This is a genomic window from Kribbella yunnanensis, assembly GCF_039529655.1.
GTDB classification, from domain to species: domain Bacteria; phylum Actinomycetota; class Actinomycetes; order Propionibacteriales; family Kribbellaceae; genus Kribbella; species Kribbella yunnanensis.
The window spans coordinates 1-57,671 of the sequence record NZ_BAAANF010000026.1 but is presented as its reverse complement, the minus strand read 5'-3'; the positions used below and the strand labels follow the sequence as shown (position 1 = coordinate 57,671).

The window sequence follows — 57,671 nt, the reverse complement described above, 5'->3', positions numbered from 1 at the left end:
GACCGACGAGATCGGGTGGTCGGTGGTGCCCAGCAAGATCGCGGCCGTCTCGGCACGGTGGTGGGCCAGGTACGCGAGCGGCGGCAAGCCGGTGTTCGTCTTGAACAGCCGGATCAAGTAGTTCGGAGCCAGATGACAAGCATCGGCCAAGTCCTGCAACGTCCACCCGCGCGTCACATCCGCCTCCAGCATCCGAATCGCCTGCAGTACGGCGGGATGCGTGAACCGCAGCGGCGATTCGGTCCCGTACTTCGCCTCACCGGCCGCGCGAGCCAGTAGTCCGAGCCCGAGCGACAACCGTCCGATCACATCGGCGCGGTACCGCTCGGTCCGCGGTGGCCGCAGATCGGACAGCGGTTCGAGATGAGCGACGTACTCGGCCAGCACGTCCGCTTCGAGATGCAACGCCAGCGTGCCCTGATGTCCAGGCGTATAAGGCCCTTCGAACAACAGGTAGGACAGCAAGGGATCCTCACGCATCCACGCGAGCTCCCGCCGCAACATCTCCGGCGCGAACCCGCAGTTGAAGACCTCCAACTCGTGGCAGTCCTCCAACGCATGCCACGCCCCTGGGCGCAGCAGTACGACGTCTCCGACCGTCAGCAACTGGGTTCCGAGCGGTGACAGGTGAGTGCCGCTACCACCAATGACCGTGAAGATCTCAATGAAACTGTGGGTGTGCACCGGGTGGCTGTCCAGGTGCAGGTGCCGCCCGGCTCCGGCCGTGATCTCGTCGGTGAAGAAGATCAGGCCGCTCTCGAGCGCGACCGGCAGTTCGGCCATGGCATCCACCTCCATCCGAGCCTGGGGTTAGTTTCGTCCAAGTAGCGGTTCATCCGGGCCTATCTGGGCGTGTCCACGGCGGCGCACCATCGCTGGGTGACCTACTGGATCGGCAACCACGACTGGGAACAGCCCGGCAGCACGCCGGCCGCCCTCCCGATCTTCCGCACGACGTTCGCCGTCGACGCCCTGCCCACCCAAGCCATCCTTCGCGTCACCGCCCGCGGCGTGTACGACGCGATGGTCAACAATCACGCGGTCGGCGCGGCTGTCCTCGAACCGCCGTACACCGACTTCTCCCGCCGCGTCGTCTACCGCGACTACGACGTCACGACCGCACTCTGGCCTGGCGAGAACACGATCACGGTCGAGGTCGGTCCCGGCATGGCCCATGTCCCACCGACCCCCGACCGGTACCAGAAACTCACCCGCTCCGACGGACCACCCCGCCTGTACGCCGAACTCCGCCTCGACGGCGTTGTCCACGACCTCAGTTGGCAGACCTCTCTCGGCCGCACCACGTTCTCCAGCTGGTACGGCGGTGAAGACTACGACGCCACCCGCACTCCCACCGGCTGGCGAGACGCCACCATCAGCGACGGCCCCGCGATCTCGATGACCTCCGCCCCGGCCATCGAGATCGTCGAAACGCTCACCACACAAGCGATCACCCAGCCCGAGCCCGGCACCTACGTCTTCGATCTCGGCATCAACTTCGCCGGCTGGCAACGCCTCACCGTCGAAGGCCCACCAGGAACCACGATCACCATGCGCCCCGGTGAGGTCCTCGACGAGTACGGCTACGTGCGCCAGACCTCCGATGGCACTGGCGGCCCGATCTGGGACACGTACACCCTGGCCGGCTTCGGCCCGCAGACCTGGCACCCAAAGTTCCGCTACCACGGCCTCCGCTACGTTCAGGTCGACGGCCTCCCCCACCCACCGCGCCCCGACACGATCGAAGGCCTAGTCCTCCGCACCGCGAACCGCCAGGTCGGCCGCTTCGCCTGCTCGGACCCGCTGATCACCAAGCTGCACACGCTCATCGACCGAGCCATCCAGTCCAATATGTACTCGGTCCTCACCGACTGCCCGCACCGCGAGAAGCTCGGCTGGCTCGAGGAGATCCACCTGGTCTTCGGCCCGATCGCCTTCGGGTACGACGTCGCCGACTACTACCGTGAATTGCTCAAAGTCGTCGCCGAGGCGCAGACCGCCGACGGCCTGGTCCCGGACATCGCCCCGGAGTACACGGTCTTCGAGGGCGGTTTCCGCGACGACCCGAACTGGGGCAGCGCCCTCGTCCTCGCCCCTTGGCTGCTCTACCGCCAGTACGGCGACGTCGACACTCTCCGCGAGCATTTCCCCGCAATGGTCCGGTACGTCGACTATCTGACCAGCAAGGCGAACGACCACCTGCTCGATCACGGTCTCGGCGACTGGGGTGCGTTCGACGAATCGACCCCGACCCAGCTCACCGCCACCTTCGGCTACCTCCGGGCGGTTCAGACACTGCACGAGATCGCGACCGTCCTGCACGAGGACACCACGCCGTACAAGGAGTTGAGCGCTCGCATCGCCGAAGCCTTCCAACGTGCTTTCCCCCGCTACACCACCCAGGCCTCGTGTGCGCTGGCGCTCGAACTGGGCGTCGTACCGGCGTCGTCCCGTGGCGCGGTTCTGCAGCAGCTCATCGACGACATCATTGCGCAGGGCAACCACCTCACCGTCGGCGAGATCGGCCTCGGTCCGGTACTGCGCGTGCTCGCCGAAGGCGTTCGCCACGACGTCATCTGGGACGTGGTCACCACCCCCGGTTACCCCGGTTACGCCCACCTGACAACCCTCGGTACGACGTCCCTCCCGGAGTACTGGAACGGCTACGGCTCGCACAACCACTTCATGCTCGGCGTCGTCGACGACTGGTTCACGCAGCACCTGGCCGGTCTGCAATACAGCGCGACGGACCTCGTCATCCGCCCGGTCGTGGTCGGCGATCTCACCTGGGTCGAGGCGGAACACCAAGACGTCCGAACCGCCTGGCATCTCACCGGCGAACGCTTCCAACTCGAGGTGACCACCGACCGTCCAGCCGTCATCCACTTGCCGCACACCGGCCGCATCACCGCCCCACAGAGCGCCGAGCCGATCGGACCGGCGACTTACCGCGTCGGCCCCGGCGACTGGCTCTTCGTTCGCGAAGGAGAATCTCGATGAAACGCACGATCCTCGGCCTCCTCACCGCCGCCCTCGTCCTGGCCGGCTGCGGCAACCCGATGACCAAGACCGGCGGCCAGACCTTCCCACAGGCGGCCACCGACCTGAACGGCGTCACCCTGACGGTCTGGCAGTCGAACACCCTGCAGGCCGGCTACAAGACCCTGTTCGCGGACTTCGAGAAGGCGACCGGAGCGAAGATCCGACCAGAGATCTTCCCCGACCCGTACGAGTCGAACCTGCTGACCAAGTGGGCGACCGGGACCCGGCCCGACCTGATGATCTTCCAGTCGACCGCCAGCTTCATGCGTCGCCTCGATCCGGCCAAGAACCTGTACGACCTGACCGGCCAGGACTTCGTCGCCAAGCAGCGATTCGGCCTCGCCAAGACTGCCGCCGTACTGGATGGCAAGAACTACGGCCTCAGTCTGGAACCGCCGAGCGTCTTCGGCCTCTGGTACAACAAGCAACTCGTCCCGAAGCCGCCCACCAACCTCGCCGAACTCGTCAACGCCTGCAAGACGATCAAGCAACAACACCCCGGCGTAACCCCGCTGTACGACGCGGGCGGCGACCAGTGGACGACGCAGATCTTGCCGTTCATGCTCTGGACCGACGCGATGAAGGCCGGCCTCCAGGACAAGCTCAACGACAACCAAGCCCAGTGGACCAATCCGGCGATCGTCGACGCACTCAAGGCCTACAAATCACTGGAGCCATGTTTCAACAGCAACCTGAAGACCGGAACGTACGCCGAGCAGCAGGAGAAGTTCGCCGCAGGTCAGGTCGCGATGATCCCGCAGGGCACCTGGATCAGCTCGGACTTCGTGAAGTCGATCGGCGTGACCGCGATGAACGAGAAGCTGGGCTGGCAGGCGCTGTCCACGACCAGCCCGACAGCGGCGTACTCCACCACCTTCTCGATCCAGATGCCGCGAACCGGCAACGAAAAGCAGGAGCAGGCGGCCGCAGCCTTCCTCAAGTTCGCCGCGGGTGCGGGATATCAACACTTCGTCGACGTGCAGAAACAAGCCCCGGCGCTGACCGGCTTCACCACGCCAACCGAGGTCCCGGCCGCGACCCAGGCGGCGTACGCGGCACTCGAGAGTGACGGCACCAGCTATCCGCAGTTGTTCGCGGCCGACTTCGGCCCCTTCCCGACCTTCATGAGCAAGCTGATCAACGGCTCGTCGACTCCCGAGCAGGTGGCCGCGGATCTGCAAGCGGCGTGGGCGAAGAGCGCCAAGACGGCAGGACTGACCGGGTTCTGATGACCACCTCGCTCAGAGCCCGAGCCGGTACGGCGGGATTCCTGCTGCCCGCGCTCCTCGTGGTGGCCGTCTTCTACCTGGTCCCGAACCTGCTGAATTTCGCGCTCGCGTTCACCGACTGGTCGGCGTACAAGGACACGATCGCCTTCACCGGACTGGCCAACTTTCGCGAACTCCTCCAGGAAGGTGCCCTGAGCACCGATCTCCGGGTGACCGTGGTCTACGCGGTGGTCGTGATGATCGCGCAGAACCTGGCCGGGCTGCTGCTCGCGTTCGCCCTCGAGAAGCCCAGCCGCGTGCACGCTTTCTTCCGCGCGGCGTTCTTCCTCCCGGTGCTGATCTCGCCCTTGGCCGCCGGCTATGTCTTCAAGGCCCTGCTCGCGGATGACGGCCCACTGAACCGCGCTGCCGGGATCGAGGTCTCGTGGCTCGGCAGCACCACGTGGACGATCGTCATCGTCGCGCTGGTGAACGCCTGGAAGTTCATGGGCGTCAACATGCTGGTCTACATCGCCGGCCTGAACGCGATCCCCGGTGAACTGCTCGAGAGCGCGCGCACCGATGGAGCAAGCCGTTGGCGGATCATCCGGTCGGTTCAACTGCCATTGCTCGCACCGGCGATCACGTTCAACTTCGTCACCACGCTGATCGGGGCGTTCAACACCTTCGACATCGTCTTCGCGATGACGAACGGCGGTCCCGGCGACTCGACGCAGGTCCTCAACATGTTCATCCAGCAGCAGTACGCGCAGGGGTACTACGGCTACTCGATCTCGATGGGCTTACTCCTCCTGCTGCTCGTCTGCGCGGTCGCGTTCCCGCTGCTGATCACGCTCCGCCGCCGGGAGGTCGACGCATGAGGACGATCAAGTACGTCGTACTGTCCGTCGCCGCCGGCCTGGTGATCGGCGTACCGCTGTGGATGGTGCTGGTGAACGCGGCCAAGCCCTTCGCTGAAGCGCGGACCCCGGGATTCGGGCTGCCACACGACTGGGCGATCATCGACAACTTCCGGACCGTGCTGACCGAGGGCCGTGCCGGTGTCGGCCTGCTGAACAGCCTGCTGATCACGGCCGGTTCAGTCGCCTTCATCCTGATCGCCGGGGCGATGGCCGCCTGGGTGTTCGCGCGGAGCGAGTCCCGTCCGGTCCGGCTGCTCTTCTACGCCAGCATCGTCGGCATCCTCGTACCAGCGCCGGTCATCACCTCCGTCTACCTCGACGCCCAACTCGGCCTGCAAGGAACGCGGTTGTCGCTCATCGGCCTGTACGCCGGGGTCTATCTCTCGCTGGCGATCTTCCTGATCACCGGTTTCGTCCGCTCGGTACCGCGGGAACTCGAAGAGGCCGCGCAACTCGAAGGCGCAGGCCGGTTGCGGATCTTCGCCACCATCGTCTTCCCGCTGCTCGGTCCGGTGCTGTTCGCAGCCGGGATCGTGTTGTGGGTCTTCATCTGGAACGACTTCTTCTACGCGTTCTTCCTGCTCAGCGGTGAGAGCCGGCAGACGCTGCCGCTCGGCCTGTTCGCCGTCGTCAGCTCGAACTCGCACTCGACCAACTGGAACTACGTCTTCGCCGACGTGATCGTGGTCAGCCTTCCCCTCGTCCTGGTCTTCGTCCTCGGTCAGCGTCGCATTCTGGCCGGAGTGATGGCCGGTGGGATCAAAGGCTGATCAGCCGCCCAACCCTCAAGGAGAAACACTCATGCGTCGCTGGACTGCACTACTCCTGCCACTCGTCCTTGCACTCATACCTACAACGGTCCGCGCAGCACCCGCTGCGACTGTCGAGGTGTCGGCCGTCTACGGCACCGACAACGGCACGTTGAACAAGGAGCTCGTGCTCCGTGCCTCGCAGGGCGGTTACCTCACCCTGCAGAACCTGCACGTCCTCGCGGACCACGCCGACGAGCTCGCCGATCTCGGGCTGCGCGAGATCCGCGTCGACCACGTCTTCGACGACAGCTTCTACGGCGTCGTGAAGGGTGTCGACAAGTTCGATTTCAGCAAGCTCGACGCCGTACTGAAGCCGCTGGTCGACCACGGCATCCGCCCGTGGATCAGCCTCAGCTACATGCCGGGTGCGTTCGCCACGAACGGTCTGTTCAGTCCGCCGAAGGACTACGCCGCCTGGGGCCGCGCGGTCGATGCGATGGTCTCCCACTACGCGGCGATGCCCGGCTCCAACTACCGCGGCTGGAACTGGGAGGTCTGGAACGAGCCCGACAACAAGGGCGGCTTCTGGACCGGCACGACAGCGCAGTACAACCAGCTGTACGCCGCCAGTGCGCAAGCCGTGCGGCATGGCGACCCGACCGCGAAGGTCGGTGGACCCGGTGTTGCGACGCCCACGGTCGGACTGCTCGGCGGCTGGCTGGACTACATCGCGGCCAACCCCGGGATCCCCTGCGACTTCGTGTCCTGGCACTCGTACGGACCCAACGACTTCAACAGCACCCAGGACATCCGCGGCGAAATCTCCCGCCGCGGCATCCCGGCCAAGCAGCTCTACATCACCGAGTGGAACTCCACATTCGCGATGAACAACGGTCCGGGGACTTGGCCGGACACGCACCAGACCGCGTCGTACGCGCTGCAACGGATGTACGACGCGCTCGGCGAGACCGGGCTCAACGGCGTGCACTTCTTCAGCGGACTCGAGGGCTGGCGCCCGAGTGCGGACTTCAACGGTGACCTCGGTCTGCTGACCGTCGACGGCCGGCGCAAGGCGGTCGGCAACGCGTTCGCGATGTTCGATGCCCTCGGCAACACCAAGCTCAGTACGACGATCAGCGGGAACAGCGGAACTGCGACGTACGGGTTGGTCACTGCGGACTCCGCGGCGAAGAAGACCACCGTCCTGCTCTGGAACAACACCCTGAACACCACGACCTTCCACCCATCGGTGAGCGGCCTGCCGTACGCCTCGACCAACTTCGCGGTCACCCAGTACGCGGTGAACGCGCAGAACTCCTACTCCGACAACGCGGCCGGTCAGAAGAACCTGCGACCCAGTGCACACGAGCCGCTCCGGGCGTCGAACCGCACGGTCGTTGCCTCGGCATCTAACTGGTCCAGCACGGTGACGCTTGCACCGAACGCGGTCGCGCTGATCGAGCTCACGCCGTCGTCCGAGGCCCCGGGTTCGAAGCCGGTACCGGGCGTGCAGTCCACGATCGACTTCGCACGGGGCGTGACGGTTGCCCCGAGTTCGTCGTACACGAACGCAGGTCAGGGTTGGGGGCCGAGCGCACTCGTCGACGGCCGCCGGTACAGCTACACGGGCGCGAACGAGGGCAACCCGACCATGGGCTGGACCTCGGCCGAGCACCCGACCGCCACTGCCTCCGAGTCGGTCCGCGTGGACCTGGGCGCAACCCGGACCTTCGACGCCGTGACGCTGTGGCCGCGCAGCGACCAGTTCGGTGACGGCCGCGGGTTCCCGGCCGACTTCACCATCGTAGGCTCGAACGACGGCACTACCTGGTCGCCGGCCTTGGTCACCAAGACCGGGTACGGCGCTGGTGCCCCGGTGCTCGGCCCGCAGACGTTCGCAGCCGCAGGCTCGTTCCGCTACCTGCGAGTCTCGGCGACGAAGCTCGGGCTCCCGATCCCCGAGGCCGCCGGCAACGCGTACCGCTTCCAGCTCGCCGAGCTCGAAGTGACCGCACCGATCACTCTCAGCTAGTCACCCCGCGACGAGGCGCTGCGGCCTGCAGCGCCTCGTCTACGATCACCTCATGGCGGGTCAACGATTCGACTTGGAGCCGAGTCTCCAGGCGCTGCTTCGCGACCTCGGCCTTCCTCCCGCCCGGGTGCTGCGGCGAGCCCAGCTGCCGGCCGACCTGTTTGCCCATCGGCCCATCGAGCTCTCTCCCGCGGAGTACTACCGATTCTGGGAAGCACTCGCGGCCGAGGGTGGGGACCGTGATCTGGCGGTCGACATCGGCGAGGCGATCTCGGTCGAGCTGTTCTCCGCACCGATCTTCGCCGCGCTCTGCAGCCCGAACCTCGCCACCGCCGCGCAACGGCTCGCGACGTACAAACCGCTGATCGGCCCGCTGCGATTGGACGTCGACACCTCGGACGCGCTGACGATCACCTGTGCCTGGCCGTCCGACCCGCCGGCGTTGCTCGGCACCATCGAGCTGATCTTCTGGACCGCGCTGGCGCGCATTGCCACCCGCGAGCAGGTCCGGCCCGCTCGCGTCACGATGCCCGACCCCGCGGCCAACCGCGCGGTGATCGAGGACTATCTCGGAACGCGGCTGCGCAAAGGCACCACGTACTCCATCGCCTTCACAGCCGCCGACGCCACGCGACCGTTCCTCACTGAGAACGACCAGATGTGGCGGGTCTTCGCCCCCGACCTCCGTCGTCGGCTGGCTGACCTCCAAGCCTCGGCCACTGTCGCCGACCGCGTCCGCGCCGCCCTCACCGAGACGCTGCCCGCCGGCGATGCTTCGATCGGCGCGGTGACGCAGCAGCTCGCCACCAGCGCGCGGACCCTGCAGCGCCAGCTCAGCCAGGAAGGTACGTCGTTCCAGGCGATCCTGGCCGGGACCCGGGAGAACCTCGCGCGGCACTACCTGATCAACGGCGATCTGCGGACCTCGGAGATCGCCTTCCTGCTCGGCTACGACGACACCAACTCGTTCTACCGAGCGTTCCGGACCTGGACCGGCACAACACCGGACGCCATCCGGCAGTTGGCGTGACCTGCAAGTAGATCGGCGTCCTGTGCTAGTGGAAGGACCGCCTGTCACTCCTAACTTGGTGACCAAGAAGAAGCCAAGAACAGGAGAAAGTCATGCCCACCCTCGTCGCCCTCGTCACCGGCGCTTCCTCCGGTATCGGTGAAGCCACCGCCCTCGAACTCGCCAAGGCCGGCTACACGGTGTACGCCGCCGCGCGCCGCGTCGAGCGGATGACCCACCTCACCGGGTCCGGCATTCACCCGATCGCCATGGACGTCACCGACGACACCTCCCTGCAGGAAGGCGTCGACAAGATCATCGCGGATGCAGGACGTCTCGACGTACTGGTCAACAACGCGGGCTACGGATCGTACGGCGCTCTCGAGGACGTGCCGATGGACGAAGCCCGCTACCAGTTCGACGTGAACGTGTTCGGCGCCGCGCGGCTCACCCAGCTCGTCCTCCCGCACATGCGCGCCCAGCGCAGCGGGAAGATCGTCAACATCACCTCGATGGGCGGCAAGGTCCACACCCCGCTGGGCGCCTGGTACCACGCCACCAAGTTCGCGCTGGAAGCGATCAGCGACTGCCTCCGCCTCGAACTCTCGCCGTTCGGCATCGACGTCATCGTCATCGAACCCGGCGGCATCAAGACCGAGTGGGCCGACATCGCCGCCGGCAAACTCCGCGCGGTCTCCTCCACCGGCCCCTACGCCCCACAGGGCAACGCCGTAGCCAACTCGCTGTCCGCCGAGTCCAACCAACGCCGCGCCTCGCCGCCGGAACTCATCGCCCGCACAATCCGCAAAGCCGTCACGTCCCGCAAGCCGAACACCCGCTACGCCGTCGGCTTCGGCGCCAAGCCAATGATCTTCCTCAAGGACGTCCTCCCCGACCGCACCTTCGACGCCCTGATGCGCCGAGCCACCGGAGTCCCATCACCCCGACCCTGAACCGGCCGCTACACGATCCGGTACGACGTTGGGCACGGGTCAACCATCTGCGCGGTCGGAAGGCGGTCGATGGGTGCTCAAGGTGAACTGGTCATGGCGACATTGAGCACGATTCGACCGTTTCGGTGGGGTGTCGATGGTTGATGGGTGCCCAAGGTGATCGCCGGCCGCGATCACGGGGTCCCGGGACTGCCCGGGTTCGTTGTCCGATGGATTTTCGTCACCGAGTCCCCAAAATCCATCGGATAGCGCAGATCACGACCATCACGCACCTCAGCCATAGCCCGTCAGCCCCAGACGACGCGCAGCCGCGGTCGCCGGCCTCGCCAACCAGCCCAGCCACCCGCTTGGCGCACCCTCTGGTTTTGTCGGCCGCCTTTTGGTGGTCGAGTCGGGGTACAGGTCCGAAAGGACTCGGCCGGGGGCGTGCGCTGTGGCTGATCGCCGCTTCCGGCCGACTAGAAAGACAGCGTGGCTGGGCGCCGCGGTGGCTGAGGTGGATGGTGCGGTCGGTGACCGCGGCTGCAGGTCGCTTGGGGCTGCCGGGCTGTGGGCGCCGTGCGGGACAGAGGCCTGCTGGCAGCTGACCCACCCCGCGCCTCACCAAAGCCGGGCCTCGTCGTGCGTGGAGCGCGGTGGTGCGTTGGGCGGTAATTTTTTCGCGTATGGCGCCCCAAAGTTACCGATCAACGAAACCTCCGCAGAGGGGGCGGGCTGGGTGCGCGCCCCCTCGCTTGCTCAGGAGAAGTTGACCGAGTAGCTGTTGACGTTGAAGTTCAGGCCGCCGCTGGACGACGTGATCTCGTAGCCGAACTGGACGTCGGTGACATTGACGTCACCCATCCAGCCGGCGTTGCGCAACCAGTTCAGGACGGCCTTGATGTCGACCGAACCCGAGTTGGTGTTGCCGGTGCGGACGAACGAGAAGACCGCGTTGGAGCCGTTCGAACCGCGGTGGACGTCCCAGGTGTGACCGCCGACCGAGGTGGTGGTCTGGCGGCTGCCGATGGGGCCGACAGCGCCCTGCTTGTTCATCCAGATCATGATTTCGTAGTTGTGGCCGTCGGCCCAGATGTCGTAGCAGGTGCAGTACGCGCCGCTGCCGGGCCTGGACACGTTGAAGTTGCTGGTGAGACTGCCGAGCGAACTGATCCGCCGGTTGATGTCCCGGGCGGAGTGCGGGTAGGACTTCACACCGCCGGTGTTCGGGTGGTTGGCCCAGACACCGAAGTTGCTGTAGGAGTTCGCCCAGATGGTCTGGGGCCCGGCACCGCTGCCCCAGACGTTGTTGCGGACCGTGTAGCCGCCGTTCGACCACGTCCCCCACTTGTCGCTCGACGACCAGGTGGCGGCCTGCGCCGGCAGCGCCGACACGAACAGAGCGGCCAGCAGCGTCACCAGCGCCGCGACCGGTTTCCAGGTTTTCATCATAGTTTCCCTTCTCGGAGTGGGCGTCGGCGACGGGTAATCGAAGCGCTTCGATAATCCGCCGAAAAAAGAGGCGGAAGAACCCGCCACCGACTCCAGGGACCTCCACTGTCGCAATGCGAAGCCAGCGGGTCAATATCTCGGGAGGTGCTATTATCGAAGCGCTTCGACCTGCAACTCTGACTAAACTGAAACTCCGACTCCGAGGTGGGGCCATGGTGACCATCGCCGATGTTGCGCGGCATGCGGGCGTCGCGACCAGCACCGTGTCCTATGTTCTCAGCGGGAAGCGCTCCATCTCCCCCGAGACACGCCAGCGCGTGAACGCAAGCGTCGACGCGCTCGGCTACCGGCCGAATGCTAGCGCTCGTGCCCTCGCCTCGAACAGGTCGAACGTGCTGGCCCTGGTGATCCCGCTGCGGGCCGACATGCACGTGCCGGTGCTGATGCAGTTCGCCGCGGCCGTGGTGACCTCGGCCCGCCGGTACGACCATGACGTCCTGCTCCTCACCGCGGACGAGGGCGCCGCCGGGCTGGAGCGGATCCAGCAGAGCTCGCTGGTCGACGCGGTCGTGGTGATGGACATCGAGCTGCACGACGAACGGGTCCCCCTGCTCCGCGGCCTGGACCTGCCGTCGATGCTGATCGGGACTCCCCTCGACTCCGACGGCCTGACCTGTATCGACCTGGACTTCGTGCAGGCGGCGGAGCTCTGCGTCGATCATCTCGCCGACCTCGGGCACCAGGATGTCGCCCTGCTGGGCACACCGTCCGCTGTGTACGAACGCCAGACCGCGTTCGCGCATCGCACTCTCGAGGGCTTCCGCTCGGCCGCCCGGCGTCGCGGTGTCCATGGCGTGGAGACCCCCTGCGAGCCGACCCACGAGGCAGTGCTGAAGACGGTCCAGGAGTTGCTCACCCAAGAGCCCGGCCTCACCGGACTTGTGGTTCAGAACGAGCCGATCATCGGCCCGCTGCTCGAGGTTCTGCGCCGGCTCGGCCGCCGGGTCCCCGAGGACATGTCGGTGCTGGCGATCTGCGCGGACGACGTCGCCGAGGGGCAATCTCCCCGGCTGTCCTCGGTGTCGATCCCGGCCGACGAGATCGGCGGGCGGGCCGTCGACCTGCTGATCGGCAAGCTGGACGGGCTTGCCCCAGCACCGACGACCCTCGTCCCGGCTGTGTTGACCGCGCGCGCGAGCAGCGGTCCCGCGCCTCAGCCGGACCGCTCCACCACCGCCTGATCTCCTGGCTTCAACGTCAGGACGCCCTCGATGGGCTGCCGGCTGATGAGGTCGTGCCCTTCGATCTCGATCGTGGCGTCACTCGTGCCGTGGTTCAGCAGGAACGTCCAGGTGGTCTCACCCTGTCGTCGGCGCACCAGCTCCACGTCGTCCGGCAGGTCCGGTACGGCGACCCCGGCCCGTCGGCAGGCGGTCTCGACGAGCCGCTGGTAGCCGGCGTCCTCGAGTTGGGTCGACACGTACCACGCCTCGCCGCCACCGAAGGAGTTCCGAGTGATCGCCGGCGAACCGGCCAGCGGCCCACTCGCATAGACGTCGATCACCTCCGCACCCTCCGGCCCCACGTGCTCACTCCACCACCGTCCTTTTCCGGCGTCGGCCAGCTCGGTCTCGGCGACCGGATAGAACTCCTCGACCCGGATTCCGAGCAGCTCACGGAATGCACCCGGATAGCCACCGAGAAATACCCGGCAGTTCGGGTCCACAATGCCGCTGAAATACGTCATCAGCACATGACCGCCCGCCGCCACGTATTCACGCAGTACCGCCGCGTGAGCTGGATCGATCAAATACAACGACGGCACCACGACAAGCCGGTACGGCGACAGGTCGGCCGACGGATGAATCACGTCGACCCCGATCCCGGCGCGCCACAACTGCCGGTGCGCGGACTGCACCGCCTCGAGGTAGTCGAGCTCCGACGACGGCAGATGTGTCCCCTGCATCGCCCACCAGGCCGCGCTGTCCCAGAGAACGGCGACCTCCGCCTCGACCTGGCTGCCGCTCACTTCATCCAGCCGCCCCAAGAGCCCACCGAGCTCGCAGACCTCCAGGAACCGGCGGGACTCCTGCCCGGCGTGCGGCACCATCCCGGGATGGTGCTGCTCGGCCCCGCCGGCCGAAGCCCGCCACTGGAAGAACATCGCACCGCGGGACCCACGGGCGATATGCGACAGACTCATCCGAGTCATCCGGCCGGGCTCCTTGGTCGCCCAACGCGTCCCGACGTTGATGCCACCCGCGGCCTGCTCCATCAGCAGCCACTCGCCGCGCCGCGCCCAACCACGGGCGAGGTCGGCGGCGAAGGCCGTCTGTTCCTCGGGCCCGAGCCCAGTCCCGGACGGGTAGTTGTCGATGGCAACAACGTCGACAGCGTCGGCCCAGCGGTGGTGATCGACCGGCACCCAACCACCGAAAACGAAGTTCGTCGTCACCGGGACATCCGGCGTCGCCGCCGCGAGGATCGCCTTCTGCTCCTTGAAGGCCGCGAGCAGTTCGTCCGACCAGAACCGCCGATAGTCGACGTACTGTGCCGGATTCACCAGGTACTGCGTCGCCCGGGGCGGCATCACCTCGGCCCAGTCCGAATACCGCTGACTCCAGAACGACGTCGTCCACGCCGCGTTCAGCGCATCAAGATCGCCGTACTGGTAGCGGAGCCAGGTGCGGAAGGAGCCCGCGGCCTGGTCGCAGTAACACGTGGTGCCGTACTCGTTGTGCACGTGCCACATCGTCAGCGCCGGATGTTCGGCGTACCGGTCGGCCAGCACACCGCAGATCCGCGCCGCCGCCTCGCGGTAGGCCGGCGAGCAGACGCAGTACGTGTCCCGGCTGCCATGGGTCAACCGGGTTCCGGTCGGCGTGACCGTGAGGGCTTCCGGGTGCTGCAGGCTGAACCACGGTGGTGGCGACGCGGTCGGTGTCGCCAGATCCACACCGATGCCGTGATCCGCGAGCTGGTCGAGCACCGTGTCCAGCCAGCCGAACTCGTACTGCCCGGGCCGCGGCTCGAGGTTCGACCAGGAGAAGACGCCGACCGTGGCCAGGTTCACCCCGGCCCACTGCATCAGTTCGGCGTCCTCCTTCCAGGTCTCCGGCGACCACTGCTCGGGGTTGTAATCGCCACCGAAGTACATCAACAGATCTCTCCGTAAGGGATGCCAAGTCCGTTCGTGGACACGAACACTCGTCCGAACACCAGCGGGTCGCCGGTGATCGCATCGTTGGTCGAGGCGTACTGGTGCTGGTCGTCGTTGATCCGGATCCAGGTCTGGCCGATATCGTCGGAGCGATAGATACCCCACTGACCGCCGACCTTGCCCGAGATGTACGCCGCCATATGCGACCGTCCCGGCGCGGCCTTGCCGAAGCCGATCGTCAGCGCCTGCTCAACCGCCGCGAGCCGCTCGAACGTCACGCCTTGGTCGGTGGAGCGGTACAACCCACCACTTCCGCCCGCAAGCCAGCAATGCCCGGCCTGATCCAGCACGGTCTCCAGCTTCACCCCGGACAGCACCAGACCCGTTGCCGTCGGCACGAAAGTCCGCCCACCATCAACACTCCGGTACGCCGTCCCTGAGGCGACCGCGTAGAACAGCGCCGGGTCCACGCGGTCGCCGACCACCGTGACGTCGTTCGGAAGCCCTTCGACCGGAGACCAAGTGGCACCGCGGTCTCGCGAGAAGTGCGGGACCTGGTTGCCCGGGACCCACACCAGAGTGCGCGCATCGGTGCTGACGGCAACCTTCCCGGTCTGCGTCAGTCCAGCAGGCTCACCGGGGAACGGAGCCCACGTCTTACCCGCGTCGACCGAGATCGCGCCGCGCTCCCCCGCACCGGCATTCGCCAGCCGGACGACGAAGCCCGGCGTACGAGCGGCATAGTCGAGACTCGGCGACGTACCGCTGACCGGGTTCGCAGCCTGACCATCCGGCGGTACGACGTCCAGCCGGTCGTGCCGGTAGACGCCGATGTCGCCGAGCGCGCTGATCAACGGCGGTCCCCACGGCGGGCTGATCAGGTCCAGCACCGCGGTCTCCTCGAGCCCTTGCGCCCGCACCGACCAATGCGTACTGCGGCCCCGCTCGGCATTCGTCACATCATCGGTGCCGAACACCGTCGCACCCGTCACGTACATAACCTTGTTCGAGTCGAACGGATCGATGGAGATGTCGCCGATCATCCAGCCGAGTTTCGCCTTCTCTCCATGGAAGGTCAGGTACGGCGCTCCGGACACGTCCAGCTCGAGATGTTCGGTGATCGAATGCCAGGTGGCGCCACCGTCGACCGACCGGAAGATGTCGTCGACCGGACCCCAGCGGCTCATCGTCGCCACCATCACCACGCCCGGCTTGCGGGGATCGAGTGCGAGACCCGCGTACCCGAACCCGGCCTCACCCCCGGTGTTCGGCCGCAGCGGCGTGATGTCGGTCCACACCCCGGTCCGGGTGTCGAGTTTGTGGACTGAGCCGTCGTACATCTCGTACGGCCCCGGGCGGTCGCCGTAGGTGACATAGAGGAAGCCGTCGGGACCGAGCTCGCCGTGATGTGGCATCAGACCGGTCGGTTGACCAGCGACCGGCTGCCAGGTCGAGCCGCCGTCCGTACTGCGGTGCAGCGGTGACGCGAGGTCCGTCCCACCGACGTAGATGGTCGGCGTCGGCTGACCGCGCCGGGCACCACGCGGATCGAAGAAGACGAACCCGAGCCCGATCCCCGCCGTACCGGTGTTTGGGAAGCTGTCCACGCGTGCCCAGGTGACGCCGCGGTCCGGGCTGCGCCACAAGCCCTGGTTGCGGGTGCCGAAGTAGAGCACGCGGCCATCCATCGGGTCGACGACCAGCCGCTCGCCCATCGACCGGCCCGGCTCGTTGCCGCCCAGCTTGAACGGCAGATCCGTCCGCTCGAACGTCCGGCCCTGGTCCCGCGAGCGCAGGATCGCGCCGTTGATCGGCGACCACTCGTTGGTGTACGTGCCGGCCGCGAGATACAGCCGGGACGGATCCGCCGGATCGAGAGCGAGGCTCTCCACACCGGTCAGGCTCCAGTCCTCGAAGCCGACCCAGTTCAGTAGTTGCACCCAGCGCTGCGTGCGCTGGTCCAACCGCGCCGCACCGCCGATGTCGGTACGCAGGTAGACCAGGCCGCGCTGCTTGGGGTGATGGATGATGCCGGTGACGAAGCCGCCACCGACGATCTCGACATTGCGCCAGCGATACCGCTGCCCCGGCGCCGCGGTGGCAGACTGCGCCGACGTGGTGGCGACAGCGGCGGCTCCGGCGCTCAGTGCCAAGAAGTTCCTACGCTTCACGGTGATCACCCCTTCACGGCGCCGATGATGACGCCCTTGGTGAAGTGCTTCTGGATGAACGGGTAGGCCAGGAGCACCGGCAGGACCGCGATCACGACGATCGCCATCTTGATTGCCAGCGTCGGCGCGGGTGCCAGGTTCATTCCGGGCGATGCCGCGATCCCCCCGGCACCGGACGGCAACTGCTGCGCCTGCACGATGTAGGTCCGCAGCACGAGCTGCAACGGCCACTTGTTGTTGTCGTTGAGGTACAGCAAGGCGTTGAAGAAGGCGTTCCAGTAGCTGACCGCGTAGAACAGCCCGACGACCGCCACCACCGCCTTGGACAGCGGCATCACGATCCGAGTGAGAATGCCGAACTCACCGGCGCCGTCCACCCGGGCACTGTCGATCAGTTCACCCGGGATGCCCATGAAGAACGAGCGCATCACGATCAGGTTGAATGCCGAGATCGCCGTCGGAAGAATCAGCGAGGCGTAGCTGTCGATCAGTCCCAAGGAGCTGACCAGGAGATAGCTGGGGATGATGCCGGGCCCGAACAGGAACGTCAGCAGCACCACGAACAGCAACGGACGGTGCAGCAACGAGCCCGGTCGCGACAGCCCGTACGCCGCCAGGACGGTGATGGCCAGGCTGAACAGCGTCCCGATCGCCGTCACGCCCATGCTGACCACCAAGGCCTTGGTGACCACTCCCCCGGACAGCAACTGGACGTACGCCGCCAGTGTCAGCTCCCGCGGGACGACCACCAGACCACCGGCCCGGGTGACCGCTTCGGTACTCGACAGGCTGGTCACCACCACGACGTACAGGGGGAAGGTGACGGCCAGGACGACCAGCCCGAGCACCACACCCTTGCTGATCCGGCCGGGGATCGACGGTGGCTCTTCCCAGACCGGGCGTTCGTTCTCCACAGCTGCCCGGCGCCGGGCCAGCCGACTGCTCAGCCGGTCGGGGAGAGTCAGATTCTGCGCAGTCATGACTTCGAATACACCCCCTGCTCACCCATCATGTGAGCGAATCGATTGGCGACCAGGATCAGCACGAGTCCGACGACTCCCTTGAACAGTCCGGCGGCCGCGCCGTACCCGAAGTCACCGACCAGCAGGCCCTGGTAGTACACGAAGGTGTCCAGCACCTCCGACACCTCGGCTCCGACGGCGGACCGCTGCAGGATGAACTGCTCGAAGCCGACGCTCAGTGCGTCACCCAGCCGCAGGATCAGCAGCAGCACGATGACCGGTCGCAGGCCGGGCAGCGTGATGTGCCACAACCGCCGCCACCGGTTCGCGCCGTCGGCAGCCGCCGCCTCGTACAGCGCCGGGTTGATCGTGCTCAGCGCCGCGAGGAAGACGATCATCCCCCACCCCGCGTCCTTCCAGACCGCCTGCGACGTGACCAGCAGCAGGAAGGTGTCGGGGTTGGTCATCAGGTCGAACGCGCCGTGCCCGTTGTTCCGCAAGGCCTGCGCGAGCAGACCCGAGCCACCCAGCATCTGCTGGAACAGCGAGACGACCAGCACCCAGGAGAAGAAGTGCGGCAGGTACGCGACACCCTGGATGAGGGTCCGCACCCGGACCGAGAGCACGCTGTTCAGCAACAACGCGAGGAAGATCGGGATCGGGAAGAAGAACACCAGCTGGAAGCCGGTGATCGTCAGCGTGTTCAGCATCGCCGACCAGAACTCCGGCTCGCTGAACAGCCGGGCGAAGTTGGCGAACCCGATCCACTCGCTGCCCCGGATCCCGGCGTACGGCGAGTAGTCCTGGAACGCGATCACGTTGCCCAGCGTCGGGAAGTAGTGGAACACCCCGAGCAGGACGATCACGGGCGAGACCATCAGCAGCAGCGGCCAGTCCCGGCGGAACCGCTGCCGCCAGCTGGCGCCACCCTTGCTTCGGACTGGACGGCGACGACCCTCAGCGACCGTTGTCACTGAGCACCTTCGCGAAGAAGTCACGGCCCGCGTCGCCGCCCTTGGTCTGCCAGTCCTTGATCGCGGTCTTCAGCTCGCTCATCGGCGCGCGACCGCGGTAGATGTCCTGCAGCTTGTCGTCGAACGGCTGGGCCAGCGCCGCGTACTTCGCAGGCTGCTCGATGCGGATGCCCTCGAACAGGTTCTTCTCCCGGTATTTCGCCGCCAGGTTCTGCCAGGCGCTCATCGCCTCCACGTAGCCCGGGTACTCGCTCTGCGTGATGGCGTTCGGCCGGCCGCCGAGGAACAGGTACGTCGGCGCGATCTCCTTCTGGCCCAGCGGAGTCAGCTTGGGCGCGCCGGACGACAGCCGGGTGTAGTGCTTGCCTTCGACACCGTAGTTGTAGAGCTGGTTCTCCTCGGTACCGAACGGCGACGCGGTGTAGTTGAGGACTCCCAGCAGCTCGGCGATGCGGTCCGGCGCCAGGCCCTTCTTCATGAACGTGAAGATGCCGGCCGGGTCACCGCCCCACACGATCGGCGTGCCGCCGTCGTGCGCGAACGGCGCGACCGCCTGCATGTCGAACGACGGGTTGTTGGCCTGCCGCTGCAGCGTCTCCGCCCAGGTCCCGGTCCCGTCCTGACGGATCACCACCTGACCGCCTTCGAACAGCGGCTTCTGGTCGGCGCTGTTGTTCGCGACGACCTCCGGGTGCACCCAGCCGTTCTGGAACGTCTTGCGCACAAAGGCCACGGCCTCTTCGAACTCCGGCGTCTCGATCTTGTTGACCAGCTTGCCGCTCGAATCCTTGCGCCAGCCGGCCGGTACGCCGTACGCCCGCTGGACCTCGTCGGAGATCCCGCCGAACGCCCACTGCTTGCGCTTGGCATCGGTCAGCTGCTTGCCGAGCGCCTCGAGTTCCGCGATCGTCTTCGGCGGCTGCGCGCCGGCCTTGTCCAGCAGGTCCTTGCGGTAGTACAGCATCCAGGGAGCACCACCACCGGGGAACGGAACCGCCTTGAGCTGGCCGTTCCAGACCGAGAACGACCACGCCGCGGTCGGCAGGTTCGCGAGCATCGGGTACGGCGACACCTTGTCACCGGCCAGGTGCGGAGTCAGGTCCTCGAACAACTTGTCCACGGCCTGGCCGAACCGGGTCAGACCGCCGATGTTCCAGCCCGGGATGCAGAGCAGCTCCGGAACGTTGCCGGCCGCAAGCAGCGGACCGAGCTTGTCGCCGTAGTCGATCCCGTTGACGATGTTGAACCGAACCCCCGCGCCGATCCGCTCGTTGTTGGCGGCGTAGTACGAGTTGCTGCCCAGTCCGGGCGGGCTCGGCGCCCACAGCGGGGTCATCGCCGTGACCTCCTTGCCGCTCTTGACCGGTGGCTCGGTGATCACCTTCTTGAGGTCGGTCGGGTACTTGGTGAACCCGGGGTCCGCACCGTGCTCACCAGGCAGATCGGGCTTCACCCCTTCGTACGCCGTGTACTTCGGCAGCAGGCCGGTGAGCTTGTCGGTGGCCTCGGCGCGGCCCGCGGTCGTCGATCCGCCGCCACCACCGTCCGAGCAGGCGGTCAACGACGCGCCGCCGGCGACGGCCGCCGTACCGGCTCCGACGAGGGCGAGAAAACTCCGGCGGTTCGGTCCGCTGCTTCCAGTTCCGGTCACGATGAGTCCCTTCCACTGGGAACGACGGACGTTCCGAGTCTGCGCTGGTAGAGTTAGGGTTAGTTTGGCTTGACGCCAAACAAAGTAGAGGATGCGCCGGGCCGCGACAAGATGCCAGACTGAAGACACCGCACCACCGACCCGAACGGACACACGTTGAGCACACTCACTGCCGGCTACAGCGATGTCCGGGCGACCAATCTGTCCGCGGTGCTGGGATTCCTGCGCGCCAACGCCCCTTGCTCGCGAGCCGCCATCGCCGGCGGCACCGGCCTGAACAAGGCGACCATCACCAACATCGTCGGCGATCTGATCGACCGGCGGCTGATCCGCGAGACCGAGCAGACGCAGAATCGGGTGGGCCGGCCGGCGACACTGCTCGAGCTGGACGGATCGGCGTACGCGGCGATCGGGATGGAGATCAGCGCGCGCGGTCTGACCGCGATCGCGTACGACGCGGCCGGTGGCCAGATCCTGCGTTGGCATCGCTCCGGCCCTGGTCGTGGTGCCGGCCCGGACAAGACGCTGACCGCGACGAGCGCGCTCGCCCGACGCGCAATGGCAGCCGTCGAGGCCACCGGCCGACAGATCCTCGGGCTGACCGTCGGAGTACCCGGGCTCGTCGATCGCGACGGCACCGTCGTACTGGCTGCTGGTCTCGGTTGGCGCGACTACCCGCTCAAGCCGCGGCTGCTCGATGCATTGAGCCACCCGACCTTCAGTGTGTCGGTCGACAACGACGCCAACCTGAGTGCGCTCGCCGAGTATCGCTACGGCCCGTACGCGGGCACGAACAACCTGATCCAGATCTCCGGCGACACCGGCCTCGGAGCCGGAGTCATCGCCGATGGCCGTCCACTCCAAGGCAACCTCGGGTACGTCGGGGAGGTCGGCCATCTGCGCGTTGCGCCCGACGGTCCGGTCTGTGGCTGCGGACGCCGCGGCTGTCTGGAGGCCGTGGCCGGTATCCCTGCGTTGGTACGGCGATTGCACGATGACACCGATGATCTCCAACTGGCGGTCGAGCAGATCGTCGCCCGCGCGAGTGCCGGTGACAGCGAGACCGTGAAGGCGTTGCTCGAGACCGGGAGTTGGCTCGGTCAGGGCGTGGCGATGCTGGCCAACCTGCTCAATCCGGCACTGATCGTGCTCGGCGGGTACTACGCGACCCTCGGCGAGTGGCTGTTGCCCGCGGTCGAGAAGGAACTGCAGGGGCAGGCGCTCGCACCACAGGCCGGCGGCTGCAAGGTCGCACTCTCTGCCCTCGGGCACGACATCACCGCCATCGGCGCGGTGGCGCGATCCCTGGACCAGCTCGACGCCGGGCGCATCCCCGGCTGATCCCCGCGAAATCTTTCGCATCCACCGCTGCCCGGATCTTGACCGGGTCGCCGTGGAGTGCGACCCTTCCAGAACTGTCGAAGCGCTTCGACGCTGCTCGAATCCACCTTTCGGGCGCGCCGGCAGCCACCGAACGCCCGGAGACGACAACCGATGAGCCAGTCAGACGACGTGTTCCGCGATCCGCAGCAGCCCGTGGCCGACCGGGTCGCCGACCTGATGGCTCGGCTCGAACCGGCCGAGAAGCTCGGGCTCCTCCATCAGCATCAGGCCGCGGTCCCCCGGTTGGGCGTCGGCCCGTTCCGGACCGGCACGGAAGCTCTGCACGGAGTCGCCTGGCTCGGTCCCGCCACCGTCTTCCCGCAGGCGGTCGGCCTCGCGACCAGCTGGAACACCGACCTGCTGCACGCCGTCGGTACGGCGGTCGGCTCCGAGGTGCGCGCCTTCCACGACAAGGATCCGGCCGCCGTCGGACTGAACGTCTGGGCGCCCGTCGTGAACCCGTTGCGAGACCCCCGCTGGGGTCGCAACGAAGAGGGCTACAGCGAAGATCCCTGGCTGACCGGTGAGCTCGCGATCGCCTTCGGTTCCGGACTGGCCGGCGACGGCTCCGGTCCGCTGCAGACCGCGCCGACCCTCAAGCATTTCCTTGCCTACAACAACGAAACCGACCGCTGCACGACCTCCAGCAACATGCCCGCCCGAGTACTGCGTGAGTACGAACTGCCGGCCTTCGAAGCGCCGCTGCGCGCCGGAGCGGCGGTGGCCGTAATGCCGTCGTACAACCTCGTCAACGGTCGGCCGGCCCACCTGAGTCCGCTGATCAACGACGTACTGCGGGGCTGGTCCGATCAGGAAGTGCTGGTGGTCAGCGACGCAGGAGCACCGGCGAATCTCTATGGCCTGCAGGAGTACTGCGCTGACGGCGCGATCGCCTATGCGGCCGCGTTGCGCGCGGGCGTGGACAGCTTCACCCAGGACGACAACGATCCGAGCGGAACCACCCGGCTCCTCGAGGAGGCGCTGGCGCGTGGGCTGATCACGCAGCAGGACATCGATCGCGCCGCTGCGCGCGCACTGACCTTGCGCTTCCGGCTCGGCGAGTTCGACCCCGCTGTCGAGACTGCACCGGACATCGTCGGTTGCCAAGCGCATCGAGACCTGGCCCAGGACGCGGCACGGCAGTCGTTCGTCCTGCTCAAGAACGACGACCTGCTGCCGCTGTCCACCCACATCAAGCGGGTGGCCGTGCTCGGACCGTTGGCCGACACCCTGCAGGAGGATTGGTACTCCGGCACGCTGCCGTACCAGGTGACTGCGGTGAAGGCGCTGACCGAGCGCCTCGGACCGGACGCCGTCGAGTACTGCGAAGGTGCGGACCGAGTGCAGTTCGGTGTCGGCGGATTGGCGCTCGAGGCTGGTGAGGATGCGGTTGTCGGGCTGACCAGGTCCAGCGCCGGGTTCGACCTCTTCGATTGGGGCGGCGGTTTCTGCACCCTGCGTTCGGTCCGGACCGGCCGCTATCTGACCGTCACGGACGACGGCACCTTGCGGGCCGATCACCCCGGGCCGAACAGCTGGGTCGTCAAGGAGACCTTCGAACTCGTCCACGTCGAGGACGGCAAGTGCCTGCTGCGGCATCACTCCACCGGCCACTACGTCACCAAGCACGATGACGGGCGGATCGAGGTCACCGCGGACGAACCGACGGTGTTCGACTTCACCAAGGTTGTCGACGGCGCCGTACTGGCCGCTGCGGCCGCGGCGCGCGCCGACGTCGCGGTGGTTGTCGTCGGCAACCATCCGCTGGTGAACGGCCGCGAGACCGAGGACCGCATCAGCCTGGACCTGCCCGCCGGGCAGAAGCGCCTGGCTCTCGCCGTACAGGCTGCCAATGCGCGGACCGTCCTGGTGATGTCGAGCAGCTACCCATTCTCGGTCGGCTGGGCGGAGCGTGAACTGCCTGCGGTCGTCTGGTCGGCTCACGGCGGGCAGGAGTACGGCCACGCGCTCGCCGATGTCCTGTTCGGGGTTGTCGATGCCGCCGGCCGGCTGCCGCAGACGTGGTACCGGTCGGAGGCGGATCTGCCCGATCTGCTCGACTACGACATCATCACCAGCGACGCCACCTATCAGTACTTCCGTGGCAGTCCGCTCTACCCCTTCGGCCACGGCCTCAGCTACACGACCTTCGCGTACGGCGAGTTGGAGATCGGCTCGCCGACAATCGCCAAGGACGGCGAGGTGCAGGTGGGCTGCACAGTCACCAACACCGGTCTCCGGCCGGGCCACGAGGTCGTCCAGCTCTACACCCACCAGCAGAACTCGCGGGTCAAGCAGCCGCTGCGCCGCCTCCGCGCTGTCCAGCACCTCGATCTCGCGCCCGGTGAATCCGCGCGGGTCGAGCTGACCGTTCGCGCGGCCGATCTGGCGATCTGGGACGTGACGCGAGACCGCTACTGGATCGAGCCGGCTCGGCACAGCATCCTCATCGGGCGGTCGTGTACCGACATCCGGCTCAGCGCGCCGGTCGACGTACTCGGCGATCCGATCCCTGACCGCGAGCTGACCGTTCCCCTGCGGGCTGACACGTTCGACGAGTACTGCGGCCTCACGCTCACTGACACCGACGCCGTACGGTCTGAGCACCCAGGCGCTTGGCTCGCCTTTGCGGACACCGACTTCGGCTCCGGCCCGGTCGAGTGCCTGCTCACCGTGGCCAGCGAACTCTCCAAGCCGGGCGCGATCGAGCTCCGGCTCGATGACCCGTACCACGGTCCTGTGCTGGCCACCGTCGAGATCGAGCCGACCAGCTGGACGCAGCTCAGCACCGCACTCGCCGCCGGCTCCGGCGTTCACACGCTGTACGTCGTGTTCGCCGAAGCCGGGGTGTTCCTGCGGGAGCTGTCCTTCAGCTAACGGTGACGGTGAAGTGGTCGCAGTTGCCTTCGACAACTGCGGCCACCGGCTGACCGCCGGTCATAGTCAGCTCGACGACTGCGGCGGTACCGCCACCCGGCCGAGGCAACCGAATCCGGCGGACGGCACCTTCGGTCGGCTGGAACCAGCGCAGCTCGACCCCGTCGGCCCAGTCGTACTCCGGCCGGTCGTCGACCGCACCCACCGGCAGGATCGCACCTTCACGGACGTAGACCGGCAAGCTGTCGAAGCCGTGCTGCTGGGTGAACCAGCGCGCGCCACTGAGCTGCTCACCGTCCAGCAAGCTCGTCCACCGGCCCTCCGGCAGGTAGAAGCTCACAGCGCCATCGGCACTCAGTACCGGCGCGACGAGGAGGTCCGGACCGAGCATGTACTGGCGATCCAGATGACTCACCGCGGGATCGTCCGGGAACTCCAGCGCCATCGGCCGCATCATCGGCGTACCGGTCTGGTGGGCTTGTTCTGCGACCTCGGCGAGGTACGGCATCAGCGACAGTTTGAGCTTGGTGAAGCGACGCAGTACGGCCACTGCTTCGTCGTCGAAGGCCCACGGCACGCGGTACGAGCTCGAGCCGTGCAGCCGGGAATGCGAGGACAGCAGGCCGAAAGGCACCCAGCGCTTGAACACCGCGGCATCCGGCGTGCCCTCGAAGCCGCCGATGTCGTGACTCCAGTAGCCGAAGCCGGACGACGCCAGCGACAGGCCACCGCGCAGTGACTCGGCCATCGCCTCGAACGTCGACTCGCAGTCGCCACCCCAGTGGACCGGGAACTGCTGACCACCGGCTGTCGCCGATCGCGCGAACAGGACTGCTTCGCCATCACCGCGGTTCTCGCGCAGCAGATCGAAGACCGCCTCGTTGTAGAGGTGCGGGTAGTAGTTGTGCATGCGCTCCGGATCGGAACCGTCGTACCAGCTGACGTCGGTCGGGATCCGCTCACCGAAGTCGGTCTTGAAACAGTCGACACCGAGATCGATGAGGCCTTGCAGCTTGGACCGGTACCACGCGGTCGCCGCTGGGTTGGTGAAGTCGACGATCCCCATCCCGGCTTGCCACATGTCCCACTGCCAGACCGAGCCGTCGGGGCGCTTCAGCAGATAGCCGTGCTCGCGCCCTTCCTCGAACAGCGCCGACCGCTGCGCGATGTACGGGTTGATCCAGAGGCTCACCCGCAGGCCGCGTTCCTTCAGCCGCCGGACCATACCGGCCGGGTCCGGGAAGGCGATCGGGTCCCAGACGAAGTCGCACCAGTGGAACTGCCGCATCCAGAAGCAGTCGAAGTGGAAGACACTCAACGGAAGGTCGCGTTCGGCCATCCCGTCGACGAACGACGCCACCGTCGGCTCGTTGTAGTCGGTAGTGAACGACGTCGACAGCCACAGCCCCATCGACCAGGCCGGCACCCGCGCCGGTCGTCCGGTCAGGCCGGTGTAGCGGCGCAGGACGTCCTTCGGCGTCGGGCCGGCGAAGACGAGATACCGCAGTTCCTGGCCCTCGACACTGAACTGGTTGCGCGACACGACCTCGGAGCCGACCTCGAACGACACATGCGCCGGGGTGTCGACCAGTACGCCGTACCCTCGGCTGCTCGTGTAGAACGGGACGTTCTTGTACGCCTGCTCACTCGACGTACCGCCGTCGGCGTTCCAGATGTCGACGACCTGGCCGTTCTTGACCAGCGGGCCGAATCGCTCACCGAGCCCGTAGACGCTCTCGCCAACTCCCAGTGAGAGCTGCTCGTGCAGGTACTGCCGGCCATCCGCGTCGGTGATCAGCCCGACGCTGCGTGTGCCCGAGCCGGTCAGCTCACCGCGACCGTCCTCGAAGCGCAGGTCCCAAGGACCATCGAGCTGCAGTACGGCGGTCAGGTCGCCGCTGGTCAATCGCGCAGTCGTCTCGTCCACCTCGACCTTGACCGGATGCAGGTCATCGGTCTCCAGCTCGAACGTCGGCCTGGGCGGTAGACCCCCGGCGTGGTGAACGATCCGGACCCCGATCACGCCTTCGGCGGGCGCATCGAGGGTGATCGTGAACAACGGCTGGTTCAGCGTGTCACCGCGGCGGTCGATCCGGCGGGCCGGCGCGAACGCGGTCACCGACCGCTCCCCCGCCTCCACACTCTCGACACCGGCGGGCGACAGCCGGCTCACCCCGGGCCGCAACTGCCAGTAACCATCGGTGAACTTCATCGGCGGCCTTTCGCTTGAGTTGTCGAAGCGCTTCGACGAATCTAAGGGCGCGTCAATTCACGGTCAAGAGAAAGCCGGACAGCGGCCATGTTTATCGATATACTCACCGGCGTGCTGTGCCGCCGGAAAGGGCTGCGCGTCGTCCCCGATCGAGAGGCTGGACCCCTGTGAGTGCAACCCGCGCGGTCATCGACCTGGATCTGCCCGGAGCGCGGATCAGCCGCCATCTCTACGGGCACTTCGCCGAACACCTCGGCCGCTGTATCTACGGCGGCTTCTGGGTCGGCGAGGACTCCCCGATCCCGAACATCCGCGGCATCCGCACCGACGTGGTCGAGGCGCTGCGCGCCCTGCAGATCCCGAACCTGCGCTGGCCCGGCGGCTGCTTCGCCGACGAGTACCACTGGCGCGACGGCGTCGGCCCGCGCGAAGAGCGACCGACGATGGTCAACACCCACTGGGGCAACGTCGTCGAGGACAACAGCTTCGGCACCCACGAGTTCCTCGATCTGTGTGAGCTGCTCGGCGCCGACCCGTACATCAGCGCGAACGTCGGCTCCGGCTCGGTCCGCGAGATGCGCGAGTGGGTCGACTACCTGACCGGCGTCGGCGCATCACCGATGACGAACCTGCGGCGCGCCAACGGCCGGGAAGAGCCGTGGAAGGTGCCGTTCTGGGGTGTCGGCAACGAGTCCTGGGGCTGCGGCGGCAACATGCGCGCCGAGGCGTACGCCGACCTGGCGCGGCAGTACGCGACCTACTGCCGTGACCACGGCGACAACAAGCTCTACCGGATCGCCGCCGGCGCGAACTCCGACGACTACAGCTGGACCGAGACGCTGATGCGCACCATCGGCGGCTGCGGCAAGGGCCCGCTGCAGGGGATCTCCCTGCACTACTACACGATCGCCGGCGACTGGGACGACAAGGGCCACGCCACCGACTTCAGCCTCGACGAGTACTACGCGACGCTGGCGAAGGCGAACAAGATCGACGAGCTGCTGCGCCGGCACTCGACCGTGATGGACATGTTCGACCCCTGCGGCAAGGTCGGCCTCGTGCTCGACGAGTGGGGCACCTGGTGGAACGTTGCCGACGGCACCAACCCCGGCTTCCTCTACCAGCAGAACACGATTCGCGACGCCCTGGTCGCCAGCCTGCACTTCGACACCTTCCACCGGCACGCGAAGCGGTTGACGATGGCCAACATCGCGCAGACGGTCAACGTCCTGCAAGCGATGATCCTGACCGACCCCGACACCAACGCGCTCGTCCGCACCCCGACGTACCACGTCTTCGAGATGAACACGGCTCACCACGACGCCGACAGCCTCGCCGTACACCTCCTGGACGCACCCACCCGCGACGACATCTCGATGGTCTCGGCCTCGGCCTCCACCAAGGACGGCACCGCGCTGATCTCGCTCTCGAACCTGGACGCCGAGGAGTCGCGCCCGATCGTCCTCGACCTCCGCGGCCGCGAGGTCTCCGGACACACCGCCCGCATCCTCTCCGCCAAGACCCCGCAGGCCCACAACACCCCGGCAAACCCCGACGCGGTCGCACCGCAGGCCTTCGAAGGCGTCACCGCCCACCCCGCCGGCCTGCAGCTCGAACTCCCGCCCCACTCCTACGTCACGGTGTCCGTGACGCTCAGTTAATACACAGCCGATTCGAGGACAGTTGCGTAACGCCGACAGCGGACCGCAACCCGCGCCTGCCGCCGAGCAACGCCCGCACGACCGTCTCGGCGAGTTGTCGCTGGGCGCGCCCCCACCCGCGACCGAAGCCACCTTGCTCCGCGACCGAAGCCACCGTGCGAGTGTGGGAAGTTGACTGGCGAGTGTGAGCTCCCGGTAGCCGGCAATCGGTTTCTCGCAGCACAGCACTCACACTCGATGCCCACCAGCTGACGCAGGCCACCCCAAACCGCTTCGGGGTAGATCCCCGACGGATTCAGGCGGTGGATCCTCCCCACATCCCCTCCACGGACGTGCCCGTCCTCCCCAACCGGTTTGGGGAGGAAACTGGGCCAGGCAGGGCGAACATCCACCCCAACCTCCAGCAACGGTCACTGTCAGGCGACGGGAACTCAACCTCCCCGGCCATAGCCCGGCAACCCCAGGCAACGTGAAGCCGTGGTCGCCGGGCCTCGCCATCCGGCTCAGCCACCGCGGCGCCCAGCCACGCTGTCTTTCAGATCGGCCGGTCGCGGCGATCAGCCACAGCGCACGTCCCCGGCCGAGAACTTTCGGCCTGCACCCCGACTCGACCGCCAAAGGCGGCCGACAAAAACCACAGGGCGAGCCGAGTGGATGGCTGAGCCGGATGGCGAGGTCGGCGACCGCGGTTCCACGTTGCCTGGGGCTGACAGGCTATGGCTGGGGTGCGGGATGGTCGAGATCTGCACTGTCCGATGGATTTGGGGGACTCGGTGACGAAAATCCATCGGACAACGCACCTGGGCAGCCCCGGGACCCCCGGGATCACGGGCCGGCGATCACCTTGAGCACGCATCAACCACGCGAGCCCTGCCGAGATGGTTGAGCCGTGCTCAACGTGGTACCGGCTCGTGGGGCGTGCAGATGACCAGCCGCCTCCCCCACGTTCTCGGGATGCCTATTACGCTCTGGCCCGCTGACTGTTAGCGTTAACTGCAACCAGTCAGCCAGCACAGAGGGCATTCATGACCGAGAATGTTAACGCTCACAGTCAGTACGTCGTCGGTGTCGACTTCGGGACGCTGTCCGGCCGGGCCGTGGTGGTCCGGGTGTCGGACGGCGCCGAGGTGGGCACCGCGGTGTACGAGTACCGGCACGGGGTGATCGAGGGCCGGCTGCCCGGGTCCGACATCGCGCTCGGGCCGGCCTGGGCGCTGCAGGCGCCCAGCAACTGGCGCGACGTGCTGCTGCACGCGGTGCCGGAGGCGGTCGCGGCGGCGGGCATTTCGGTGGACGACGTGGTTGGCATCGGCACCGACTTCACCGCGTGCACTGTGCTGCCGACGCTCGCCGACGGGACGCCGCTGTGCGAGGTGCGCGGCATGTGGTTCCGCCCGCACGCGTGGCCCAAGCTCTGGAAGCACCACGCGGCGCAGCCGCAGGCGGACCGGATCAACGCCGTCGCGGAGGAGCGCGGCGAGTCCTGGCTACCGCGGTACGGCGGCCGGATCTCGTCGGAATGGCAGTTCGCGAAGGCGCTGCAGGTGCTGGAGGAGGACCCGGAGACGTACCGGCGTGCCGATCGCTGGATCGAGGCGGCCGACTGGATCGTCTGGCAGCTGACCGGTGTCGAGACTCGCAACGTGTGCACGGCCGGTTACAAGGGCATCCACACCGAGGACGGTTACCCGTCGCGGGAGTATCTCGAGGCCCTGAACCCCGCGTTCGGTGACTTCACCGCCAAGCTGGAGCACCCGCTGTCCCCGCTCGGCGGACTGGCCGGTCGCCTGACGACCGAAGCTGCCGCATTGACCGGGCTTCCCGCCGGGATCGCGGTTGCGGTCGGCAACGTGGACGCGCACGTCACCGCGGCCGCGGCCGATGCGGTCCGGCCCGGTCAACTGGTCGCGATCATGGGTACGTCGACCTGTCACGTGATGTCATCCGAGCAGCTCGCCGAGGTGCCCGGGATGTGCGGGGTCGTCCGCGACGGCATCGTCGACGGCCTGTGGGGATACGAGGCCGGCCAGTCGGCGGTCGGCGACATCTTCGGCTGGTTCGTGGACACCACCGTACCGGCCGAGTATCACGCCGAAGCGCAGCGTCGCGGTGTGACCGTGCACGACTACCTCGCCTCGCTCGCCGAGCAGCAGCCGGTCGGACGGCACGGCCTGATCGCGCTCGACTGGCACAACGGCAACCGGTCCGTCCTGGTCGACCACGACCTGTCCGCCGTGGTGATCGGTCAGACGCTCGAGACCAAGCCGGAGGACACCTACCGCGCGCTCATCGAGGCGACCGCGTTCGGAACGCGCACGATCCTCGATGCGTTCGAGAAGTCCGGCGTACCGGTCACTGAGTTCATCGTCGCCGGTGGTCTGCTGAAGAACCGGCTGGTGATGCAGATCTACGCCGACGTCCTGCGGCGTCCGCTGTCGGTGATCGGCTCCTCGCAGGGGCCTGCACTCGGGTCGGCGATCCACGCGGCCGTTGCCGCTGGCACCTACCCGGACGTGCCCAGCGCGGCCGCCGCGATGGGCGGGCGCACCGAGGCAGCCTTCGTCCCCGACGAGGATCGCGCCGATGTCTACGACCGCCTGTACGCCGAGTATCGCGACCTGCACGACTATTTCGCGGGCGAGCGGCACGGCGGTAGCGGCGTACTGCATCGCCTCCGCGCACTCCGGAACGAGGCAGCCAAGTGACCGTCAGCCGCCTCCGCGAAGAGGTCTGCACCCTGCACGCCGAACTGGTCCGCTACGGCCTGGTCGCCTGGACGGCCGGCAACGTGTCCGGGCGCGTGCCGGGCGAAGACCTGTTCGTCATCAAGCCCAGTGGGATCTCGTACGACGACCTCAGCCCCGACACGATCGTGGTGTGCGATCTCGACGGGAAGGTGGTGGAGGGCGACCTCGATCCTTCCAGCGACACCGCGGCCCACGCCTACGTATACCGCGAAATGCCTGAGGTCGGCGGAGTCGTGCACACGCACTCGACGTACGCGACCGCCTGGGCTGCTCGGGCCGAGGCGATCCCGTGTGTCCTGACTGCGATGGCCGACGAGTTCGGCGGCGAGATCCCGGTCGGGCCGTTCGCGCTGATCGGGAACGACGACATCGGCCGCGGGATCGTGGCGACGCTGTCCGGGCACCGATCCCCGGCAGTCCTGATGCAGAACCACGGGGTGTTCACGATCGGCAAGGACGCGAAGGCCGCCGTGAAGGCGGCGGTGATGTGCGAGGACGTCGCCCGCACCGTGCACCTCGCCCGCTCGGCCGGTGAGCTGACAGCCATCGCCCCGGAAGACATCGACCGGCTCTACGACCGGTACCAGAACGTGTACGGCCAACGATGACGGAGACAGTTGTGACATCTGTGACCCCGACCGAAGTCTGGTTCCTGACCGGCAGCCAGGGCCTGTACGGCCTGGAGACGCTGCAACAGGTCGCCGACCAGTCGCGCAGTCTCGCCGAGCAGCTGGCGGCATCCGGCGACCTCGCCCCCCGAGTGGTCTGGAAGGAGGTGCTCACCGACGCCGACGCGATCCGCCGGGTCTGCCTGGAGGCGAACGCGAACGATGCCTGTATCGGCGTGATCGCGTGGATGCACACCTTCTCCCCCGCCAAGATGTGGATCGCCGGGCTCGACGCCCTCCGCACCCCGCTGCTGCACCTGCACACCCAGGCCAACGTCGACTTGCCCTGGGCAACGATCGACATGGACTTCATGAACCTGAACCAGGCCGCGCACGGCGACCGCGAGTTCGGCTACCTGCAGACCCGCCTCGGCGTGGCCCGGACCACGGTGGCCGGTCACGTCGCCGACCCGTCGGTTCGCGCCCGGATCGCAGTCTGGGCTCGTGCCGCGGCCGGGTACGCGGCCATGCGGACAATGCGAGTCGCACGCTTCGGCGACAACATGCGCGACGTCGCGGTGACCGAGGGCGACAAGGTTGAAGCTCAACTGCACTTCGGCGTTTCGGTCAACACGTACGGCGTCAACGACCTGGTCGCGGTCGTCGACGAGATCTCCGACTCGGCTGTCGACACACTGCTCAAGGAGTACGACTTCGACGTCGTACCGGAGCTGCGCCCCGGCGGTGAGCGGCACGAGTCGCTGCGGTACGCCGCCCGCATCGAGGCCGGACTCCGCGCCTTCCTCACCGACGGCGGTTTCACCGCATTCACCACGAACTTCGAGGACCTCGGCGGACTGCGGCAGCTCCCCGGCCTCGCGGTCCAGCGGTTGATGGCCGACGGCTACGGCTTCGGTGGCGAGGGTGACTGGAAGACCGCCGTCCTGCTCCGCACCCTGAAGGTTGCTGCCGGCAACCTGCCCGGCGGTACGTCGTTCATGGAGGACTACACCTACAACCTGACGCCCGGCGCGGAGCGCATCCTCGGCGCCCACATGCTCGAGGTCTGCCCGTCCATCGCGGCCGGCACCCCGACCGCCGAGATCCACGCGCTCGGAATCGGCGGCCGCGAGGACCCGGTCCGCCTGGTCTTCGACGCAGCCCCCGGCCCCGCCGTGGTCATCGGCATGGCGGACCTCGGCGACCGCTTCCGCCTGGTAGCCAACGAGGTCGACGTCGTCGCCCCCGACCACCCACTCCCCCAGCTCCCAGTCGCCCGAGCCGTCTGGAAGCCCCGCCCCAACCTACGCACCTCAGCCGAAGCCTGGCTGACCGCCGGCGGCCCGCACCACACAGTCCTCAGTACGGCGCTCGGCATCGACGAACTCGCCGACCTCGCCGAGATGACCCGCACCGAACTGGCAGTCATCGACGCCGACACCACCACCCGCCGCTTCACCCAGGAACTCCGCTGGAGCCAGGCCTACTACCGGCTGGCGCAAGGCTTCTGATTCGCCCTTCACCTGAGAGGACATCGCCCCATGACCCTCAACCGACGAACCTTCCTGCTCGCCACCGGAACGACGATCGCGGGTGCGGCAGTTGCCGCGCCCGCGGCCGCGCAGGAACTGGCCTGGGAGACCGCGCTGCCGGCCAATAGCTTTTCCAGTTACTCCGCGTTGGAGGCGAGCTGGAACTACCTCTATCCGTGGGGTTCCGACCACAACGGCACTGCGCGGATGTACGCGAGCCGGACCGACCACAACCACGTGTACCTCGAGTCGGGCGGCGTACTGGTGCTCAAGGGATCACGGATCACCTGGGACGAAGGTAAGAGCAGCAAGGATCCGTTCCTGCCGATCCACTACCACGCGGGCGCGATCCACTCGAAGCTTCAGGTGGTGGTCAACGACCGGTACCCGCAGTGGGAGGTGAAGGGCGAGTTCCAGGCGCCTTCCGGTCGTGGTACTTGGCCGGCGTTCTGGTTGACCGGGGTCAACAGTTGGCCGCCGGAGAGTGACATTCTCGAGTTCAAGGGTGACGCCCGGAACTGGTTCAACACCTATGACGGCGGCTGGGAGAACACCATCGTGCCGGTGTCGAACCCGGGTGGCTGGCATGGCTACCGGGCGTGGATCAACAAGGTCAGCGCGACGGACGTCGAGATCCACTACTACCTCGACGGCACCTGGGTCGGTCAGCATCGCGGCAGCAACTTCGTCGGCAAGCCGATGAACCTCATCATCAACCTGCAGATGGAAGGCGCGTCAGGTTCGTCGGGTCCGTCCGGCGACACCTACTACCGCGCCCGCAACGTGTACGTCGGTCGCGCCAACAACGGCTAGACCAGCGGGAGCCAGACGCGCATCGCACCTGGGCCGCGATTGGCCCAGGCGTGGTACGGAATCGCGGTGACGGTGATCGGCGTACCGGCCTGTGAATCCGGCTGATAAGGCTTGTACAGCTCGGTTTCGAGCGGTTTGGCGATGGCGGAGAGGCGGAGTCTCACGGAGTTGGGTGTGTGTTCTTCGGTGATAGGTGCCGTGGCGTCGAGGCGCAGTTGCTCGACCAGTACGCCGTCGGGCAGGTCGGCCTGCTCGACGCAGTACACGAGTGGTCCGCGGGCGATCGCCACGCAGCCGCGGACCGCGTCGACGCGGTCGTCGGCGCGGATCAGGCGGGGAGTCATCGGCAGGGTGAGTCGGACTGTCGCGCCGTCCTGACAAGCCACTCGCAGGTACGCACCGGCGACCGGCGCGGCGAGTACCTCGGCGTTGGTCACGGCGACACTGGCCTCGGTTGCCCAGGTGGGGACCCGGATCGCCAGCTCGCCTTGCCCGCTGACGGTCACTACAACGTCGCCGTCCCAGGGATAGCCAGTCTCGACGACTGCGGTCAGTGTGTCCGTGCTGAACGTGCCCGCGGTGAGCAGGTGCAACTGGAGTCCGGAGGCATCGGTCGTCGCCGCGTAGCCGTGCAGCGAAGCGAGTAGGCGGGCCAGGTTCGGCGGGCAGCAAGCGCAGTCGTACCACGGCAGCCGCTCGCTGGGCGCGTCCTCGCTCGAGCCGTCGTGGCCGGTGCGGAGCTGCAGCGGGTTGGAGTAGAAGAACGCTGTGCCGCTCGTCGCCATCGAGGCGGCGATGGCATTGAGGAGCGCACGCTCCATCTCCTCGGCGTACCGGGCCTGGCCGGTCGCCAGCAGCATGCGCCAGCACCATTGCAGGGCAGCGATCGACGCGCAGGTCTCGGCGTACGCGCGGTCCGGCGGCAGCTCATAGGGATCGCCGTACGCCTCGTCCCGGTGCCGGGAACCATGTCCGCCGGTGAGGTACATCTTGCTGCCGAAGGCGCTGTCCCACAGCTGTTCCATCGCGCTCAGCAGCGAATCATCACCGTTCTCCAGGTACAGGTCGGTGACTCCCGCGGCCAGATACAGCTGCCGCACCGAATGCCCGATGGCCTCGGTCGCCTCGCGCACCGGCAAATGATCCTGGTAGTACTGCGGACCGAACCCGCCGGTCAGGGTTCGTTGCCCACGGCGCTCAATCTGCAGTTCGGCCGCGCGCAGGTAGGACTCGTCGCCCGTTTCGCGGTAGAGCTCGACCAACGCGGTCTCCACCTCGGGGTGCCCGTCGATCAGCGGCACCTTGATGATCAGGTCGGCCATGCGGCGCGCGATCGCGAGGATGCGCTCGTCGCCGGCGCCACGATGCAGGGCCACGGCGGCTTGCAGGAGATGACCGGCGCAGTACAGCTCGTGACTGTGTTCCAGCCGACCGAAGCGTTCCTGGTCAGGGGTCCCCTGCACGTAGGAGTTGAGGTAGCCGTCGGATTCCTGCACGCTCTCGAGGAGATCCGCCACCTCGGGCAGGACCTCGGCCCACTGGTCGGTGCCGCTGCGGCCCATCTCCCAGCCGATCGCTTCAAGTGTCTTGTAGAGATCGGAGTCCGCGAACCAGAATCCCACGAACTTGCCCGGCGGAACGTCCTCGGTGAGCCGGCTGAAGTTCTCGAGCACGCCGGTACGCCGGATGTTGTCCAGGCAGTGCGGAATCGTCGCAGCCGCGTTCAGCTCCTGCCAGCTGCCCAGCAACGAACCGGGGTCGAGTCGTGCCGCGCTCAGCGGCAACGGAGCGACGTACGGGGTCCGTCGCGGAGCAGCTGGTCCCAGAGTGGTCATCGAGCGTTGCCCGCCCGGCGCTTGTTGTAGATGTCGAAGGCAACGGCCAGGAGCAGCACGAGGCCCTTCACGACGGACTGGGTGGACTGCTCGACGCCCATCAGCTGCATGCCGTTGCTCATCACGGCCATGATCAGACCACCGACCACGGCACCGACGACCGTGCCGACGCCGCCGGCGACTGCTGCGCCGCCGATGAAGGCTGCTGCGATCGCATCGAGCTCGAACATGTTGCCGGCCGCGGGCTGGGCGCCGTTGGAGCGGGACGAGTAGATGGTGCCCGCGACACCGGCCAGGAAGCCCATGTTGACGAAGATCCAGAAGTTGACCTTGCGGACCTTCACACCGGACAACATCGCGGCGGACAGGTTGCCGCCGATCGCGTAGACCTGGCGGCCGAAGACGGTGTCCTTGGTCATCAGGCCGTAGGCGATCACGAGGACGGCCAGAATGATCAGCACGATCGGGAGTCCGCGGGCATGGGCGAGCTGCCAGGCGAAGTACATGACGACTGCTGCCACCAGCAGCACCCGGGCGACGAACAGCGGGAACGACTCGACGGGCTGCTGGTACCGGATCCGGGCCAGCCGGGTGCGGAACACGCTGACCGCATAGCCGCCGACCGCGAGAGCGGCGATCAGCAGGGTGAAGGCGTCGTACCCCTGGCCGCCGAGGAGGCCGTTCAGGAAGCCGCTGGCCACCTTCTGGTACTCGGCCGGGAACGGCGACAGCGAGACGTTGTCCAGCACCTGCAGGGTCAGACCGCGGAACAGCAGCATGCCGGCCAGCGTGACGATGAACGCCGGCATCCCGATGTAGGCGACCCAGAAGCCGTGCCAGGCACCGACCGCCGTACCCACTGCCATGGCCGCGACCATGCCGATCCACCACGGCTGCCCGTTCTGGATGACCAGTACGGCGGACACCGCGCCCGTCAGCGCGACGATCGAACCGACCGACAGGTCGATATGGCCGGCGATGATCAGGATCACCATGCCGATCGCGAGCACCAGGATGTAGGAGTACTGCAGCACGATGTTGGTCAGGTTGCCCGGGCTGAGCAGCACACCGTCGGTGAGGATCGCGAACAGCGCCACGATGGCGACGAAGGCGACATAGATCCCGCTCTGCCGCAGGTTGCGCATGATCAGCGTGCGCGGATCACTGGAACCGACGTGCAGGGCGGCGGCCGGGGCGCTGTCCGCCGCGGCATCGTCCGTCGGCGCCGAAGGTTTGATGCTGGTCATCCCGCGAGCTCCTTCTCCATGGTCATCAGCGCCATGAGGTTTTCCTGTGTTGCCTCGCCGACCGGCACCTGACCGGTGATCCGGCCGGCCGACAGCGTGTAGATCCGGTCGCACATCCCGAGCAGTTCCGGCAGCTCCGACGAGATGATGATCACCGCCTTGCCCTGGGCGACCAGGGCGTTGACGATCGTGTAGATCTCGTACTTCGCGCCGACGTCGATCCCCCGCGTCGGTTCGTCGAGGATCAGTACGTCGGGATCGGTGAACAGCCATTTCGCCAGCACGACCTTCTGCTGGTTACCGCCGGACAAGGTGCCGACGGTGTCCATCACGGTGCGGGTCTTGATGTTCAGGTCGCGCCGGCCGGCCTCGGCGACCTTGATCTCCTCGTTGCCGTTGACCCAGCCGGCCCGGGCCAGTTTGCCGAGGCCCGCGGCCGAGACATTGGCCCGGACGTCGGCGATCAGGTTCAGCCCGTACCGCTTGCGATCCTCGGTGGCGTAGGCGATCCCGTGCTCGATCGCCTCGGCCACCGTCCGGGCCCGCACCTCGTTTCCGTGCACGAAGAGCCGGCCGCTGATGTTGCGTCCGTACGAGCGTCCGAAGACGCTCATCGCGAGCTCGGTCCGCCCGGCGCCCATCAGGCCGGCGATACCGACAACCTCACCGGCCCGTACGTCGAGCGTCGCGCCGTCGACGACCTTGCGGTGCTGCACCGGATGCCACGCCGTCCAGTCCTCGATCCGGAGCACCTCGGCCCCGGGCTCGGAGACTCGCTCCGGGTAGAAGCTTTCCAGGTCGCGGCCGACCATGCCCCGGATGATCCGCTCCTGGGTCACCTCCCCGGAACGGATGTCGAGGGTCTCGACCGTACGGCCGTCCCGGATCACCGTCGTGGTGTCGGCGATCGCGGTGATCTCGCTCAGCTTGTGCGAGATCATGATGCAGGTGACACCGCGGTCGCGCAGCCGCCGGAGCAGGTCGAGCAGATGCGCCGAGTCCACGTCGTTCAAGGCGGCGGTCGGCTCGTCGAGAATCAGCAGCCGGACGTCCTTGGCCATCGCCTTCGCGATCTCGACCAGCTGTTGCTTGCCGACACCGAGCTGGATCACCGGCGAGACCGGGTTCTCGTGCAACCCCACCGATGCCAGCAGCTCCTGGGCATCGGCGTTCGTCTTGTTCCAGTCGATCAGCCCGCCGCGTCCGCGCCGTTCGTTGCCGAGAAAGATGTTCTCCGCGATCGACAGGTACGGAACGAGCGCCAGCTCCTGATGGATGATGACGATGCCGGCGGCTTCGCTGTCCCGGATGCCCGCGAAGTGCACGGGCTTCCCGTCGAACCTGATCTCACCGTCGTAGGTGCCGCTGGGATAGACGCCCGACAGCACCTTCATCAGGGTCGACTTGCCGGCGCCGTTCTCACCGCAGATCGCGTGGATCTCCCCTCGCCGGACGGCGAGGGACACCTCCTCGAGCGCCTTGACGCCGGGGAAACTCTTGGTGATCCCCCGCATCTCCAGCAGGACATCGTCGGTCACTTGGCTTGACCGGCGGCCACCTCGGCGGCCGTGTAGTAGCCGGAGTCGACCAGCGCCTTCGTGATGTCGTCCTTGAAGACCGTCTGGATCGGCAGCAGGTACGCCGGGACCACCTTGACGCCGTTGTCGTACGACTTGGAGTCGTTGGCCTCAGGCGTCTTCTTCTGCAGGAACGCCTCCGCCGCGTTGACGGCCTGGTCGGCGAGCAGCCGGGTGTCCTTGAAGATCGTGGAGCTCTGGACACCGTCCGCGATCAGCTTGACCGACGCGATCTCCGCGTCCTGGCCGGTGATCGCCGGGATCGGGTTGGCCGCCGTACCGTAGCCCGCGTTCTGCAGCGCGGTGATGATGCCGCGCGAGATGCCGTCGTACGGCGAGAGCACGCCCGCGACCTTGGCACCGTCGTTGTAGCTCGAGGTCAGCAGGTCTTCCATCCGCTTCTGCGCGGCCTCCTGCTGCCAGCGCAGGGTCGCGACCTGCTCCATCTTGGTCTGCTTGGACTTGATGACCAGCGAGCCGTCGGCGAGGTACGGCTTCAGCGTGTCCTCGGCGCCCTGGAAGAAGAAGTGCGTGTTGTTGTCGTCGAGCGATCCGGCGAACAGCTCGATGTTGAACGGGCCCTTCTTGGACCCCTTCGAGCCGTCCGCGTTCTCCAGGCCCAGCCCGCGCAGCAGTGCCTTGCCCTGCGCGACGCCCACCTTGTGGTTGTCGAAGCTGACGTAGAAGTCGACGTTCTGGCTGCCGCGGATCAACCGGTCGTAGGCGATCACCGGGATCTTCTTGTCGGCGGCCGCCTGCAGCTGGCCGCTCAGCGCGGTGCCGTCGATCGCCGCGACGACCAGGACGTCGGCGCCCTGGGTGATCATCTGGTCGACCTGCTGGGACTGCGTCGGGATGTCGTCGTTCGCGTACTGCAGGTCGACCTTGTACCCCTTCGCCTCCAGCTTCTCCTTCACGGCCTTGCCGTCGGCGATCCAGCGCTCCGACGTCTGCGTCGGCATCGACACCCCGATGGTCAGATCCTTCGGCTGCTGACTCGCGGTGTCGGTACTGCCACCCGCTCCCTCACCACCACAGGCCGCAAGACCGAGCACCAGCAGGGCGCCACTCACGGTGGCCAAGAACCTCTTCATCACAACTTTCCCTTCCGGGGACACGCAGGCGGACTGTTAGCGCTCACATGTTGGCGCTCACAGTGGTATTGGTCAAGTCCTCGACAGGGTCAGTGCTGCAGACGGATGAGGCGTGCCGCCGGACCGGCAGGCAGGCCGACACCGAGCCGATCGCCCGTCAGATCGAGGGTGGTCGGCAGATCAGCCGGGAACAGCACCTCGGCGGTTCGCCAAGCCCCAGGCAGCGGTACGTCGACAGTCGTGGCACCCTCGCCCCGATGCCAAACCGCCAGCAGCGCGGTGCCGTCGGCAACGAGCGCCAGCGCGATCTGGTCGTCGTACCAGCCGGGAAGACCGAGTGGCCAGAACGGCTCGGCCTGCGCGATCAGAGAGCGATACTCCTTGTACGTCGAGACTGCCGCAGCGACCCGAATCCGTTGCTCTGCGTCCATTTCGTCGGGTCGACCGGACAGATGGATCCGGCCCAGCAGTGCGTTCACCAACGCGAACGACGCTTCTTCCGGCGTGTGCACCGGCCGCGGATACGCCCACACCGCACCTTGCTCGGGGGTGACGGCACTCGGCGCGGCAGCGGCGATCGGCGCATACGCGAGCAGTTCGACCTGGTCGCTGGTCGAGTGCAGTGTCATCCGTTCGAGCATCGCGTAATCGAGTCGCATGCCTCCGGATGCGCAGCTCTCCAGAACGAGCCCGGGATGCCGATCCAGCAGGTCGTCGAGCCAGGACAGGTATGCACGATTGTGACCTAGCAACCCAGCCCCGGGAGCCTCACCGAGAGCATCGGTGCCGGGCAGGTTGATGTTGTAGTCGAACTTGAAGTAACCGATCCCGTACTGCGCGATCAGACCGTCGACCACTGCATCCATCCGCTTGCGGACAGCCGCCGACCGGAAGTCGAGGTGGTAGCGGCCGGTCTCCGCGATCCGGCGGCCGTCGCGCCAGAAGAACGCGTCGGGCGGGAGTTGCTCGGCGATCTCACTCCGCACACCGACCACCTCGGGCTCCAGCCACAACCCCGGCACCAGGCCGGCGTCCTGGATCTCCTTGATCGTCACACCGAGACCATCGGGGAAGCGGACCTTCGACGGTTCCCACGCCCCGACCGTGTCCCACCAGCCCGAGTCGTCGGAGTACCAGCCGGCGTCGATCACGAAGTACTCCGCACCGGCCTCAGCCGCGGCCGCGATCAGCGGACTGAGCTTGTCGGCGGTCGGGTCGCCCCACAGACAGTTCATGTAATCGTTGAAGATCACCGGCAGCTTGCTGTGGTCCGCCTGCGGTCGCCGCATCGCCCGCCGGTACGACGTGAGTGCGCGCAACCCGTCGTCGAGGCCACCGCGGGTTACCGCGACGGCGACCGGGACCGTGGTGAACGACTCCCCCGGCGCCAGGCGTTGGCGCCATTGGTGCTCGCCGTCGGTAGGACCGGACACCTGCAGATACAGATCCTCCTTCAGCCCACCGAGCTCCCAGAGCCACGCACCCTGATGTTCGATCTGCCAGGTCCAGGTCAGCTCATCGGTCTCAATGGCACCCATTGGCAACAGCTCGGCGCTCGACCAACTGCCGAGGCTGGTGGCGGCGAACCGGTCCTTCGGGTCACCCGACCCCAGGATGCTCACCAGGCCGGCCTGCTCGGGGCTCAGCACCTGCCAGCGCAACTCCGCGCACCACGAGTTCCGCGCTTGATGGATCCGGGTGCCCGCTCGCAACCCGCCTCCGAATCCCGCCAGCGCGAGTGACGAGAGGTAGGCCAGGGTGAGTTCGCCGATGCCTCGGTTGATCACCTCGGTCGTTGCGCGCAGCACCGACGTACCGGCCCAGCTCTCGATCCGGCTCACCACCTCGAGGTCGCTGGATGCCTGCCGGACCACCAGGACTTCGTTGCCCGCAGCATTCTTCTCCTCGGCGACGTCGACCAGCCGGAGGCCGTCGGCCGCCGCGTAAGTGCGGTGCCGGGTGCCGGGCGGCTGATGAATCCGGCCGTGACCTGTCAGGTTCAGTTCGACCAGGTTGACCGCGAGGTCTTCGCTCGGCGGCTGCACCTCGGCCGGTCGTAACGAGCTGATCCGGACCGGCGCGGTGTCGTCGGCCAGGAGGAGGAGCTCGACCGCCCCGCTCGTCCACCGCACTCTGCCCGCTGCTGACTCGATCGGCATGAAAACTCCTTGGGGTAGTGAGTTGTTCACGCTAACAGGCATTCGGTCACGATTCAGCCGGATCTCGAACGAGGTCTTGGCAAGGGTTTTTCTGACGGTTAGTTTAACCCCCACCTCAACCCCTGATCAGAAGGAGGCACGGCGATGACATCGACGTCGAACGGGGGTCTCTCGCGACGGGGTTTCCTCGGGCTGGGACTCTCCGCGGGCATGATCACGCTGACCGCCTGTGGTGCGGACAGCGACAAGCCGTCCGGTGGTGGTGACGCGGCCGCCGAACTCGTGATGACGGTCTGGGGCGGCGAGAACGACAAGGCGACGTACCAGAAGCGGATCGATCTGCTGGTCGCGAAGTACCCGGAGCTGAAGGTGAAGCTGCAGCTGATCCCGAGCGACGGCTACGCGCAGAAGGTGCAGACGATGATCGCGGGCGGCAAGGGCCCGGACATCATGCAGGTGGCCGAGAACGTCAACGTCTACTCCAGCAAGAACCAGCTGCTGCCGCTCGACGACCTGGCGAAGAAGGCGAACCTCGATCTCACCCAGCGGTTCGGTGCGATCGGCAAGATCTACAGCTACCAGGACAAGGTCTACGCGATCCCGGACCGCTCCGGCGCGATGATCGTGTACTACAACAAGAAGCTGTTCGAAGCGAAGGGCATCAAGGCCCCGACCGCCGACTGGACCTGGGACGACGCACTCAGCGCGTTCAAGGAACTCACTGTGCCTGGTAAGCAGTGGGGCTACTCCGGTGCCGGCTGGTGGGCGCAGTGGTGGAGCTTCGTCTATCAGAACGGCGGCAAGATCATCGACGACGCGGGTAAGCCCGCGGTCGCCACCGACGAGGTGATCGAGGCGCTGCAGTGGGCCGGTGACCTGGTCACGAAGCACGGCGTCGTACCGAACCAGAAGCAGTACGCCGACATGGGCGCCGACGTCGGTGGCGATGCGGCGTTCGCCAGCGGCAAGGTCGCCGTCAACACGACCGGTTTCTGGGCGATCAACGGTCTGTCCAAGGCCACGATCGACTGGGACATCGCACCGCTGTGGCGGGGTAAGCAGCAGGCGGTGACGGCGTTCGGTAGTGGCCTGGCCATCTCCCGGACCGTCAAGAACCCCGATGCCGCGTTCAAGGCGATCGAGTTCCTCACCTCGCCGCCAGCTCAGCAGCAGATCATCGCCACCGGTGAGGACGTGCCGGCTGCCGTCGAGGTGCAGAAGAGTGACGCGTTCCTGAAGCCGTCCTGGATGACCAAGCCGGTGAACATGAAGGTGTTCGGCGAGTCGAGTGACTTCATCTACCGGGCGCCGTTCATCCCGGCCTGGAACGAGATGCAGAAGGCCTTCGACGACGGGCTGGCCGACTTCTGGCTGGGCAAGACCGACGCCCGGAGCGCGCTGACCGCCGTACAGGCGAAGCTCGAGTCGGTCGTCAAGCCGGCGGGGTAGGCACCCGTGCCGAAACAGTCGAAGCTGCGCCGCCGGGAGGCGCTCTGGTTCTACCTGTTCGCCTCGCCCTGGATCATCGGGTTCGTGGTGTTCCTGCTCGGCCCGATGGTTGCCTCGATCTACTTCTCGCTGACCGACTGGGACTCCTTCACACCCCCGAAGTGGGTGGGCCTGGACAACTACCGGCGCCTGCTCACCGACGATCCGGTGTTCTGGAAGGCGTTGTGGAACACGTTCTACTACGCCGCGATCTCGGTCCCGCTCGGTCTCGTGCTCGGCCTGTGGCTGGCGAACCTGCTGAACAAGCAGGTCCGGATGCGCAAGCTGCTCCGGACGCTGATCTACCTGCCGACACTGGTCCCGCTGGTCGCGACCGCGATGATCTTCAAGATGGTGCTCGCGCCGTCCGGTCCGCTGAACGACCTGCTCGGCGTGGTCGGTATCCCCGGCCCGTCGTGGTTGCTGGAAGCGGTCTGGGTGAAACCAGCGCTGATCCTGCTGTCAGTGTGGGGTGCGGGCGGCGCGACCGTGTTGTTGCTGGCGGCAATGAAGGGTATCCCGCGGGAGTTGTACGAGGCGGCCGAGGTGGACGGGGCGAGCTCGATCCGGCAGTTCTGGAGTATCACGGTGCCGCAGCTGACGCCGATCATCTTCTTCAACCTGATCATGGGGCTGATCGGCGCGTTCCAGGTGTTCTCCCAGGTCTACATCCTGACCAAGGGCGGGCCGAACAACGCCAGCCAGACGATGGTTCCGCTGCTGTTCGACCAGGCGTTCTCCTTCTACCACTTGGGCTATGCGTCCGCGCTGTCGTGGTTGCTCTTCGCCGTGATCATGGTCTTCACCCTGGTCGCGTTCCGGAGCGCACGGCGCTGGGTGTTCTACGAGACGGAGGTCCGGTAGATGTCGGTCCGTGCATTCCGCGCGACGCCTTTCAGCTACGCCACGCTGATCGTGGTGTCCGCCGTACTGTCGGTGCCACTGGTCTTCGTGGTCTCGATCGCGCTGGCCAGCGACCAGACGGTCAACGCCAACGGGTTCACGATCATCCCGCGCGAGTTCCACTGGGAGAACTTCACCCGCGTCTTCGGGACCGAGTTGCCGATGCAGCGCTTCCTGCTGAACTCGGTGATCATCTCGGTCGGTGCGGTGGCCGGGCAGGTGCTGTCCAGCGGCCTGGTCGGCTATGCGTTCGCGCGGTTGCGGGCGCCGGGCAAGAACGCGCTGTTCCTGATCGTCATCGCGACGATGATGATCCCGGGGCAGATCACGATGATCCCGCAGTTCATCCTGTTCAAGGAGCTCGGCTGGGTGAACACGTTCCTGCCGCTGATCGTGCCGAACTTCTTCTCCAACGCCTTCAACGTCTTCCTGGTCCGGCAGTTCGTGTCCCGGCTGCCGAGCGAGATCGACGAGGCGGCGATGGTGGACGGTCTCGGGTTCTTCGGGATCTACCGCCGGATCATGTTGCCGATGCTCGCCCCGGTGCTGATCGCGATCGGCATCTTCACCCTGACCGCTACCTGGGGTGACTTCATGGGACCGTTGATCTACCTCAACGACGAGTCCAAGATGCCGCTTGCACTTGGCGTGCAGTACATCACCAGTACGTCGCAAGCCCTGCAGGCCCCGCCCTGGAACCTGGTGATGGTCGGGTCGATCCTGCTCACGCTGCCGATGATCCTGGTCTACTACCTCGGCCAGAAGTACCTGTACGAGATGGACATCAGCGGCGGCAGCGCGGGGGTCAAGTGAGCGGGGTCCAGTTGTGTGCGTCGCTGTTCTACTTCCGGCTCCCGCGGGAGCAGTGGCGCGCCCGGCTCGACCAGGTCCGCGAGTCCGGCTACACCTGCGTGGACGTCTACCTGCCGTGGAACTTCCACGAGCTCGCTCCCGGGCGTTGGGACTTCGAGGGGCGTCGCGATGTCGCGGCGTTCCTGGACCTGGCGGCCGCAGCCGGATTGTCGGTGATCGCGCGGCCCGGTCCTTACATCTGTTCCGAGTGGGACGGCGGTGCGCTGCCGGCTTGGCTGGGGCTCGACCCTGAGCTCCAGGTTCGGCAGAACGAGCCGCGGTTCCTCGCGCAGGTCGCGGCCTGGTTCGATCAGGTCATGCCGATCCTGGCCGAGCGGCAGGACTCGCCGGTCATCATGGTTCAGCTGGAGAACGAGCTCGACTTCTTCGACTGCACCGACCGCCCGGGCTACCTGACCGCCTTGCGGGACCTGGCGATCGGGCACGGGATCACGGTCCCGTTGATCGCTTGCGCGGGACAGGGTGACTTGTTCGGCGCCACCGGTGACATGGCGGGCGTCGTACCGGCTTGCAACTTCTATCCCGACGACGACTCCCCGCACATCGAGGCCGAGGTACGGCGCTATCACGATCTGCTGGCCGAGCGCGACCTCCCGCTGCTGGTGACCGAGACGAACCGTCGGCACCGGACATTGCGGCGGTTGCTGGTCTCCGGTGCCACGCTGATCGCGCCGTACCTGCAGTCGTCCGGCTGGAACTTCGGCTACACGCCGTCGACGGGGAACTGGGGTGACCCGGGCAACTTCATGAGTCACTGGTACGACTTCGGCGGGTATGTGTCGCCGACTGGTCAGGAACGGCCCGAGTACGCCGAAGCGCAGGTTCTGGCGCGGGTGATCGACGTACTGGGTCCGCGACCGGCCGTGGCCACGCCGGCTGTTGAGGTGCTGACCGACTTCCCGACCAGCTCGGTGTTCGGTGCGCTGGAACTGAGCGGTGGCGGGCAGGTGATCGCCGTACCGAATCTCGGCCTGGTCGATGGGCACGCGACGATCGCCGGTGTGCGGGTGGAGGTCGCGGCCGGTGCTTGTCCGCTGATGCCGGTCGGGCTGCCGGTGGGCTCGCACACGCTCACTGTTGCTTCGGCGGATCTGGTTGGTGTCACGGACGGCGAGCTGGTGTTCTCGTCCGCCGTACCGGTGACCGTCGTCATCGACGACACCACGGTCGTGGTGCCGGTCGGCTCGACAGCGACCGTTGCGGACCTTTCGCTTGTCGTGCTTCCCCCGGCTGCAGTCCAGCAGGTCGATGAGGTGGGCGCGGCGACAACCGTGACCTCGGTACGACGTCGGTCGGGCGAGGCGCCGGTTGCCGTGTCCGGTGACTACGAAATGCCGCCGACGCTCGAATCGCTCGGTGTCTATCGCGGGCGCGGCACGTACAGCGCGACGACGGATCTCACCGGTGTCGACCAGCTGCTCGTGGCCGGAGCCGCCGACATCGTCGACCTCACGATCGGCGGTGTGGTCCGGCCGTCGTTCGTGACGTTCGGTGCGCCGCGGCGGATCGACGTCCGCGAGCTGACCGGGCCGGTCCCGATCGAGGCGACCGTCGAGATCTGGGGGCACGCGAATTTCGACGACACCCGGCTGCCTGCGTTGCGGCTCGGTGCTCTGCGCGGTCTCGGCTCGGTTTGGAAGGTCACGGTGGTTCGGGACGTGACGGCGTTGTGGACGGTGAGCGGTCACTGGGCTGGGCAGCCGGCGCCGGTTCGGCCGCTCGGCGGGTGGAGCAGTACGCGAGGTGGCGAGCGAGTCACGTACACCCGGCTGGTCCACTCCCCCACGCCTGCGGCGCTGCTGCTGCGTGGCCTCGACGAGCCTGTGTTCGTCCGGATCGACAGCGCGGACCCGGTCACTGTCTTTGCAGAGAACCCGTGGGTCCTCCTGCCGGCCGGGTCGTCGCAGGTCGCCGTGACGCTGCCGCACGACGCGAGCCGTCCTGGTCTCGGCGCCGACCTCCTGACGCTGACTCCGGTGACCGGGTGGTCCTGCACTGCCCAGGACGACGAGCTGCTGACCGCCTTCGCGGTCTCCTCCAGCCCGGGCCTCGCTGTGGAGCTGCCGCTCGAACTCGCAGCCGGCGAGGAGGCTTGGCTCGACGTGGACCTGCCTGCGTCGGACGCCGGCTACGTGCTGAGGTTCGAGGGCAGCCAACTGCGAGTGACCGGTTGGTCCGGCGGTGAGTGCATCGGCCGGGTCTGGCTGGGTGACCGGCCCGCGTTCTCGGGCGGGGACCCCGACCGGCTCTGGATCCCGCCTGGTTGGGCGGGTCTCACCTTGCTGCTCCGCGGTGTTGACTGCGCTGGAGCAGCTGAACTGCGTACGCTACGGCTGGAGCAACCGACGGATTAAGGGGGATTTGGTGCCACGACAGACCTCCCATGACCTGCGCAACGAGAACCGGTTCGAGGTTCTCCATGCGTTGTTCACGCTCGGCCCGTCGACGCGCCAGGAGCTCACCCGGCACACCGGGCTGAGCACGGCCACGGTGGCGACGCTGGTCAACGAGTTCCTGGCGGCCGGCGTACTGCGGATCGCGACCGTGGAACGCCGTACCGTCGGACGCCCGTACGAGCGTCTCAGCATCGACCCGGATCGCGGGCGGATCGTCGGTGTCGATGTCGCCGAGACCTACGTCGACGCGACTGTGTTCGACCTGGGACTCGGCCCGCTCGGGCACAGCGCGATCGCCCTCGACGAGCACAAGAACGACCCGGCGTACGTCGTGGACGGCATCGTCACCGCCACGGAGAACGCACTGGCGACCGTCGATTCCGGCCGGACGGAGCTGATCGGCGTCGGCGTCAGCATGCCGGGCCAGGTGCAGCCGGATGCCGGAGTCTCGGTGTTCGCGCCGAACTGGCAGTGGCACGACGTCCGGATCGAGGAGCTGCTGGAGAACCGGCTAGGCATCTCCGTGTACGTCGACAATCCGCTGAAGGCGATCACGCTGGCGGAGATGTGGTTCGGCGTCGGCCGCGTCACTGACACGATGGCCGTGGTCAACCTCGGTACCGGCGTCGGCGCCGGACTCGCGATCGAGGGCACGCTCATTCGCGGCGCCACCAACAACGCCGGCGAGTGGGGCCACACCCTCCTGCAACTGGACGGCCGCCCGTGCCGCTGCGGACGACGCGGCTGCGTCGAGGCCTACCTCGGCGTCCACGGCCTCGAGATGACCCTGGCCGAGATCGCCCCCAACCACTCCGCGCTGAAGCAGCCGCTGCAACGCGGTTTCGTCGACGCAGTCGCCCAGGGGCTGGCCGCCGACGACCCCGAGCTGACCGAACTGGCCCGCCGTACCGCGCACTATCTGGCCGCCGCCCTCGCCGACCTGGTCAACCTCCTCAACATCCCGCACCTGACCCTCACCGGCTGGACCTCATCCGCCATCGGCCAGTGGCTCATCCCAGCAGTCCGCGACGAGCTCCCCACGCACGTGTTGCCCGGGTCGATGGCCGGCCTCGTCGTCGAGGCCTCCGCCGTCCCGGGCAACCCGGTCGCACTCGGCATGGCTGCGTTCACGCTCGAGCAGTACCTCGGCCGGCTTGGCGTACCGAGCCCGGCCAGCGCGCCTACCCCGCGGCGCCGCTTGCGCTGACCATCAGCCAGCTGACCTGGATGTCGGGTGAGCGGGTTGGGGCGATCGTGACGGTGATCTTGCCGTCGGCGCCTACTGCGACGCCGTCGTAGGCGGCGGCTTCGTTGGTGGCGGTGAAGAGGCGTTGCTGGTCGACGACGGTGCCGTTGATCGTGACCTGGGCGGCGCGGTTGGCCCAGGGCCAGGGGTCGAAGTAGCCGGCGTGGACGGTGTAGGTGCCGGGGGTGAGACCGCCGAAGGTGTAGACGAGGGGCTCGTGGTTCTTGGCGTAGCGCAGGGTGCTGTAGAGGTCGCCGTTCGCCGGGCCGGCCGGTGCGCTGTCGCCGGTGTAGCCCCAGGTCTGGCCGGTGACCGGGTCGGTGCCGAGGGGTTGTTCGGGGCTCGAGTTCAGCAGCGAGCCGGCCCGCGTGAGCACCTGCCAGTCCGTGGTGGCGATGCCACCGGCGTTGACGGCGTACCGCAGGCCTTGCGGTACGACGACGATCGAGCGGGTGAAGGTGCGGCCGTCCGCGAGGGTGCCGCGCAGGCTGGCCGTCCCCGGTTTGGCCACGCTGGTGGCGTCCCAGGTCACGCCGACGGATGTGACCCGCGAGCCCGTGCGGACCTGGACCTTGGTGGGCAGCTTGCTTGTGTCGCCGAGTTGGACGCTTTCCGGTAGCGGCGTCTCGACGGTCCAGCGGCGGTAGGGCTGCAGGTCGTCCAGCTTCCACTCCTGGTCCGGGCCGATCGACAGGCTGCCGCCTTCGCCGAAGGACATCGGCATCCAGACGTACGGCGCGTTCGCGAGATCGTTCGGGGTCCAGCGGTCACCCATGAAGACGAACTTGTTGCGTTTGGCATCGATCGGGATCACGTTGGTGCTCTGCGACCGGTAGGTGTTCGCGGCACCTGGTCCGGTGATCGGATTGCCCTGGTCGGCGTACTGGCCGAGGATCGTGCTGGAGGTCGCGTAGCGCGCCGGGTTCGGGTCCCAGCCCGTGGCCCCGGACGTCACCAGGTAGTACCGGCCCTCGGACTTGAACATCGCGGGCGCCTCGCGCTGGTTGCAGGCCAGCGTGCGGACGAAGTCCTTGCCCTGTACGGCGTTCTCGGGCCGCGCGGACAGGTAGGTGTAGTCACGGTTGAGCTTCGAGATGTACATCGTCCGGTTCTCTTCGGACGAGTAGATGATGTAGGCCTTGCCGTCGTCATCCACGAACAGGCTCATGTCCCGCGCCATCCCACCGGCCGGGTCGAACGCGGACGACGTACCGCACCACGGCACCGAATCACTCGGCACGCGGTTCAGCCGGTACGAATCGATCCAGCGGAACGGGCCCTTCGGCGAATCGGCGATCGCGACTCCGGCCTCGGCTCGCGCGTACGTCGACGTACTGGTCGGTGAGGACGGTCCGTCGGAGTGCACCCACATGATCCATTTGCGGGTGGCCTGGTTGTAGATCACCTTCGGCCGCTCGAGGATCGACGGCCGGGCCCAGCCGTCCGTGCGGACGCTGTTGGTCGACAGGTCCCGCCAGACGACGTCCTTCTGCGCGGGGCTGTACTTCTTGTACAGCTTGCTGAAGTACGCGTCGTTCTCGAACTGGTCCGGTGAGCTCATCGCCCGCAGCGCGAGCCCTTCGTCCTTCCAGTTATAGAGGTCGTACGACGAATAGAGATGCACGCCCGGGCTGTCGAAGTACCCCTTGCTGCGGTCCTCGCCGTACCAGTACCAGATCCGCCGGCCGCGGTGATCGGTCGACGGCACGACCTGTCCACCGTGCGCCTGGATCACTTGACCGTTCGTGTCTTTCCACTCGCTGCCGGGGCGGAACGAGTCGTACGCCGGTGCGGCCGGCGCAGCGACCGCGGTCGTGCTGAGCACGGCCAGGGCGGCGGCGAGCACAGCAAGTGGTCTGAACAGTTTCATCCGGTTCTCCTCACAATTCGAGCGAGCTGGGCTTGAGTGTTCGTGTGCACGACCCACAGGGCGCATCCCGGTAAGGTCGCCAGCCCCACCAGCGGCGCCTGACTGACAATCACCGCCACCGTGCCAAGGACGCCAAGTGACAACAGACTCAGCGCCCACCCCCGTACCCCGCTGTAGACCGCCAGCCGCACAGGCGTTCCAACCAGAGCGAGAGCGTTGAATGCGCCGACAGCAACCAGCAGCAGCAACACGGCGAGCAGCGGCACCGCGGCCGGGAGCGACTTCGCCAGCACCTTGATGTCCGTGACCAGTACGCCGATCAGGCCGCCCGCGACGACCGCGATCAGCAGCGAACGCCGAGCGCGCGACCGCATCAGGCGGAACAACCTCGTCAACGGCGGACGCGGGTCTTCGTCGGCGTAGTACGCGAAGGCAGCCGCGACCGCCGGTGCCAACGGTAAGGCCAGCACGCCGAAGAACACGGGATAGCGCCACGGCTCGGCGACCGCGCCGAGCGCCAGCATCAAAGGTGCACCGGCCAGCGCCAGCAGCAGGTTGACGGCGAGGACCCGGTGCGCGAACGACCACAGCGTCTCCCAGAGATCCGCCCGGACATTCACCCGCGCCAACGGCGACGTCATCACTTCAGCCCGCTCGTCGCGATACCGCGCACGAAGTACTTCTGGCCGAGCAGGAAGATCACCAGGATAGGCAGCACCGACAGCACCGAGCCGGTCATGATCATCGCGTACTCGGCGTCGTACAGGCCGACGAACGAGCGCAGGCCGAGCTGGATCGTCCACAACCTGTTGTCGGTCAGGTAGATGAACGGGCCCATGTAGTCGTTCCACGTGTTGACGAAGGTGAGCAGAGCCAGGCTCGCCAGTGCCGGCTTCGACAACGGCAGGATGATCCGGGCCCAGATGCCGTACTCGTTCAACCCGTCGAGTCGCGCGGCCTCGCTCAGCTCGTCGGGAATCGTCAGGTAGTACTGGCGCATCAGGAACACCCCGAAGGCGCTGAACGCCTGCAGCAGGATCAGCGACAGGTGCGTGTTCACCAGACCCGCCTTCTGCATGATCACGTACTGCGGCACCATGTACGCCTGCCACGGCACCGCGATCGTCGCGATGTAGGCCAGGAACAGCACGTCCCGGCCCGGGAACCGCACCTTGGCGAACCCGTACGCCGCGAAACTGCCGGTCAGCACCTGCAACGCGGTGATCGTGATGCTGAGGAAGACCGAGTTCCGCAGGTAGGTGAGCAGCGGGATCCGCTCCCAGATGGTCGCGAAGTTGCTCCAGTGGAACTCGGCCGGGATCCAGCGCACCGGCACCGAGAAGACCTCGGCGTCGAGCTTCAGCGACGACGACACCATCCAGGCGAACGGCACCAGCACCGCCACCGAGAGCGCGACCAGCAGCACGTAGGCGAGCCCCCGCCGTACCGATGCCGTCATGCCTCGCTCCTTCGTTGCAGGCGGAACTGGACGACGGTGATGGTCAGCACGATGACGAACAGCACCATCGACACCGCGGACGAGTAGCCGAACCGGCCTTGCACGATGCCCTCGCGGTAGATCACCTGGGACAGCACCAGCGTGGCCCGGCCCGGACCGCCCTCGGTCATCACCTGGATCAGGTCGAACACCTTGAAACTCGAGATCGTCAGCATGATCAGCACGAAGAACGTGGTCGGCCGCAGCCCCGGCACGGTGATGTACCGGAACCGTTGCCAGCCGGTCGCCCCGTCCACCTGGGCCGCCTCGTAGAGCTCGGCCGGAATCGTCTGCAACCCAGCCAGGTAGAGGATCAGGTAGTAGCCGAGGTCACGCCAGACACTCGCCACGATGACGGCCGGCATCGCCCACGTCGTCGAGGTGGTCCACCCCGGCGGCTGGTCGATGCCGATCGCCCGCAGGAACTGGTTCACCGGGCCCTGCTCCGGGCTGAGCAACATGTTCCAGACGACCGCCACCGCGACCAGCGAGGTGATGTAGGGGAAGAACAGTGCGGTCCGGAAGAACCGCACACCCTTCAGCTTCTGGTTCAGCAGTACGGCGAACCCCAGCGCGGCAGCCAGTGTCAGCGGCACGTGCCCCACCGCGTAGTACGCCGTATTGCCCAGGGCGGTCCAGAAGTTGTCGTTGTGGATCATCCGCTCGAAGTTGTCCAGCCCGACCCAGCGCGGTGTGCTGTACGAATCCCAGTCCAGGAAGGACAACGCGAGCGAGGCGATCACCGGAACCAGCGTGAGCGCGGCGAACCCGAGGAAGTTCGGCAGGATGAAACTCCAGCCGACCCAGGTCCGGCTGCGGGTGGTGGTCACAGCTCAGCCGACCTCGTTCTTGACCCGCTTGGACATCTCGGCCAGGCCGTCATCGAGCGACTTCTGCCCGGTCATGATCAGCTCGTGCTCCTCGGTCAGGATCTGGTCGACGTCGGAGGACTTGTCGCTGATCGGCATCTCCAGTACGACCTTGTCCGGCTTGAACGCCTTCTTGGCCACCGCATCGCTCGGCACGCCCGGCAGCGCGAAGTACGTGTCGAGGATCTGCTGGCTCTGCAGCGACGGCGTCACACCCGCCTTGGCCACTGCAGTCGCACCGGCCTCGCTCGACGCCCATTCGACGAACTTCTTCGCGGCCTCGGCGTGCTTGGACTTCTTGTTTACGGCAAACGCGGTCGGCGAACCGAAGCTGGTCACCTTCCCGTCGGCGGCGCGCTGCGGCAGCGGCGCCACGCCCCACTCGACCTTCGTCTTGCCCGCCTTCGCGTCGGCCAGCAGGGTCGCGGCGTACCAGGTGCCCATCGGCAGCAACGCGGCCTTGCCGGTGGAGAACATCGTGTTGTAGGAGACCTTCTGGCTGGACGCAGTTGCCCACGGCAACAGCGCGCCGTCCTGCTGCAACCCCAGCGTCATCGCGTACTGGTCCTTCATGAAGTTGTAGTCGCCACCTAGCAGGTTGCCGCCGGTCTGCGCCGCGGACGTCGCCTGCACGATCGAGCGCCAGGTGTGCTGGTAGGCGCCGTACACCTTGTTTGCTCCGTCGCCCTTGGTCAGACTCTTGGCCAAGGTGGCGTAGTCGGCCCAGCTCAGGTTCTGCAGCTTGGACTCGGGCACACCGGCCTGCTTCAGCAGGGTCTTGTTGTAGTAGAGCACCCAGAAGTCCTGCCGGTAGGGCAGCGCGAAGTACTTGCCGTCCAGGTCGTAGGCCTTCAGCCCCGAGTACTTCGCGGGGTCGAGCTTGCCCGCCTGATCGGTGAGCGGCAGCAGTTGTCCGCGCGTCCCGAACCGCGAGTAGTCGATGACGTTCTTCATCGTCAGTACGTCGGTGGTGTCACCACCGGCGAGCATCGTGGTGACCTTCTCGGCGTAGTCGTCGGCGAGGATGTCCACCGGCTCGACCTTGATCTCGGGGTTGGCCGCCTGGAAGCCGTCGATGATCGCCTTGAACTCCGGCGTGGTGGCGTAGTTCCAGAGCGCGACCTTGATGGTCTGCGGCCCGTCGGCGGCCGGCTCCGGTGAGCCGCCTCCGCAGGCCGTGAGCAGCGCCAGCGCTGCCGCGCCGGCCAGGGTGGTGACGAGGTGTCGCCTCACAACGATCTCCTTCAGGCAGTCAGTGGGAAAGCGTCGGCCGTGATCCGGCCGTGGACGGGTTCACCGGCCACCCAGCGGGTGAGCTCGGCGAGCATGTGATCGGTGAGGCGGTGAATCTCAGTGCCGAGCGAACCGGCAATGTGCGGGGTGACCATCACGTTCCGGACGGCGCGCAGCGGGGACTCGACCGGCAGCGGCTCGGGGTCGGTGACGTCGAGGATCGCGAACAGCCGGCCGGTGCGGCACTCGGCCGCCAGCGCCGCGGAGTCGACCAGGCTCCCCCGCGCTGTATTGACCACCGTCGCGTGATCCGGCAGCTGCGCGAGCTCGGCCGCGCCGATCATCTGCCGCGTGCTGGGGAGCTCCGGCGCGTGCAAGGTGAGTACGTCGACCTGGGACAGCAGCTCGCCGAGATCCACGAGACGTGCGCCGGCGGCCGCCACGGCGGCCGGGTCGGCATGCGGGTCGGCGACCAGGACGGTCGCGCCCTCCAGGGTCTGCAGCAGGTCCACGACCCGGCGGCCGATCCGCGAGAAGCCGACGACCCCGATCGTGCGCCGGAAGTTCGAGAGGTCCCCGAAGCCCTGCGGGCGGGACCAGCCCTGGTACGCCGTACTGGCATCGGCCGCGAGGAACGGCGCTTTCTTCCCGGCGAAGATGACGGCGGCCAACGTGTACTCGGCGACCGGGACGGCGTTCGCGTCGGCGGCGCTGGTGATGACGAGGTCGCGACTCCACAGGCTGTGGTCGGCGACCGATCGGATGCTCCCGGCCGCGTGGAAGACCGCTTGCAGCCGGGGTGCTGCGGCCAGCCGCTCGGCTGTCAGCCGCGGCGCGCCCCAGGAGGTGACGAGCAGCTCGGCGGTCGCCAGCCGTTCCCGCGCTTGCGGCGAGTCGAGTTCGTCGGTCCAGATCGGCGCCACCAAGGAGGTCAGCCGCTCGAGCCGGGTCTCGTCGAAATGCGCAGCGAACACCTCGCGATCCATGACGACCAGCGCCTCACGGCGGTAAGCGGTTACCGTTGCTGTCATGTGAACATGAGATGACCAGAGTGTTCAGCTCCTCTACGGCTCGTACAGGCTTGATCGGAAACATTCAGACTCGAACATCGGGGTGAGGCGGGTGTCAGAGGATCGGTTGTTCGGGGTCCAGCGCCACGAGCGGGTGATGGACGAACTACGCCGGCACGGCTCGGTCCGGGTCCGCGAGCTCGCGGAACTGCTCGGCGTCAGCGAACTGACCATCCGGCGCGACATCTCCGCGCTGGCCGCCCAGAACCTGCTGACCAAGGTGCACGGCGGCGCGACGCTCCCGACCGAGCTCGCACCGGTGGCACGGCGCCGTACCGCGGCCACGCCTCGGTTCACCATCGGCATGGTCGTGCCGTCACTCGACTACTACTGGCCGCCGATCGTCGGCGGAGCCCGCTCGGCGGCCGCCGCCCTGGGCGTCGCGATCCAGCTGCGCGGCTCGAGTTACGACTGGGCCGAGGATCGCCGGCAGATCATCCGGCTGATCGAGGCCCAACAGGTCCAAGGCCTGCTGCTCGCGCCGAATCTGGAGGGCGAGGACGTCGGCGAGATGATCGACTGGATCTCCAAGCTCCCGGTGCCGGTGATCCTCGTCGAGCGGCAACCACCGCGCTGGACACCGACCCAGCACCAGGTCGAATGGGTCCGCAGCGACCACGCGCTCGGCGTCGAGATCGCCGTACGGCACCTGTATGCCCAAGGCCACCGCAATCTCGCGCTGCTGCTGTCAAAGGGCAGTCCGACCTCCGCACACCTCGCCGCCGGGTGGGCCATGGTCTGCCAGGACCTCGGCATCTCGCCCGACCTGGTGATCCGCGAGTCGGTGAACATGGACCAGCCCCGCCACCGCGACATCGTCGCGCACGTCCTCGACCGCTGCCGTTCGGCCGGCATGACCGCCCTCGTCGTGCACTCCGACCCCGACGCGATGGCGGTCGCCCAGTACTGCGCCGAACAGGGCATCAGCATTCCTGGCGACCTCGCCCTGGTCTCCTACGACGACGAGATCGCCCACCTCGTCGAGCCAGCCCTGACCGCGATCCGCCCGCCGAAACCCGTCGTCGGCCGCACCGCCGTCGAGCAGATGGTCGCCCGTCTCACCGAAGGCCGCCGCCGCCCACCACAACGAGTCCTCATCGTTCCCGAACTCGTCATCCGGGACTCAACCCTCCCCCGCTAATCACCCGCGGCAACCCCCCACCTCGACGGGCAACCCCCCACCCGAGTGGGCGCCCCACGAGAGAGGGGGTTGCCCCCTGAGATTCTCGTGGGGCAACCCCCCAGCTCGAGGGGCAACCCATCTGGCCGCCGGTTCGGGGTCGCGTCAAGCACGGCCAGTACGGCGACCTCAGCGAGCCCTACCCCCACCCGGAACCAGCGAGCAGGCCCCCGCGTTCCCCTCACCCCTGGCCGGGGGCCGGATCCTCCCCAAACCGGTTCGGGGCGGATCCCGGACGCATTCGGGCGGTGAATCCTCCCCAGACCACCCCTGCGACCGGCCGCATCCTCCCCAAACCGGTTCAGGGAATCGTGATTGCGCCAGGCCCACGGTGCCACCACCCACCTCGCCTTGAGCCGGTACGACGTTGGGCACGGCTCAACCACGTACGCGGCCGAACAATGGCTGGCGGGTGCTCAGGGTGGGCTGACCGGTCGACCTTGAGCACGGTTCGACCGTTTCGGCGGGGCGCGCGTGGTTGACGGGTGCTCAAGGTGATCGCCGGCCTGCGATCCCGGGCCCCCAGGGGCTGCCCTGGGTGCGTTACCCGATGGATGTTCGTCACCGAGTCCCCAAAACCCCTCGGACAACGCAAATCTCGGGCGTCACGCACCCCGGCCACAGCCCGTCAGCCCCAGGCAACGTGGAACCGCGGTCGCCGGCCCCGCCATCCGGCTCAGCCATCTGCTCGGTTCGCTCTCTGGTTTCAGTCGGCCGCCTTTGGCGGTCGAGTAGGGGGTGCGGGCCGAAAGGTTCTCGGCCGGGGACGTGCGCTGTGGCTGATCACCGCTCCCGGCCGACCTGAAAGACAGCGTGGCGGGGCGCCGCGGTGGCTGGGCTGGATGGCGGGGTCCGGTGACCGCGGTTTCACGCTGCCCTTGGGTGACCGGGCTTCGGCTGGCGCGCGGAAAGAAGACTCGGGTTGCCGGGGCTCGGTTGCCGTCCGGGAAGACTCGTGGTGCCGGGCTTTGGCTGCCGTGCGGGATGGAGCCGGGTTGGCAGTGGTCCCGCCTCCGGCCCCGATGCATCTCG

At 67.2% G+C, this 57,671-nt stretch carries 40 protein-coding genes (1 of these 40 running past the window's edge); 21 read left to right on the top strand and 19 right to left on the bottom strand.

The features are described 5' to 3' along the window. Positions 1-783, bottom strand: partial view of an AraC family transcriptional regulator gene (locus ABD231_RS37305; protein ID WP_344163442.1) — the 5' portion only. Its footprint begins 126 nt before the window's first position; 783 of the gene's 909 nt are visible here — the first part of the coding sequence; the start codon lies at positions 781-783; its stop codon lies off the left edge, out of view. A 96-nt stretch (positions 784-879) separates the two neighbouring features. On the opposite strand from ABD231_RS37305, the gene ABD231_RS37300 reads away from it, so the two are divergent. The 7 genes from ABD231_RS37300 to ABD231_RS37270 all read left to right on the top strand — a co-directional run bounded on the left by ABD231_RS37300 (position 880) and on the right by ABD231_RS37270 (position 9,919). Further along, positions 880-3,000: a family 78 glycoside hydrolase catalytic domain gene (locus ABD231_RS37300; protein WP_344163440.1), complete on the top strand. Its 2,121-nt coding sequence runs from the start codon at positions 880-882 to the stop codon at positions 2,998-3,000. Then, positions 2,997-4,271, top strand: a complete 1,275-nt coding sequence (locus ABD231_RS37295) for an ABC transporter substrate-binding protein (RefSeq protein WP_344163438.1) — start codon at positions 2,997-2,999, stop codon at positions 4,269-4,271. Before ABD231_RS37300 ends, ABD231_RS37295 begins: the two co-directional genes overlap by 4 nt. Beyond that, a complete protein-coding gene (locus ABD231_RS37290; protein ID WP_344163435.1) occupies positions 4,271-5,131 on the top strand; it encodes a carbohydrate ABC transporter permease in 861 nt (286 codons plus the stop codon). Before ABD231_RS37295 ends, ABD231_RS37290 begins: the two co-directional genes overlap by 1 nt. Continuing rightward, positions 5,128-5,943 (top strand): carbohydrate ABC transporter permease, encoded by an 816-nt coding sequence (locus ABD231_RS37285; RefSeq protein ID WP_344163433.1) that lies wholly within the window; start codon positions 5,128-5,130, stop codon positions 5,941-5,943. The genes ABD231_RS37290 and ABD231_RS37285 overlap by 4 nt, the downstream gene beginning before the upstream one ends. Before the next feature lie 31 nt (positions 5,944-5,974). Continuing rightward, positions 5,975-7,957, top strand: coding sequence for a GH39 family glycosyl hydrolase (locus ABD231_RS37280; protein WP_344163430.1), 1,983 nt, complete (start codon positions 5,975-5,977; stop codon positions 7,955-7,957). Between the two features lie 52 nt (positions 7,958-8,009). Next, positions 8,010-8,987 carry an AraC family transcriptional regulator gene (locus ABD231_RS37275; RefSeq protein ID WP_344163428.1) on the top strand — a complete coding sequence of 326 codons (978 nt, stop codon included), beginning with the start codon at positions 8,010-8,012 and terminating at the stop codon, positions 8,985-8,987. Between the two features lie 92 nt (positions 8,988-9,079). Continuing rightward, positions 9,080-9,919: an oxidoreductase gene (locus ABD231_RS37270; RefSeq protein WP_344163426.1), complete on the top strand. Its 840-nt coding sequence runs from the start codon at positions 9,080-9,082 to the stop codon at positions 9,917-9,919. Between the two features lie 738 nt (positions 9,920-10,657). Here the strand turns inward: ABD231_RS37270 and ABD231_RS37265 are convergent. Further along, entirely contained in the window at positions 10,658-11,350 is a 693-nt protein-coding gene (locus ABD231_RS37265; protein WP_344163423.1) for a glycoside hydrolase family 12 protein, read from the bottom strand. Between the two features lie 212 nt (positions 11,351-11,562). On the opposite strand from ABD231_RS37265, the gene ABD231_RS37260 reads away from it, so the two are divergent. Then, complete coding sequence (locus ABD231_RS37260) at positions 11,563-12,591, top strand: LacI family DNA-binding transcriptional regulator (protein ID WP_344163420.1); 1,029 nt, start codon at positions 11,563-11,565, stop codon at positions 12,589-12,591. Here ABD231_RS37260 and ABD231_RS37255 read toward each other — a convergent pair. From ABD231_RS37255 to ABD231_RS37235, 5 genes are read right to left on the bottom strand one after another with little or no spacing between them, the layout of a single operon-like run. Then, entirely contained in the window at positions 12,564-14,507 is a 1,944-nt protein-coding gene (locus ABD231_RS37255; RefSeq protein WP_344163575.1) for a beta-galactosidase, read from the bottom strand. The two genes, ABD231_RS37260 and ABD231_RS37255, sit on opposite strands and share 28 nt — an antisense overlap. Further along, positions 14,507-16,681 carry a WD40/YVTN/BNR-like repeat-containing protein gene (locus ABD231_RS37250; protein WP_344163417.1) on the bottom strand — a complete coding sequence of 725 codons (2,175 nt, stop codon included), beginning with the start codon at positions 16,679-16,681 and terminating at the stop codon, positions 14,507-14,509. The genes ABD231_RS37255 and ABD231_RS37250 overlap by 1 nt, the downstream gene beginning before the upstream one ends. A gap of 5 nt (positions 16,682-16,686) precedes the next feature. Further along, positions 16,687-17,661, bottom strand: a complete 975-nt coding sequence (locus ABD231_RS37245) for a carbohydrate ABC transporter permease (protein ID WP_344163414.1) — start codon at positions 17,659-17,661, stop codon at positions 16,687-16,689. Continuing rightward, positions 17,658-18,617 (bottom strand): ABC transporter permease, encoded by a 960-nt coding sequence (locus ABD231_RS37240; RefSeq protein ID WP_344163411.1) that lies wholly within the window; start codon positions 18,615-18,617, stop codon positions 17,658-17,660. The genes ABD231_RS37245 and ABD231_RS37240 overlap by 4 nt, the downstream gene beginning before the upstream one ends. Next, complete coding sequence (locus tag ABD231_RS37235) at positions 18,601-20,268, bottom strand: extracellular solute-binding protein (RefSeq protein WP_344163408.1); 1,668 nt, start codon at positions 20,266-20,268, stop codon at positions 18,601-18,603. The genes ABD231_RS37240 and ABD231_RS37235 overlap by 17 nt, the downstream gene beginning before the upstream one ends. 156 nt (positions 20,269-20,424) lie before the next feature. Between ABD231_RS37235 and ABD231_RS37230 the strand changes: the two genes are divergently transcribed. Further along, entirely contained in the window at positions 20,425-21,609 is a 1,185-nt protein-coding gene (locus ABD231_RS37230) for an ROK family protein (RefSeq protein WP_344163405.1), read from the top strand. Between the two features lie 153 nt (positions 21,610-21,762). Continuing rightward, positions 21,763-24,528: a glycoside hydrolase family 3 C-terminal domain-containing protein gene (locus ABD231_RS37225; protein ID WP_344163403.1), complete on the top strand. Its 2,766-nt coding sequence runs from the start codon at positions 21,763-21,765 to the stop codon at positions 24,526-24,528. Here ABD231_RS37225 and yicI read toward each other — a convergent pair. Next, a complete protein-coding gene (gene yicI / locus ABD231_RS37220; RefSeq protein WP_344163400.1) occupies positions 24,521-26,740 on the bottom strand; it encodes an alpha-xylosidase in 2,220 nt (739 codons plus the stop codon). The genes ABD231_RS37225 and yicI overlap by 8 nt on opposite strands. A 167-nt stretch (positions 26,741-26,907) precedes the next feature. Here yicI and ABD231_RS37215 point away from each other — a divergent pair, with 167 nt between their 5' ends. The 5 genes from ABD231_RS37215 (at position 26,908) to ABD231_RS37195 (ending at position 34,101) form a co-directional block, all read left to right on the top strand. Then, a complete protein-coding gene (locus ABD231_RS37215; protein WP_344163398.1) occupies positions 26,908-28,401 on the top strand; it encodes an alpha-N-arabinofuranosidase in 1,494 nt (497 codons plus the stop codon). 1,025 nt (positions 28,402-29,426) lie between these two features. Continuing rightward, positions 29,427-31,106 (top strand): ribulokinase, encoded by a 1,680-nt coding sequence (gene araB / locus ABD231_RS37210; RefSeq protein ID WP_344163396.1) that lies wholly within the window; start codon positions 29,427-29,429, stop codon positions 31,104-31,106. Next, a complete protein-coding gene (locus ABD231_RS37205) occupies positions 31,103-31,756 on the top strand; it encodes an L-ribulose-5-phosphate 4-epimerase (RefSeq protein WP_344163393.1) in 654 nt (217 codons plus the stop codon). Before araB ends, ABD231_RS37205 begins: the two co-directional genes overlap by 4 nt. Further along, positions 31,753-33,267 (top strand): L-arabinose isomerase, encoded by a 1,515-nt coding sequence (araA, locus tag ABD231_RS37200; protein ID WP_344163390.1) that lies wholly within the window; start codon positions 31,753-31,755, stop codon positions 33,265-33,267. Before ABD231_RS37205 ends, araA begins: the two co-directional genes overlap by 4 nt. 30 nt (positions 33,268-33,297) lie before the next feature. Continuing rightward, the gene (locus tag ABD231_RS37195; protein ID WP_344163387.1) at positions 33,298-34,101 is read left to right on the top strand and encodes a hypothetical protein; all 804 of its coding nucleotides are present in this window, start codon (positions 33,298-33,300) and stop codon (positions 34,099-34,101) included. Here the strand turns inward: ABD231_RS37195 and ABD231_RS37190 are convergent. From ABD231_RS37190 to ABD231_RS37170, 5 genes are all read right to left on the bottom strand, one after another. Further along, positions 34,098-35,936 carry a glycoside hydrolase family 127 protein gene (locus ABD231_RS37190; RefSeq protein ID WP_344163384.1) on the bottom strand — a complete coding sequence of 613 codons (1,839 nt, stop codon included), beginning with the start codon at positions 35,934-35,936 and terminating at the stop codon, positions 34,098-34,100. The genes ABD231_RS37195 and ABD231_RS37190 overlap by 4 nt on opposite strands. Next, positions 35,933-37,183 carry a multiple monosaccharide ABC transporter permease gene (mmsB, locus tag ABD231_RS37185; RefSeq protein ID WP_344163381.1) on the bottom strand — a complete coding sequence of 417 codons (1,251 nt, stop codon included), beginning with the start codon at positions 37,181-37,183 and terminating at the stop codon, positions 35,933-35,935. The genes ABD231_RS37190 and mmsB overlap by 4 nt, the downstream gene beginning before the upstream one ends. Continuing rightward, positions 37,180-38,721 (bottom strand): multiple monosaccharide ABC transporter ATP-binding protein, encoded by a 1,542-nt coding sequence (gene mmsA, locus ABD231_RS37180; RefSeq protein WP_344163378.1) that lies wholly within the window; start codon positions 38,719-38,721, stop codon positions 37,180-37,182. The genes mmsB and mmsA overlap by 4 nt, the downstream gene beginning before the upstream one ends. After that, positions 38,718-39,854: a multiple monosaccharide ABC transporter substrate-binding protein gene (gene chvE, locus ABD231_RS37175; protein ID WP_344163375.1), complete on the bottom strand. Its 1,137-nt coding sequence runs from the start codon at positions 39,852-39,854 to the stop codon at positions 38,718-38,720. The genes mmsA and chvE overlap by 4 nt, the downstream gene beginning before the upstream one ends. Positions 39,855-39,943: 89 nt before the next feature. After that, on the bottom strand, positions 39,944-42,013 hold the full coding sequence (locus ABD231_RS37170; protein ID WP_344163372.1) for a glycoside hydrolase family 36 protein: 2,070 nt from the start codon (positions 42,011-42,013) through the stop codon (positions 39,944-39,946). A gap of 144 nt (positions 42,014-42,157) precedes the next feature. Between ABD231_RS37170 and ABD231_RS37165 the strand changes: the two genes are divergently transcribed. From ABD231_RS37165 to ABD231_RS37145, 5 genes are read left to right on the top strand one after another with little or no spacing between them, the layout of a single operon-like run. Next, entirely contained in the window at positions 42,158-43,462 is a 1,305-nt protein-coding gene (locus ABD231_RS37165; protein ID WP_344163369.1) for an ABC transporter substrate-binding protein, read from the top strand. Positions 43,463-43,468: 6 nt separating this feature from the next. Then, the gene (locus ABD231_RS37160) at positions 43,469-44,365 is read left to right on the top strand and encodes a carbohydrate ABC transporter permease (RefSeq protein WP_344163366.1); all 897 of its coding nucleotides are present in this window, start codon (positions 43,469-43,471) and stop codon (positions 44,363-44,365) included. Beyond that, on the top strand, positions 44,366-45,217 hold the full coding sequence (locus ABD231_RS37155) for a carbohydrate ABC transporter permease (RefSeq protein ID WP_344163363.1): 852 nt from the start codon (positions 44,366-44,368) through the stop codon (positions 45,215-45,217). Next, a complete protein-coding gene (locus tag ABD231_RS37150) occupies positions 45,214-47,631 on the top strand; it encodes a beta-galactosidase (protein WP_344163360.1) in 2,418 nt (805 codons plus the stop codon). Before ABD231_RS37155 ends, ABD231_RS37150 begins: the two co-directional genes overlap by 4 nt. A gap of 10 nt (positions 47,632-47,641) precedes the next feature. Next, a complete protein-coding gene (locus ABD231_RS37145) occupies positions 47,642-48,880 on the top strand; it encodes an ROK family transcriptional regulator (protein WP_344163357.1) in 1,239 nt (412 codons plus the stop codon). Here ABD231_RS37145 and ABD231_RS37140 read toward each other — a convergent pair. From ABD231_RS37140 to ABD231_RS37115, 6 genes are read right to left on the bottom strand one after another with little or no spacing between them, the layout of a single operon-like run. Continuing rightward, positions 48,855-50,789, bottom strand: a complete 1,935-nt coding sequence (locus ABD231_RS37140; protein ID WP_344163354.1) for a glycoside hydrolase family 43 protein — start codon at positions 50,787-50,789, stop codon at positions 48,855-48,857. The two genes, ABD231_RS37145 and ABD231_RS37140, sit on opposite strands and share 26 nt — an antisense overlap. Next, the gene (locus tag ABD231_RS37135; RefSeq protein WP_344163351.1) at positions 50,786-51,430 is read right to left on the bottom strand and encodes a hypothetical protein; all 645 of its coding nucleotides are present in this window, start codon (positions 51,428-51,430) and stop codon (positions 50,786-50,788) included. The genes ABD231_RS37140 and ABD231_RS37135 overlap by 4 nt, the downstream gene beginning before the upstream one ends. Beyond that, positions 51,430-52,248 carry a carbohydrate ABC transporter permease gene (locus ABD231_RS37130; protein WP_344163348.1) on the bottom strand — a complete coding sequence of 273 codons (819 nt, stop codon included), beginning with the start codon at positions 52,246-52,248 and terminating at the stop codon, positions 51,430-51,432. The genes ABD231_RS37135 and ABD231_RS37130 overlap by 1 nt, the downstream gene beginning before the upstream one ends. Next, positions 52,245-53,117 (bottom strand): carbohydrate ABC transporter permease, encoded by an 873-nt coding sequence (locus ABD231_RS37125; RefSeq protein WP_344163344.1) that lies wholly within the window; start codon positions 53,115-53,117, stop codon positions 52,245-52,247. The genes ABD231_RS37130 and ABD231_RS37125 overlap by 4 nt, the downstream gene beginning before the upstream one ends. Positions 53,118-53,120: 3 nt before the next feature. Beyond that, positions 53,121-54,389, bottom strand: a complete 1,269-nt coding sequence (locus ABD231_RS37120; RefSeq protein ID WP_344163340.1) for an ABC transporter substrate-binding protein — start codon at positions 54,387-54,389, stop codon at positions 53,121-53,123. An 11-nt stretch (positions 54,390-54,400) separates the two neighbouring features. Continuing rightward, a complete protein-coding gene (locus ABD231_RS37115; RefSeq protein ID WP_344163337.1) occupies positions 54,401-55,420 on the bottom strand; it encodes a hydroxyacid dehydrogenase in 1,020 nt (339 codons plus the stop codon). Between the two features lie 91 nt (positions 55,421-55,511). On the opposite strand from ABD231_RS37115, the gene ABD231_RS37110 reads away from it, so the two are divergent. Continuing rightward, the gene (locus ABD231_RS37110) at positions 55,512-56,600 is read left to right on the top strand and encodes a substrate-binding domain-containing protein (protein ID WP_344163334.1); all 1,089 of its coding nucleotides are present in this window, start codon (positions 55,512-55,514) and stop codon (positions 56,598-56,600) included. Positions 56,601-57,671 lie beyond the last annotated feature (1,071 nt).

Coding starts and splice junctions, on each gene's coding strand:
- ABD231_RS37295 (WP_344163438.1), top strand. CDS start 2,997: ATGAAACGCACGATCCTCGGCCTCCTCACCGCCGCCCTCGTCCTGGCC.
- ABD231_RS37290 (WP_344163435.1), top strand. CDS start 4,271: ATGACCACCTCGCTCAGAGCCCGAGCCGGTACGGCGGGATTCCTGCTG.
- ABD231_RS37285 (WP_344163433.1), top strand. CDS start 5,128: ATGAGGACGATCAAGTACGTCGTACTGTCCGTCGCCGCCGGCCTGGTG.
- ABD231_RS37280 (WP_344163430.1), top strand. CDS start 5,975: ATGCGTCGCTGGACTGCACTACTCCTGCCACTCGTCCTTGCACTCATA.
- ABD231_RS37275 (WP_344163428.1), top strand. CDS start 8,010: ATGGCGGGTCAACGATTCGACTTGGAGCCGAGTCTCCAGGCGCTGCTT.
- ABD231_RS37270 (WP_344163426.1), top strand. CDS start 9,080: ATGCCCACCCTCGTCGCCCTCGTCACCGGCGCTTCCTCCGGTATCGGT.
- ABD231_RS37265 (WP_344163423.1), bottom strand. CDS start 11,350: ATGATGAAAACCTGGAAACCGGTCGCGGCGCTGGTGACGCTGCTGGCC.
- ABD231_RS37260 (WP_344163420.1), top strand. CDS start 11,563: ATGGTGACCATCGCCGATGTTGCGCGGCATGCGGGCGTCGCGACCAGC.
- ABD231_RS37255 (WP_344163575.1), bottom strand. CDS start 14,507: ATGTACTTCGGTGGCGATTACAACCCCGAGCAGTGGTCGCCGGAGACC.
- ABD231_RS37245 (WP_344163414.1), bottom strand. CDS start 17,661: ATGACTGCGCAGAATCTGACTCTCCCCGACCGGCTGAGCAGTCGGCTG.
- ABD231_RS37225 (WP_344163403.1), top strand. CDS start 21,763: ATGAGCCAGTCAGACGACGTGTTCCGCGATCCGCAGCAGCCCGTGGCC.
- yicI (WP_344163400.1), bottom strand. CDS start 26,740: ATGAAGTTCACCGATGGTTACTGGCAGTTGCGGCCCGGGGTGAGCCGG.
- araB (WP_344163396.1), top strand. CDS start 29,427: ATGACCGAGAATGTTAACGCTCACAGTCAGTACGTCGTCGGTGTCGAC.
- araA (WP_344163390.1), top strand. CDS start 31,753: ATGACGGAGACAGTTGTGACATCTGTGACCCCGACCGAAGTCTGGTTC.
- ABD231_RS37195 (WP_344163387.1), top strand. CDS start 33,298: ATGACCCTCAACCGACGAACCTTCCTGCTCGCCACCGGAACGACGATC.
- ABD231_RS37190 (WP_344163384.1), bottom strand. CDS start 35,936: ATGACCACTCTGGGACCAGCTGCTCCGCGACGGACCCCGTACGTCGCT.
- mmsB (WP_344163381.1), bottom strand. CDS start 37,183: ATGACCAGCATCAAACCTTCGGCGCCGACGGACGATGCCGCGGCGGAC.
- chvE (WP_344163375.1), bottom strand. CDS start 39,854: ATGAAGAGGTTCTTGGCCACCGTGAGTGGCGCCCTGCTGGTGCTCGGT.
- ABD231_RS37170 (WP_344163372.1), bottom strand. CDS start 42,013: ATGCCGATCGAGTCAGCAGCGGGCAGAGTGCGGTGGACGAGCGGGGCG.
- ABD231_RS37165 (WP_344163369.1), top strand. CDS start 42,158: ATGACATCGACGTCGAACGGGGGTCTCTCGCGACGGGGTTTCCTCGGG.
- ABD231_RS37155 (WP_344163363.1), top strand. CDS start 44,366: ATGTCGGTCCGTGCATTCCGCGCGACGCCTTTCAGCTACGCCACGCTG.
- ABD231_RS37140 (WP_344163354.1), bottom strand. CDS start 50,789: ATGAAACTGTTCAGACCACTTGCTGTGCTCGCCGCCGCCCTGGCCGTG.
- ABD231_RS37135 (WP_344163351.1), bottom strand. CDS start 51,430: ATGACGTCGCCGTTGGCGCGGGTGAATGTCCGGGCGGATCTCTGGGAG.
- ABD231_RS37130 (WP_344163348.1), bottom strand. CDS start 52,248: ATGACGGCATCGGTACGGCGGGGGCTCGCCTACGTGCTGCTGGTCGCG.
- ABD231_RS37115 (WP_344163337.1), bottom strand. CDS start 55,420: ATGACAGCAACGGTAACCGCTTACCGCCGTGAGGCGCTGGTCGTCATG.